Here is a 56,176-nt window from a genome sequence, read left to right as displayed (position 1 = left end):
CAGGCCGTAGGCCGCTGCCCACGCTTCGCGCACCTGAGGCGTAAAAGCCTCGCCGAGGCCCGCCTCGAGCGTTTCGATCAGCGCCTGGCCGACAGTTGCGTAGTGATGTTCCTCGACGCCATAGCCGACATGGCGCCTAGCGAGGTCCTGGACGGTGGGCAGGATGGTTTCGGCGCGCGACAGCCCATGCACGACAAAGCCCAGCGCCGCCATCAGCTTGGCGCCCTGCTTTTTCATGTTGGTTTCGCGAAACAGCGCCTTGAGGCTGCCATCGATGGCAAACAGCTTCTCGTAGAACAAGGCGGCGGCCGCTTCCCGGATCGGGACGATCTCGCGAAAACTCTCCTGCACAAGCTTGATCTGGTCGGGTGTCATCGGCGCTCGCTCCTGGGTTCTGGGATGCGCGACCATCAGGCTCGACCGTTTCGCGGGCATGCCGGTTGTAGAGATGGTGTGTTTCAGCTTGGTCTCCGGCGGGTATCGGGTTGGCGGCGGCTGGACGGCGACAACCGCATACGCATGGCGCGAGGCATGCCTCGCGCCAGCCTTCAGCGCGGCGCTGGCCCTACTCGCACTGGCGGCGCGGGCCGCCGTCGAAGGGCTGGTAGGTATTGTCCTGCGGATCGTAGGAGCGGTAGCGGTTGAAGCAATAGTCGACATGGTGGCCCGATACCTGCCGGGCCGGCGCCTGTTCCCCGGCCTGCGCTTCGGGCGAAATCTCTTCCGGCGGGGCACCATAGGTGGTGGCGTAACCGTCGCCTGACGGAGCGTAGCCTTCCATCTCGGCCTGGTCGTCGCTCATCTGGTCGTCGGTAGCGCTTTGCCGGCCGTTCGCCTGATCGTTTGGGCCAGTCGAGGCGGTGCGGTCGTCCATTGGGTCGTAATAGGGCGAGATGCAGGGGCGCAGCTCGCCGCTGTAGGAGCGGTAGCTGTTTTCTGCCGGACGGTAGCTGCGATAGCGGGTGGCGCACCATTGCAGATGGGCGACGGGCAGCTGCTGATCGGCCGTGGCCGGCTGCTGGTTCGCGTTGGCGTCGGGCGCGGGCTGGCCGGACTCAGAGACGCCCGGCAATGGCTGCAGTCGCGGCGCGGCGAGCGGCGCCGGCGCGGCGAGGGCCGCCGTCTGCGTTCCGCTGTCCATCTTGGCCGGTTCGGCCGGTTTGCCGGGCGCGGCCGCGGCCTGCCGGGCGGGAATGCGTTCAAGATTCTGCTTTTGCGGATCGACCGGCTGGGCATCCTTCGTCCAGAGTTCGGAAACGCCGATCGCGGGCGTTGCCTGACGCACCGGCTTGGCGGCCAGCAGCCAGGTGGCGAAGGCGAGGCCGCTGGCGAACACCGCCAGGGTCAGCACGAAGCCGCCGACAATTCCCAACAAAGCCTTCACGCTGCGCTCCTTTAGGCCCCGCTCATAGAATGCGGGGGCGCGGGCTCCAGTTCCCACGAGAAGAGGGCAATGTTTAGACCCGGCGGTAACAAGCGGAGAGCCCCGCGTGCTCCGGGAGAGCAGGCGGGGCTCGAGGATCGCTAGGTGAACCCAGCTGGGGACTAGGCAGCTAAGGACTTTACGATGATCCAAAGAGGATCGATGACAGTGTCGCGCCTTTTGGCAGGACGCCGCATCGTGCGAACAGAGGAGCAAACGAAGGCAATCCTTCGTTCACATGGTGCAGTCACGGCGGCTCGGGCCGATGCTTGTCGCAGCCGGCGGCCACCAACTTCCGCCGGTTAGGCCCGGCAGCCGGCAGATTGCCCCCAACGAGGCGGCCGGGCCGCCCTCGAGCGGCATGCGGGCGCTTCAGCAGTCCGCCACCACCTCGCTGTATTCCCGCACCTTGCCGTCCTGGCCGCGGATCAGCCAGGCATCGCCGTTGCGGCCTTCGATATGGCTCGCCGCCAGCGGCACCTTGCCGCCGCCGTCGGGCAGATCGATGACATAGGTCGGGTTGCAGACGCCGGAGAGGCGCCGGCGCAGCTCCGCGACCAGCGCCTGGCCCTCGGCGATCGTGGTGCGGCGGTGCGCCATGCCGCGCGCGAGATCGCCGTGGTGCAGGTAATAGGGTTTTGCGCCGAGGCGATAGATCAGCTCGCGGCAGAGCTCTTCCAGCACATCGACGTTGTCGTTGACGCCTTTCAGCAGGACGCTCTGGTTGAGCAGCACGAAGCCCGCCTGCCGCAGCGTGCGGCAGGCTTCCTCGGCGTCCGGCGTGATTTCCCGCGCGTGGTTGAAGTGGGTCACCGCGCTCACCATCAGCCGGCCCCGCAGCGCCGCGACCAGACCGGCAGTGATGCGCGACGGCAGCGCCACCGGCACACGGGTGTGAATACGCAACAGCCGCAGATGCGGGATCGCCTCCAGGCGGGCGCGGATTTCGGCGAGCGCTGCGTCGGGCAGCGACAGCGGATCGCCGCCGGTCAGGATCACCTCGCGGATTTCCGGGTGTCCGGCGATATAGGCCAGCGCCGGCTCCAGCGCTTCGCGCGTATAGCCGCGGCCGATCGAAGTCAGCGACTCCTTGCGGAAACAGAAGCGGCAATAGACCGCGCATCGATAGGTGGGGAACAAAAGCACACGGTCGGCATGGCGATGCGTGAGACGCGGCACCGGGCTGAAGGCATGGTCGCCGATCGGGTCGTCGAGCTCGCCCTCGGCGGCGACCAATTCGTCCGGCGACGGGATCACCTGGGCGCGGATCGGGTCGTTGGGGTCGTTCCAGTCGATCAGGTCGAGATAGGGCTTTGGCACGCGCACCTTGTGGGCGGCGGCGGCTTCCTGCGCGGCGGCGCGTTCGGCGGGCGAGAGCGGCAGGGAAGCAAGGTCGCGGACATGGCGCACGCCGGCGCGGATGTCAGCTTGCCAGGCAGCATCGGGGGTGGCCGGTTGTTTGAGGTCGGTGGTCATGCGCGAGGGATATCGGCTGGATGGCCGGCGGGGTCAACCGTTCGGTTGCCGCAGACCCTGAAGCGCTGAGTTCCCGCCCCCCTCTGTCCGGTAGGACAGAGGGGGCTGTGAAGGAACGCCAGCATAGCTTGCCTGTCCGGTTCTCGACTTTCGCCGCAATCGACCCGCGCCATCTTTTCGGGCAATCTCTCGTCCAGCCCGCGCCATGGGGAGATGGCGTTGGGTCCGAGGGAGGATGCCATGACCAAGACGCCGGCGCTGCCGCGCTACGAAGTTGCCATCGAGCGCTTTCGCATCGAGGACGAGATCGCAAGGCTCGACGGCGACCCCGCAACAGGCATCAACGCCTATGTCGAATGCTGCGGCCGCTATACCGGCGAGAACCGGCTGGCGCTGCGCGCGATCTCGGTCGCCGGGGAGCTGCGCGAATACTCCTTCGACGACCTCGCCGACCTGTCGGGTCGCGTCGGCACCATGCTCAAGGCGCTTGGCGTTCGCCCCGGCGATGTCGTGGCCGGCATGCTGCCGCGCATTCCCGAGCTGGTGGCACTGATCCTTGGCGCGTGGCGCGTCGGCGCGGTCTACCAGCCGCTTTTCACCGCTTTCGGCCCGAAGGCGATCGAGCATCGCCTGAGCTACAGCAAGGCCAGGCTGATGGTGACCAACCCCGCCAATCGCGGCAAGCTCGACGAGGTCGAAAACCACCCGCGCATCGCCACCCTGCTTGGCAGCGGCGACACGCTGCCCGCAGGCGACATCGATTTCCGCGCCGCCCTTGCCGCCGCCTCGCCCGATTGCGAGCCGGTCATGCGCAAGGGCTCCGACCTGTTCATGATGATGTCGACTTCCGGCACGACCGGGCACCCGAAAGGCGTACCGGTGCCGCTCAGTGCGCTGCTCGCCTTCGGCGCCTATATGCGCGACGCCATCGGGCTTCGTCCCGACGACATTTTCTGGAACATCGCCGATCCCGGCTGGGCCTATGGGCTCTATTACGCCATCACCGGGCCGCTGCAGCTCGGCATTGCCACGACCTTCTACGAAGGCGCCTTCAACGCCAAATCGACCTACGACATCATCGAGCGTCTGGGCGTCACCAGCCTTGCCGGCTCGCCCACCGCCTATCGCCTGCTGATGGCGGAAGGGCCGGAGGCCGCCGCCCGCGTCAAAGGCAGCCTGCGCGTGGTGAGCAGCGCCGGCGAGCCGCTCAACCCGGAAGTGATCCGCTGGTTCGAAGCGCACCTGGCCGCCCCGATCCACGACCACTACGGCCAGACCGAGAACGGCATGATGGTCAACAACCATCACGGGCTGGCGCATCTGGTGCGCGCGGGCTCGGCAGGTTTTCCCATGCCCGGCTACCGCATGGTGGTGCTGGACGAAGCGGGCAACGAGCTCGGCCCCAACCAGCCGGGCGTGCTCGCGGTCGATATCGCCAACTCGCCGCTGCGCTGGTTCGACGGCTACCATCAGGCGGAGACACCGGCGATGGCCGGCGGCTATTACCGCACCGGCGACACGGTGGAATATGAGCCCGACGGCTCGGTCTCCTTCATCGGCCGGGCCGACGACGTCATCACCTCGGCCGGCTACCGCATCGGGCCGTTCGACGTCGAAAGCGCGCTGATCGAGCATCCGGCGGTCAACGAGGCGGCGGTGGTCGGCGTGCCCGATCCGCAGCGCACCGAGATCGTCAAGGCCTTCGTGGTGCTGTCACCCGCCTTCCAGGGTGGCGAAACGCTGGCCGAGGAGCTCGCCCAGCATGTGAAGAAGCGGCTCTCGGCGCATTCCTATCCGCGCGAGGTCGAGTTCGTCGCCGAGCTGCCGAAGACGCCGAGCGGCAAGATCCAGCGGTTCTTGCTGCGGAAGGCCGAGATGGAGAAGCGGAAGGGGTGATATGAAGCTATCACGTCGGTGATCGGCGAAATCGACGGCGACATCCGATCTCCCCCGCGAGGGCGGAGATCGCTGCTTCAACGTGGGCGCCTCAGTCTTTTTTTAGCCCAATCTTGCCCGCAAGACTTGCGTATGGCTTTGGGCGAAAACGGGGGCACATCATGCGGTTGGTTTTGACACTTCTCCTCACGCTGGCGGGCAGCACGGCATATGCGGCCTCGCCGGAGGACGACTACATCGCGGCGCGCGACAAGGCGATTGCCGACATCACAGCGCAGGAAAGCGCCAACACGGCGATCGAAACCATCGATGCCCAGAACGAGAAGGCGCTGGCCGACCTGCAGCAGCGGCTCACCAGCATTCTCGGCCCGCTTTCGGTCAAGGGTTTTCCGGCCACCGGCACCATCAACATCGAAAGCCTCAACGCCTCCGATATCGGCTACGGCATGCTTGACGGGTTGCGGTATGCCCAGAGCGACCAAGGCCCGAGCATCGTGGCCTCGACGCGCGGGCTGACCGAGCGCTGGCTCAAATCAAAGTCGGCGGAGACGGAAGCGGATTTCAAACTGCCCACCGACATCGGCGAGGCGCTGAAGCTCGATAATTTCTACACCCAGGCCATCGGCAGCGACGCCGCATTCTCGGGCACGCTCGACTTTTCGCTGAAGAAGCCCGACGGCGCCGATGCGGTGGTCGCCCGGCTCGGCGGCTGGACGCAGGATGTCGGACCGATCTACGACCAGCATGTCGTCGTGGCGGTCGTCAAAGGCGACCGCGTCCTGATTGCCGAGGCGCCCGCCTCGCCCGCCGTGCCGAGAATCGCGACGTGCGATACGCTCTGGGCAGCCGCGGACGCCGCCGCGCAGAAAGCCCAGCAGACGCAGACCGACCAGGGCATGGACCAAGACGACCCGCAGGCTTCCGACCCCGCCAATGCCGCCTGGGAAAAGGGCGACGCCGACTACCGCGCCTGCATGGCCCAGCGCCTGCCCGGCGATCCGTCCTTCCCGGCGCTGCTCAAGCAGGCGCAGGACCTCGCCGACAGCATGGCGGGGAAATAGCCGCCAGGCAACTCCAGGAAAGTACGCGGCAGTTTTTCTTAAAGCGCGTCGCGATGAAACGGATTCAGGCGACGTGCTTTAAATCTTTGTTTTGATGCATGTCGTTATCCCAAAACCGCTGCGCACTTTTGGGCGACGTGCATTAGCCTGCGTTGGCGCGCATGTTTCGCCGCGGAACACGCCGCGCGGCGGGGCGGCCCGTTTCCGCGATGATCCCATTGGCCGCAGGCGCGGCATCCTTGCGCGATCTGGCGTCCGTCACCCGATGCAGCCGCTCGTAAGGCAACAATTCCCTGATGCGGGCATTGAGCGTTTCGATCTCGGCGTGCAAATCCTCGCATTCCTGCTTCTGGATATCGAGCTGGATCTGCTCGGACGCCTGCTGCAGCGAAAGCTGCGAGAGATTGGTGCTGACCGCCGACAGGTTCTTCTTGTCGATTTCGCTCTCGTCCGTGAGAACGGCGAGCCTTTGCTGCGCAATCTGGCGTTCGGTCACGGCATCGTTCAACTGCGCTTTGAGCCCGACGATCTCGGCCATGGCTTCGTCATTGTGGGTCGAGACGTGATCCAGGCGCGACTGCAATTCCTGGATTTCGGAACGCAAGCCGCGCATCTCCGCATGGCTGCGCGCCAATTCGGCCGCGGCGTCGCCTTCGGCGATGCGCGCCGCCTCGGTTGTTTCGGCAAGCCTGGCCTGCGTTGCCTCCAGTGCTTTCTGCAGCCGGGTTTCTTCCTTTTCGCGGTTGCCGAGCTGGGCCATCAGCTCGGCAATGTGGGCGGTTTCGCTGGCGTGGGTTGCCGCGAACTCGTCGAATTTGTGCCGGGCCTCCGCCTCGCGCTTTTGCGCCTGCTCCAGGTCGACCGAAAGGCCGACCTGCTTTTCGCGCAGCAGCTTGTTTTCGGCGCCGCGCCTGTCGACTTCAACGGTTTTGGCGGTCAGAGCCTTGACGATCTCACCGAACTCCGTCTCGCGCCGGGCGCTCTCATTGCCCATCTCCACCAGCTCCAGACGCACGGCGGCAAGCGCCGAGCGCAGTTGCTCCCGGTCCTGTACAAGGCTCGCTTCCCGCTGTTGCCACGCTTCGGCCGCGCCTTCGCGTTCGCGCTGCCTGCGGGCAGCGTCGAGCAATTGCTCGGAGAGCGTCTTGTGTTCGTTGGTGAGAGCGAGGTTTGCCAGCTCCAGTTCGTTGGAGCGCAGCACATCGCGATGGAAGACGTTGAGGACTTCGCGCGTCATATGATGCGCGGTGGCGATCTCCGCCAACTTCGCCTCGATCTCCTGCATATGGCCCTGCCCGTCCCGGAAAAGCCCGGCGACCGCCTCCAGCGCGGCCAGCCGCGTCTGGGTATGCGGCGTCAACCGCGATGCCACCGCATCGGGTCGGTCTTCGGCCGGATGTTCGTCATCTGCCGACAGTTCATCGGGGACGATGGCGTCCCCTGGCGGCGCCTGTTCATCATCCGCAAGAACGTCCTCGAATGCTTCGGCCAGATCCGATTGGAGTTCCTGAAATTCCTTATCGACGTCCTCGGCCCGCTTGATCAGAGACTTAAAATTCATCACGGCACATCCCTTAAGCTAGCCCCCAAGGCGTACTTAACAAATTACTAATTTATCCCTTTACCTTCCACTCGGGAAGCCTCCGCAAAAGAAACCGAAATTAAGGTTATCGCGAGTTTCAATCTTATGCGAATCCGGCGGTAGGTGATCCCTCTTCCGCTCCTAACATATGTTAATTTTCTCGCTGGATGCATGCTGAAAGCCCGCGCCACAAAAGGGAAAGACAGCGAGCTGCTTGTCATCATTCACATGACCGATGCGAAGACTTCAGGATGGAAAAGAGAAGCTCCTGTCGCATAAAAATTTTCTTTACCCTGGCCGCTCCTGGTCGATCGGATGGCGCTGCCTGCGCGAGCATCCGATTGCCGTGGCTCGCTTCCGTTCGACGACTTCGGGCGAAGGCTGGCGCGGCCTTGCCGACTACGCTGCGGCGATGAAGGAAGGCCAGAAGGCGATCTTCTTCATGGCCGGCGACGACCGCGCCCGGCTCGAAGCCTCGCCGCAGCTCGAGGGTTTTCGCGCCCGCGGCATCGAGGGTGCTGCTCCTCACCGACCCGGTCGAAAGTTTCTGGGTGACGATGGCCCCGGAATTCGACGGCAAGCCGTTCAAGTCGGTGACGCAGGGCGCGGCCGAGCTTGCCGATGTCGCGCTGCCCGCGGATGCGGCGAAGCCCGACAGCGAGACGTCGTCGGATATCGACGCTCTCTACGACGCGCTTTGACTTTACTATATTTGCAGCCGCTGATTGACGGATGACTTCAATTTAAGTCCTCTGCGGAAACACCGAAGAGGGATATTTAAGGGATGAAACGTTTCGACTTTCGCAATATCACCGTGATTGTTGGTGCAGCTTTGTTTTTCGCCCTTATGATGGGCAAGCCGTTCCTCCCTGCTTGGTTCAGACCGTATGCCCATCTGTCAGGCTTTCTCGTTGCGGCAGGAATGTTTGGAGTGGTAGCTCTTCAAAACAAGATCTCCACTGGCCTGGCGCTTCCTGGGCGGAAGAATGGAAAAATCGTTATATCTCGTACAAAGATTGTTGCTTTAATAATTATACTTATTTTAGCCGTACTTCTTCCTATTTTTCATTTATTCAAAACCTATTAGCCTCGGCAGCAGAATAATCGCGGCCCTCGTCCTGAAAGTTTGTGCGGAATTCGGCAACGTTCCCCACACGAGCGCCAAAACCGCACTTCCCTACCCCCTCAGCCCCGGCGCTTCCTGGCCTGTCCTCGCGACATATTCGGTGTAGCCGCCGCCATAGGTGTGGACGCCGTCGGGCGTCAGCTCCAGCACGCGGTTCGACAGCGCCGCCAGGAAATGGCGGTCGTGCGAGACGAAGAGCATCGTGCCTTCATATTGCGACAGCGCCTCGATCAGCATCTGCTTGGTCGTTATGTCGAGGTGGTTGGTCGGCTCGTCGAGCACCAGAAGGTTGGGCGGATCGAACAGCATCAGCGCCATCACCAGGCGCGCCTTCTCGCCGCCTGACAGCACGCGGCACTTCTTCTCGATCTCGTCGCCGGAAAAACCGAAGCAGCCGGCAAGAGCGCGCAGCGGTGCCTGGCCTGCCTGCGGAAAATTGTCCTCCAGGGTCTGGAAGACGGTGCGCTCGCCGTCGAGCAGCTCCATGGCGTGCTGCGCGAAATAACCCAATTTGACGCTCGGGCCGCGCGCGACTGTGCCCACGTCCGGCTCGGAGGCGCCGGCCACCAGCTTCAAAAGCGTCGACTTGCCGGCGCCGTTGACGCCCATCACGCACCAGCGCTCGCGGCGGCGGATCTGGAAGTCGAGGCCGGAATAGATATTGCGGCTGCCATAGGCCTTGTGGATACCCTTCAGCGTCGCCACGTCCTCGCCGCAGCGCGGCGCCGGCTGGAACTCGAAGGCCACCGTCTGGCGGCGCTTCGGCGGCTCGACGCGATCGATCTTGTCGAGCTTCTTCACCCGGCTCTGCACCTGCGCCGCGTGGGAAGCGCGCGCCTTGAAGCGCTCGATGAAGGCGATCTCCTTGGCGAGCATCGCCTGCTGGCGCTCGAACTGCGCCTGCATCTGCTTGTCGGCCAGCGCGCGCTGCTCCTGGTAGAATTCGTAGTTGCCGGAATAGGAGGTGAGCGCGCCGGCATCGATCTCGATGATCTTGTTGACGATGCGGTTCATGAACTCGCGGTCGTGCGAGGTCATCAGCAGCGCGCCGTCATAGTCCTTGAGGAATTTCTCCAGCCAGATCAGGCTTTCGAGGTCGAGATGGTTGCTCGGCTCGTCAAGCAGCATGACGTCGGGCCGCATCAGAAGAATGCGGGCGAGCGCGACGCGCATCTTCCAGCCGCCAGAGAGTTTTGAAACGTCGCCGTCCATCATCTCCTGGGAGAAGCCAAGGCCATCGAGCACCTCACGGGCGCGGCCGTCCAGCGCATAACCGTCGAGCTCCTCGAAGCGATGCTGCAATTCGCCGTAGCGCTCGATGATCTGATCCATCTCGTCGGCGCGCTCGGGATCGCCCATGGCGTGCTCGAGATCGCGCATCTCGGCGGCTACCGCGCTCACAGGCCCGGCGCCTTCCATGACTTCGGCCACGGCGCTCATGCCGCCCATGTCGCCGACATCCTGGCTGAAATAGCCGATGGTGACACCGCGATCGACCGAGACCTGGCCCTCGTCAGGCTGCTCCTGGCCGATGATCATTCGAAACAGCGTCGTCTTGCCGGCGCCGTTCGGACCGACGAGCCCGACCTTCTCGCCCTTCTGCAAGGCGGCGGAGGCTTCGATGAAGACGATCTGTCGGCCGTTCTGCTTGCCGATATTTTCAAGACGGATCATGGGGCTTAGGGGAGTAGGGGAGTAGGGGAGTAGGGGAGTAGGGGAGTAGGGGAGTAGGGCCAATAAGGGAATGCGCGGGATAAGGGAACCCCTTATCTATTGCCCCTCGCCCAAACCTGTCCTGCCAAGTCCACCCTGCCCAGATCAGAGAGTGGCGCGGATTGTATATTAGTACACCTTATATTAGTAACTCTTAATTAACCATGCGCAGGCATATCATTGCCGAACGAACAGCCCGCCCCATCCTATCCCCTCAACCCTCGGTCAAGGAGCCTCGCCTGTGCGGAGGACAACATCAGCGTGCCTGGCTCTGCTGGCACTCTTCAGCGGCGAGGCGAATGCCACGACAACGACGAATTCGATGTCCGTGCAGATGACCATCACGGCCTCCTGCACCATCAACAGCGCGGCGACGCTCAACTTCGGATCGTCGGGCGTCATCGCAGCCAATGTCGACCAGACATCGACGCTGCAGGTCCAGTGCACCAACACCACGCCTTACAATATCGGCCTGAATGCGGGCACCGGCTCGGGAGCGACCGTTGCCACGCGCAAGATGACCAACGGCGCCTCCACCATCAATTACACGCTCTACAGCGACAGTGGCAGGACGACCGTCTGGGGCAACACCGTCGGCACCGATACGGTCTCGGCGACCGGCAATGGCTCCGCTCAAAGCTTCACCGTCTATGGACGCGTGCCGACGCAGTCGACACCCGCTCCAGCGGTCTATACCGATACCGTGACGGTGACGGTCACCTACTAGGCGTAAGCCGTGCAGTCAGGCCTGCAAGAAGCTAGCGCCTTCGCGTTCGGGTCGTGCGTAACCAACATTTCGGACGGATCAGCAATTCGATCGATGGCTGGACCGCTTCGGCAGCAGATGGCCGCCTTGCGGTCGGCTTGGGGGAAAATTGACTGTGTCGAGGTTGGCTTCGGCTTTGGCGGCAACGCTGCTTTTCGGCTCATTGCCGGCGCGCGCGGATTCCCTTCAGGTGCAACCTGCCCTGGTCGACGTCGTTGCCCCCCAATCCGCCTCGACGATCACGCTGCGCAACGCGGGGTCAACCCCCAGCACGGTTCAGATCCGCGTCTTCCGCTGGTCGCAGTCGAATGGCGAGGAATCCCTCACTCCCACCGAGGATGTCGTCGCATCGCCACCCGCGATCACGCTCGCTCCGGGCGTCGACTACGTGGCGCGGATCGTGCGCGTGACGAAACGGCCCGTGCCGGCCGAAGAGGCCTATCGTCTGCTCGTCGACGAATTGCCGGACGCGAGCCGCGCGCGCAGCGGCACGGTGCAGCTCTTGGTGCGCCACTCCATACCGGTCTTCTTCGGCTCGCCGCAACGAACGCAGCCGGCCGTGGACTGGACGGTGTCGAAGCGGGACGGACGACTGATCGTTTCCGCCCACAATCGCGGCAGCAAGCGCCTGCGCATCTCGGCTCTCTCGTTGCGCGATGCCGGCGGGCACAACATATCCTTCGGGAATGGCCTGGTCGGATATGCGCTCGGTCAATCCACCATGCGGTGGATAGCGCCGGTCAAGGGGCGCAAATTCGCCGCGAAGGGATCGGTCTCGGTTTCTGCAGAGGGCACCGAAGGCGCAATCAACGCGGTTGCCGCGGTTGACGCCGGGCCGTGAAGGCAGCGCGCCTACTGGGATTTTCGATACTGCTCTTAACGCTGAAACAGTTCGATCCCGCAGCCGCGGCAACCCAGCAATTTCAGCTCGAAGTCTTCGTCAATGGCGTCTCGACCAACCAGATCGCGGCGTTCACATCCCCCGACGGACAGCATTTCGGGACCGGCCCCGACGAGCTGCGCGCCCTGGGATTGGCTGTCGGCAAGGACCGGCTGGATGACGCCACTGTCATGCTCGACACCATCCAGGGCCTCGATTATCGCTACGAAGAGCGGCAGCAGCGTCTCTTCCTGAGCATCAATGAGGGGCTGCGCGGGACGATGGCCTATGACGCGATGCCCGGCGGCGAAGCTCCGCCGCAAGCGGAGGCAGGCACCGGCGGCGTCCTCAACTACAATCTCTTCGCCACCTCGCGACGGGACGCCGACAAAACCGACTTCGCTTTCAGCGGCGTTTCCGCAACGCTCGACGCGCGAGCCTTCTCGCCGATCGGCTCGCTCGGCCAGTCCGCGATCCTGCGGCTGGATCAGGACGGCCGCGCTGATGCCCTCAGGCTCGACACAACCTTCAGCTATTCGGACCCGGAAAGGCTGGTCACCTATCAGGCCGGCGATGCCATCTCCGGCGGCTTCGCCTGGACGCGGCCGATCCGCATCGGCGGGCTTCAGCTGCGTCGCAATTTCGGGCTCCGCGCCGATCTGATCACCCAGCCGCTTGCCTCCGTGCGCGGCAGCGCGGCGGTTCCATCCACGGTGGACGTCTACGTCAATGATGCGAAGGCTTATTCGCACGACATCGGCGCCGGCCCCTTCCGGATCACCGACATCCCCGTCACAACCGGCGGCGGGGAAGCGCGCGTCGTGCTGCGCGACGCGGCGGGTCACGAAACGCGCACGACCGTGCCGTTCTATGCGTCGCCCAACCTGCTGAGACCGGGATTATCGGACTTTTCGCTGGAGGCTGGTCTCCCGCGGCTCGGCTACGGAACGAGTTCGGACGCATATGCCCTCAATCAGCCGGTCGTGTCAGCGAGCCTGCGCAAAGGCGTTTTCGACTGGCTGACGCTGGAAGGCCACGCGGAGGCCTCCGGCCGGATGGTCAATGGCGGCGCCGGCCTGGTGACCCGCACCGGCTCGCTTGGCGTCGCCTCGTTCGCCCTGTCCGCCAGCCATGGCGACACCGGCAACGGGGCGCAGGCCTATGCTTCCTACGAAATGAGGCTCGGCAGTCTCAGCATCAATGCAAGCTCGCAGATGACGTTCGGACACTATGACGATCTTGCGTCGGCGACTGACCGATTTCGCGAAAGGACGGGGGCCGACCACGCGTTCTTCAACCTTCTGGACTTCGATACCAAGACCGATGGATCCGCTCAAAGCGGCCGACCGCAGAAGATGGTCAACAGCGTTTCGTTCGGCATGCCTCTGTCGTCCGGCAACGACAGCATCGGCGCAAGCTATATCGACCTCACATCCGCGACCGGCGAAAGCTCGAGGATCATCACCGCATCCTATTCGCGGACGCTGTCTTTCGGCTATTTCAACGCCACCGCGTTCGCCGAGCTTTGCGGCGACCGGCATGTCGGGCTGTTCGGCGCCCTGTCCATCCCGATTGGCGGCGACACGATGGCATCATCGGCAGTTTCCGCCGGTCGGGACGGCGTAGAAGCGCTCGCCGAAGTGAGCAAGCCGCTGGGCCAGGAACCCGGCAGCATCGGCTGGCGGGCCAGCTTCAGCCAGAAATCCACCGAAGGCGCGGCGGCGGCGTCCTATCGCTCTTCCTACGGGCAGGCGGATGCCGCCGTCATTCATTCCAGTTCCGGCACCACGGCGACCGCGCAGGTCGATGGCGCGATCGCGAGCATGGGTTCCGGGGTGTTCCTGACCGACCGGATCGACGACAGCTTCGCCGTTGTCGAAACAGGCGTGCCCAATGTCGGCGTCTTCTATGAAAATCGCCCCGCCGGGACGACGGATGCGCATGGCCGGCTGCTGCTGCCGGGCCTGCGCTCCTATCAGAGGAACAAGATCGCCATCGGCGCCGCCGACCTGCCCGTCGACGCTGAGGTCGCCACGACGCAGGACGTCGTGGCGCCGGCCGACCGCGCGGGCGTGCGCGTGGACTTCCGGGTCCGCACCAATATCAACGCCGCGGTGCTGGTCGTGTCGACACCGGACGGACAGCCGCTCGCGGTAGGATCGCAGGTCGAGGTCAACGGCAATCCGGATGTCCTCGTCGGCTATGACGGACGCGCCTACGTGACAGGACTTGCAGGCAGAAATACCCTGACGGCGACGACTGCCCAAGGCTCCTGCCAGGCGTCCTTTTCCTACCGATCGAGAGCCAACGAGCAGGTGGTCATTCCGGTCGTCTGCCGCTGAAACCCGGCGCCCTCAGTAAGTGACCGTCACGACGACGGTGTCGCTGTAGGCGCCCGGCGCGGGCGTAATCTGCGCAGGCGCGCGCGCATAGACGCTGTATATCTGGTCCAGACCGATACCGGTGCCGGCACTGGTATCGGTTCCGATCGTATTGCCCCAAACGGTGGTCCGAGCACTGTCGCTGTACAACGAATAGGTCACGGCCTTGGCGCCGCTGGTCATCTTCCGGTTGGCCACCGTGGCCCCGGAACCGGCGCCGGCGCCCAAGCCGACGGTGTAGGGCGTCGAGTTGGTACAGCGCACCGTGATCGAACCTGTCGCGTCGGTATTCGAGGCCAGGACACCGACCGAACCAAAGTTGACGCTGGAAGCCGAAACGGTGCAGTTGGCGTTGACGGTCGCTGTCCAGGCCGAGCCGCTGGACGTGGCCTGGCGCGTGCCGGTCGGGCAGGCGGAGGTGGATCCGGTCTTGTAGTCATAGCTAGCAGCCGGCGCGGTGGTCATGGTCCAGATATACGATCCGGGTCCCGCGGTGGTCTGGTTGGCGAACACCCTGCCATATACCGTCACCGTGGCGCTGGCACTTCCCGAGGAACCCAAGCTGAGATCGTAGGTGGTGCCAACGGGATAGAGACCGTAGGCCGTGGTTGCCAGGCCCCACGACCCCCAAATCGTCGTTCGCGAGGCGTCGCTATAGAGTTCGTGGACAAGTCGCTCCGTGCCCGCCGCAAGCCGGCGGTTGCCTGCCGAATTCGTTTGGCCAGGAGAGAGCTCGACGCAAAGGCGCACCGTCTGGTTGGCCGTCCCAGTGCAGTTGACCGAGAACGTCGAGGTCGTATCGACCGCGCCGCCGCTCAGGATATCTATCGCGCCATATGATCCGCTGGAGGCTGAAACGGAACAGCTCTGGGAATGGGCATCCTGCATGCCGAAGGCGAGCAGCAGCACAAGCATGACCGCCGCCCGCACGACTCCGCGTGCAAGCGCGACCGCCGACCTCCCCGTCTCGAACCTCGGCTCGTCCCTGTCCATCTACCCTGCCTATCACAGGAGGCCGCGGAGCAGAAAGCGTGTCGGCAATTCAGGACGAAGGTCGAAAGGGCAACTCACCTCACTTGGCGTCGTGGAAGATGATCCCGACCGTGTGCCGCCGTCCGGAGCGCAGGCGGCTGACGCCGTGGCGGAGATTCACGCGGCAATAGCCCTTGGTGCCCTGCACCGGCCGATTATGCACGGCGAAGATCACCGCGTCGCCGCGCTTGAGCGGCACCACCTCGGCGCGGCTCTGCATACGCGGGCGCTGCTCGGTCAGCACAAATTCGCCGCCTTCGAAATCCTCGCCGGGCTCCGACAGCAGGATCGCCACCTGCAGCGGGAAGGCGAGCGCGCCGTAAAGATCCTGATGCAGGCAGTTGAAGTCGCCGGGGCCGTATTGCAGCAGAAGCGGCGTCGGCTTCGTCTGGCCTTCGTCGTGGCAGCGCTTCAGGAAGGCAGCGTGGTCGGCCGGGTAGCGGAGTGCCGTGCCCATCTTCTCGTTCCAGTCATTGGCGACGGTGGCGAGACGCGGATATAGCGTGGTGCGCAGGCCCTCGATCAGGTCCGGCAATGGGTATTTGAAGTAGCGATATTCGCCTTTGCCAAAACCATGGCGCGCCATGATCACATGGCTGCGGAAATGCTCCTCCTGCGGATAGAGCGCGGCGATACCGGCGCATTCTTCCGCCGAGAGCAGGCCGAGCATGACGGCGCAGCCATGGGTGTTGAGATCGGAGACCAGCGCGCGCCAGTCTTGCGCCGCGACGCGGGATTCGGCGGAGCGGCTGGCGCGCCTGGTGTTCTGAGAATGGATGGTCATGAGCGCCTCCTTTGATTGGTATCAAAGTGGGGCGAGCGGGATATGGCGGCCACCCGATACATGACAAAACCGGCGAGGCGCCGGAGCTGCCAATCTCCCCCCTTGCGGGGGAGATGCCCGGCAGGGCAGAGGGGGGTGCTGCCCGCCGACGTCTCAATTTTTCTTATGTCGAAGCTTGCGGAAGCTTTCGCTGCTACAAGGCACGCAAGCCGGCGATCCTTCACACCCCCCCTCTGGCCTGCCGGCCATCTCCCCCGCAAGGGGGAAGATTGGCAGCTTCACCGCCTGCGATAACCCTCCAGCTCCGGATCGAGCTCCACCTTCACCGCATTGGTGAACACGCAGGTCGCTACCATGATGCCGGCGAAGGCGGTGAGATTGACGAGCAGCGTCTCGTCATAGCGTGCCTTGAGCGCTGCCCAGGTTTCGTCCGGGACGGCATTGGCATCGGCCGCAGTCGCGTTGGCGAATTCTATAAGAAGGGTTTCTTCTGCCGTCGGCTCGATCGCCTCGGGATCGAGCCCGCTATCGATCAACGCCCGGCGGAAGAAGGTCACCGGGATCTCGGCGCGCATCGTCTCGGCGATCGCCTTCGAGATCAGCCAGATGGCGCGGTCGTCGAGCGTGGGCCTGAGCAGGTCGCGCAGGGTGAACCATTCGGCGTAGATGCGGTGGGCGGCCGGCGAATGGAGCAGGATGCGCTTCATGTTGGTCATGCGGCCGCGCAGCGCGAGCTCGCGGTCGTGCTCGGCGCGGATGTCGTCCGAGGCGGTCGCGTAGTCGATCGGGGAAAGATGCGCCATCGCCCTCACCTCAGCGTCGCGTGAAGTGCCGGCGCGCTGCGCAGCGTGTTGGAAACGGTGCAGATATTTTCGGCATCCTCGACGATGCGCCGCTTGGTGGCGGCGTCGAGGTCTCCGGCGATCTCCAACCGGATGTTGAATTTTTCGACCCGCGACGGCTCGTCCTTAGCCTTCTCGCCGCGGACATCCGCCCTCACCTCGCTAAGCCTGTCGGCGACGCCGAGACGGGTGGCGGCGATGCGGGCGCTGAGCACCATGCAGGCCGCGAGCGAGGCGTAGAGCAGGTCGAGCGGGTTGAAGCCCGGCGCGCTTACGGCGGTGACGACGTCGACCATGCCGCCGGTCGGGGTGGTGACGACCGGCAGGCCGCCCGGCTGCAGGACGGCCAGCGCGCCGGTGGTTCTTGTCCGGACCTTCAGTTCAGCCATCGCGTTTCCTTTATCTTGCTCAGCTGGTCGGTTGATGTACCACGGCTCGGCTGGCTTAGAGATGTTGCCAAATCAGCTTGAGCGGTGAGCCAATCGCCTGCTCAATCCTTCGCAATTGGTCAGCACCGAGGGACGTCGCTCCAGGATTGACGACCAAAAGCGCGCACGTGCCGAACGCAGCGGGCCATACATAGCGAAGGTCGTTGAGCGACGTGGACTTGCCGCAACAAGGCGTCACGACCGTCAGGTTGCTAAAATCCGAAGCGGCTGCCTGATCCATGGAATCGCCCCACCAATCCTCTAGATCGCTCCCGCAGAAGGCGCAGTGGATGCTTTCCGTATTCGCGCCTGCGTCGAAGAAAGTCACCGCTTCCTTGTATTCGATTCCGACATGGTCAGCTTGGGGGAACAATCCGCGCACGATGTTGGCAGCCTCCTCAGCCGCCGTCCTATCGGGCCGCCAGTAGGGATCGTCTGGAACCATGTGCAGGTAATTGTCGGACATGGCACCGTTTGTGGCAGGAAGACTGATCCTGGCAAGTACCCTTGCGGTTGCGCCAACGAAAAAAGGCCCGCCGGAGCAGGCCTTTCGCAAGAATAGCTTCGACGACTACTTCGTCAAATCGAGCGCCGCCGTCAGGTCGCCCATCGGCGGCTGGTCGTTGTTGCGCAGCGCCTTGTCGCGGGCGACGATGCCTTGCAGCACCGGCAGGTCGTAGCGGTTGGTGATGAAGCGCAGGATCGAGGTGGTGTCGTACTGCGTGTGGTCGACCATGCCCATCCTGGCATAGGGCGAGATGATGAAGGCCGGGATGCGGTTGCCCGGGCCCCAGCGGTCGGCCTTGGGCGGCGCGACGTGGTCCCAGAAGCCGCCATTCTCGTCGTAGGTGACGACGACCAGCATATGAGCCCATTGCGGGCTCTTCTCCAGATGCGCGACGAGGTCGGCCAGATGCTGGTCGCCCGAGGTCACATCGGCATAGCCGGCGTGTTCGTTGAGGTTGCCCTGCGGCTTATAGAAGGAAACCGCCGGCAGCTTGCCGTCGTCGATCGCCTTGATGAACTCGGTGCCGCCGAGGCCGCCATCCTTGATGTGTTCGGCACGCGCGGCTGTGCCCGGCGCATAGGCGGCGAAATAGTTGAAGGGCTGGTGGTGGAACTGGAAGTTCGGCACCGGCGTCGCGTTCTTGCCGTCGAGCGCGGCCTGCCAGGCGCCTGAATACCAGGCCCAGCTGACGCCCTTCAGCGACAGGAGATCGCCGATGGTGATCTCATGCTGGGGCGGCAGCGTGGTCGGCTGCGTCGGATCGGCAAGCGCCTTGTCACCGCCCTCGGCCGGCTTGTTGGCGCTCGGCTGGTAAGGCGGCTGCATGGTGTTGACGGCATGGAAGTCCGGGGTGATTGCACCGTCATTGGCGAATTTCGGCACGCCGCCCAGCGCCGAGGGCGGCGAATTGTCGGCTACCTTCAGCGTCACGCCGTCCGGTTCGACGACGGCGATCTGGCCCTTGACCGGGCTGGTGTCGGCATTGGGGTAGACCGGCACGCAGGCACAGGCGAGCATGAAGTGGTTGAGGAAGGAGCCGCCGAAGGCGCCCTGGAAGAAATTGTCGGCGAGCACGTATTTCCTGGCGATCGGCCACATCGGCAGGATCGAGCCGTCATAATGGCCCATCACCAGCGCGCCGGAATCGGCCCAGGCGACGAACTTGTCATTCTTGCCGCCGTCGATCTGCATCTGCTCCTGGTAGAAGCGGTGCCAGAGGTCGTGCGTGACGACGCCGGTGCTTTCGTTGAAACCCTTGGGATCATCGATGGCGAAGACGGCGTTGGCGAGATGCGCGCTCTGCGCTTCCGTCACCGCCGGCGTCACGCCCTTGCCGGTCAGTCCGCCCCAGGCCGGCGGCAGTTCGGAAAGCGGCTTGCCGTCGCGGTCGAGTTGGCGCGCCTGGTCGGGCGACACGTTGGCCAGGCCATTGGCGCCGGGGAAGCCGCCATAGAGATTATCGAAGCTGCGGTTCTCGGCGTAGATGACGACGACGGTGTCGATCTTATCATAGCCGGGGGGAGCCGCCTGGGCAGCAGCGGTGAGCGATGCCAGCGCCGTGGAGGCGAGGCAAAGGGAGAGAAAGGACCGGATCATCGGGAAATGCCTCGTGGCTAGGGAATGGCTGGAGGACGGCAATGCAGGCATGCGGCTACATCAATGCCCAGCTACTTCGATGCCTTGTCACCTTTGTGACAGTTGCGCCCCGGCCGAACACGGTTTCGTGAGCGGGAACGCCGGTCATCAATCCGTTGCACTCGATCCTTAGGTCGCGAAGGAAATCGGGCGAGAGAAATCAGGGATGTCGCCGAGGACGATGGGACGTCGGAGAAATCATGCGATCGCCATTGCAGTGGCCTCGATAGTCGGCTTCACCGCGCCTGCCAATACCGCTGAGCCGGCTGGTGTCCATCCCGGCCCGATGACGCGCGCGGAGGCCTATGAGCGGGCCGACGCGCTGACGGCGCTCGGGCGGCAGATGTTCTTCGACCCTTCGCTCTCGGCCTCGGGCAAGCAGGCCTGCTCGTCCTGCCATGATCCCAACCATGCGTTCGGACCGGCCTCGGCGATGCCGGTCGAGATGGGCGGACCGAAGCTCGACCAGCCTGGCGTTCGCGCCGTGCCATCGCTGCGCTACCTCCAGGCGGCGCCCGCCTTCACCGAGCATTTTTATGACTCCGAGGACGAAGGCGACGAGAGCGTCGACAACGGCCCGACCGGCGGCCTGACCTGGGATGGCCGCGCCGACCACGGCAAGGACCAGGCGAGGATCCCGCTGCTGTCGTCCTTCGAGATGGGCAACAAGGATGCAGCCCAGGTGGTCGCCAGCCTGCGCAAGGCGCCCTATGCCGATGCCTTCAAGGCGGCGTTCGGCGCCGATGTCCTCGACCATCCGCAAGACGCCTTCGACGCCGCGGTGGAAGCGCTCGGCACGTTCGAGCAGAGCAGCACCGATTTCTACCCCTATTCCAGCCGCTACGACGCCTTCCTTGCCGGCAAGGCGCGGCTCTCTGGACAGGAGCTGCACGGCCGCATGCTGTTCGAGGACGAGGGCAAGGGCAATTGCGCCAGTTGCCATCCCAGCGAGCCCGCCAATGACGGCGAGCCGCCGCAGTTCACCGACTACGGCCTGATCGCGATTGCCGTGCCGCGCAACGCGGCGATCCCGGCCAACGCCGATCCCGATTATGTCGACCTTGGCCTCTGCGGCCCGCTGCGCACCGACTTCAAGGGCCGCAACGAATATTGCGGGCTGTTCAAGACGCCGACGCTGCGCAATGTGGCCTTGCGAAAAAGCTTCTTCCACAATGGCTACTTCCACACGCTGCGCGAGGCGGTGGCCTTCTACGCAAGCCGCGACACGGATCCCGGCCGCTGGTATCCGAAGAACGCCGACGGCACGGTCAACAAATTCGACGACCTGCCCAAGGCCTATTGGCCGAACCTCAACACCGACCCGCCCTTCAACGGCAGGAAACCCGGCGGCAAGCCGGCGCTGACCGACGCCGAGATCGACGACATCGTCGTCTTCCTCGGCACGCTGACCGACGCCGACCAGGCGGGGCAGTGAAGCGGCTGCGCCAGCGCCGCCAGATAATCGATCCACGGACGCAACCAGTGATTGCCCGCTGAAACGGCTCGGCTAGAATGCGGCACGCCGTTAGCAGTGGCGCTGCGGGTTTCGGCCGAAGGGGTGGGTGGAATTGGTCCGGATTTGGCTCAAGCCTTCATGGCGGGCACTGGCTTGCTTCTTGCTGGCGAACGCCGTTGCCGCGCCTGCAGCCTCGGCCATTCTGCTGACCTCGCTGCTCCCTGCCCTCGCAGCCAGCAGCGACTGCGTCAGCGACGACGAGGTCGATCCGGCGGTGCGCATCCAGGCCTGCACGCGCATGATCGACGACGCCACGGAGCCACGGCGCAACAGGCTCATCGCCTATTTCAAGCGCGGCACGGTGTGGTCGGAGCGCCATGACTACGACCGCGCCATCGCCGATTTCAGCGCCATAGTCGACCTCGATCCGACCGAGGCCAGCGGCTATTTCGGCCGGGGCGTCACCTGGTTGTTCAAGGGCGACAACGACCAAGCTATCGCCGATCTCGGCAAGGCGATCAGCCTCGATCCACGGGTTGCCGACTACTACTACAATCGCGGTGTCGCCCACACGTACAAGGGCGAGGACGACAACGCGATATCCGATTACGGCAAAACGATCGACCTCAATCCGGACGACGCAAGGCCCTTTTACAATCGTGGCCTGACCTGGTTCAGGCGGGGCGACAACGACCGCGCCATCGCCGATTACGACCAGGCGATCAAGCTGGAACCAAACGACGTCGAATTCCTGAACAGCAGGGCCGATGCATGGGCCAGCAAGGGCGACGAAGCGCGTGCGCTCGCCGATTACGAGGCAGTGATCCGTCTCGACCCCAAGAACGCACATGCTCACTACCGGCGTGGCAATGCCCGAATTAACAAGCGCGATTATGACGGCGCCATCGCCGACTATGACTCGGTGATCGCGGCCGATCCGAAAGATGCCAGTGTGTACTACAACAGGGGTCTCGCCCTGTGGAACAAAGGTGATCCGGACCGGGCGCAGAGCGATCTCGACACGTCGATCGGACTCGACCCGAAAGACGCCGCGGCCTATCGGACTCGGGGGTCGGTTCGGATCGACAAGGGCGATTACGACCGCGCCATAGCCGACTATGACCAGGCGATCACCCTCGACCCGAAGCAGGCAGGCAGCTATTTCGCTCGAGGCTCAGCCTGGTCTCTGAAACGCGACTATGACCGCGCTATTGCCGATTTCGACCAGGCGATCGCTCTCGATCCAAAGCTGGAGGGTGCTTATGCCGGCCGAGCCATGGCCTGGCTGCGGAAGGGCGACAATGATCGCGCCATCGCCAACTATGAGCAGGTCATCATGCTAGACCCGACAGATGCCAGCGCTTTCAACTGGCGGGGCTTCGCGTCGGCCAGGAAAGGCGACGACGACCGCGCCATCGCCGATTTCGACCGAGCCATTGATATCTACGGCAAGAATGCGGGATTTTTCTACAATCGTGCCAGAAGCTGGACAGCAAAAGCCAATTACGACAAGGCCACTGCCGACTACGATCAGGCCATCAATCTCGATCCCAACTTCGCCAATGCGTATAGGGGCCGCGGCCTCTTGCATTTCTATTCCGGCGCATTCGCCGAAGCGCAGGGCGATTTTCGCCAGTTGGCGGTCCTCAAGTCCAACGACGCCTATGCCGCCATCTGGCTCGACCTGGCCGAGCGCGGCTCCGGTGCGCCGAGCCATCTGCGGGAGGCGGCCGCCAAGCTCGATATGACGAAATGGCCGGCGCCGGTGGTGAGCATGCTGCTCGGCGACAAGACGCCAGCCGAGACGCTTGCGACGGCTGAGGACCCGAACCCGGAAACCAAACAGGGGCAGGTTTGCGAAGCCAATTTCTACACGGCGGAAGTCGACCGGCTGCAGGGGTATAATGACGAAGCCTTGCGGCTCTACCGGCTGGCGGCGAGCGATTGCCCAAAGACTTTCCTGGAATACCGCGCCGCCAAGATGGCTTTGCACGCACTCGGCACTTCGCCGTGACGAATGGAACCGAACTGCCGGACGCCGATGGTTATCGGCATATGTGAGCTAGGTTATAGGAACGCCGAACAGCGTCTGCTATATTAGCGGCTCTTCACGGGACGGGGGTCTCGCATGAGGTTCATCGCGGTGCAGGAGCCGCCCGGCAGCAGCTGGGCAGTATTCGATGCGGGCAATGGCGCGCCGGCCGAATATGCCGGTCGCGTACTTATCGGTTTGACATGGCGCGAAGCCCGCTGGTTCGTCGCCATGGGCAACGACTACTCCGGCTGGCCACAATATAGCCGGCTGGCTCCGCGCCTGCGGCTGGTTGAAGTTGGCGGGCCATTTCCGATCCGGGAAAAGCACGGCCAATCAGGCGGTTAAGAAACCGCGCTGCCGGATTGATTCAGGCTGCGCGGGTCCGGCCTCGTCATCCCGCCGGCGCGTAGCGGCTGACCACCATGCCGCTGGCATAGGCCTTCGAGCCGATCAACTTCAGCAGCGAAAATCCGCCCTGGTCGAAGATGCGGCGGCCCGCGCCCAGCACCGCCGGATTGATGAAGAGCTGGAACTCGTCGACAAGGCCGGCGGCGATCAGCGCCGAGGCGAAGCCGGCGCCGCCGAACACGGCGATGTTGCCGCCCTCGCCTTGCTTCAGCGCATTGGCCTCCCGCTGCAGGTCGCCGCTGACGGCTCGCGTGCGTTCCCAGCGCGAGGTTTTCAGCTTGTCGCTCGCCACCACCTTCTGCGCCTCGACGATGCGTTGCGCGAAGGCATAGAAGCGATCCTTCGGATATTTCTTCGCCGCATTGCCGCAATGGGTCAGATATCCCTCCTCCGCCATCTTGCGGCTCAAGAGGATGGTGTCGATGCTCGCAAAGACGGCATTGAAGTCCTGTTTCAGTTCCTCGTCCCAGGCACTGTCGTCGCCCCATTCCCAGAGCTGCCAGCGGTGGTCGTGATCGTCGCCGACGAAGCCATCGACCGACATCTGCATCTGGAGGATGAGCTTTTTCATGTCCGGTTTCCTGCCGCACAATTGATTTACTTTTGGAATCAATTGACGCAAAAGCAGGAATGATGTCAATAGTAAAGTGATTTAAAAATGGAACCATACTGATGTCGACCAAGGAACGGTCCGGCTGCCCGATCAGCCTATCTCTGGAACTGCTCGGCGACCGCTGGACGCTGCTCATCATCCGCGATCTGGTTTTCGCCGGGAAAAGGCACTTTCGCGAATTCCTGCAATCCGACGAGGGCATTTCCTCGCGCACGCTGGCCGAGCGGCTGCAGACGCTGGTAGACGAAGGCATCCTCACCCGCAGCGACGACCCCACCCATGGGCTGAAGGCGATCTACCGGCTGACCGATGCCGGCATCGACCTCTTGCCGGTGCTGGCGACGCTGGGCGCCTGGGGCAGCAAGCACCGCAAGGCCGACGACAAGCTCGCCCGGGTCGCCGACGATCTCGCCGCCGGCGGCGAACCGGCGCTCAAACGGATGCAAGAGAAGCTCAGGGCCGAGCATTTGTGGTAGCGGAAATCTCGGATAGGCCGCTCTAAATTGCCCCTCGCCCGTCAGCGCCGCAGCGGCCCGGCCGGTTCTTCGGCGGGCGGCTCTCCGGGCAGTCCCAATCGCAGCCTTTCCTCCTCGGCGAAGGTCTCGGCTTGCGCGTGAATGTCGAAAACCTGTTGCGTCAGCCTGCCGCCGTCGACGATGCGCACGATCCATTGGCCATTGATGGCTTTTACTCGGACACTGTCTGGCTCTCCCGTTACCATATACAGCTCCTGCTTCTTAGCCGAAGAACTGCTGTTTTCGATCCGCCATGATCTAGCGCGCCCGGAGCCGCCGAAAGAGCGGGCTGATTGGCCTTTAGTGCAAAGTTGCTCGCCGACATTCAATATATTTGCGAGACCTGATGAGTAAAAGCGATTTATGGGAGAGCAGGCCCGTTATCGCGCCTCGGCTCAGAAGAATTCGACCTCGATGTGCAGTTCGGTCTTCGAGACGATGCGGCCTCGACGCAACCCGCTCGATCGGCGTGCCGGAGACATTCAATCTGACAATCTGAATTCCGCTCGGACGCCTTCGAAAGCCGGCGGCACCACAGCCATACGAGAGCTCGCATGAATTCGACGGCCCGGCAGCCTTGGGGGGTGATACTGGGTTCGGCGGCCGGGCCTGACCGGAGTTTGCGAGGCCGCCGGCTGTCGCGAGCATGCGCTTGCGCCCAGGCGAGGACAAGAACGACCTAGGCCCTAGGACCAAAGCAGCAACGGACACGGTCGAGAGGGACCAATTGTTATTGGCCAATTGCAATCGCGCTGACTGAAAATAACGCGCGCCGAAGGCTTTCCGCGCGTCAAAAGCCGAAGAAATGCCGGCCGACGAGATAGCCGAGCGCCGCAACCACCAGCGGAAACATCACCGGCGCCGCCTTGTTGAACACCGACGGGTTTATCTCCTTGGCGGGAGCGCTGGGCTTGGCATTGCCGAGGTTTTTCGTCATGGGCTCATTACCGGTTGGGGGCTAGCTGCCGGTCGAGCCACTACATTAGAAACTGCTCATTAAGTTTCCGGCAAAGCCAACGCTACAATTCGCGGCAATTTATTCCGATCGCTGGGTGCGCTCGGCAAGCGCGAAAGCCTGGAGGTTGCGCGACTTGCCGGGGTCCTGGTCGGCGTTGGCGATGATGGCGTGGAAGGCGGCGCGGGCGATGTCCTTTTTCCTGGCATCAGGGTGTTCCTTACGTACCGCCTTGACCAGTTCCTTCGGTGTCATGTCGGGAGTGACGAGGCGCATCAGCGTATCGCCTATGGCCCGCAATTCGCTGGCATCCATAACGATGAACCCTGTTTAGCGGCATCAACCTAGCATATAGCGGAGCAAGCGCGTCACTTTTGTGATGCGTGATGATGGATTTGGCTCCGGCCTCTCTGACCCTTTGTTCTCACGCAATTCCGGACGGAAGGCTACGGCGAAGTCGCTGAGCTACGCACTTTTCCTGGAATTGCTCTAAAGAATTTTCGTGGCGAACGCGTCCAGCCGCGAATTCTCGCGATAGCAAAGCCGTACGGCCAGGGCGGCAGCGATCCCGGTAGCGGCGCCGCCGGCGACGTCACCGGCATAGTGGATGCCGATATGCAGCCGCGACCAACAGATCAGCACGGCCATGACAAGCAAGGCGAGCGTGCGGCGCGGCAGCGCTTGCATGGCGAAGACAGCGACAATGGCCATGCTGGCGGTCGCGTGATCGGACGGGAATGACCAGTCGGCGCTGGGCGCGATCAAAAGATGCGTGACGCCAACGTCGTAAGGCCTGATCCGGTGGATGAAGAGCAGGATCGCCTGGTTGATCGCCAGCCCGAGCAGGAAGGAAAGGCCGGCGGACAGGCAGGCATGGCGCACGTGGGAGCGGTCGTTCCTCGACCACCACTGCAGGGCGACCGCCAGCACCATCAGCGGCACGCCGATTTGCGAGACGGCAACCATTGTCCTATCAAGAAACGGACTGACGCCGGCAGCGCCATTGATCCAGTGGGTTAAGGCTGCATCCATGCGATCTGATTTCCTTGGGTTGTTGTGAGGGCTGGGTCTTGAAGCCTGTCGATGAGCACCGCATCCATCAGCTTTTCGAAATCGGCGTCTGGCTGAAGGGTGCGCATGCGCTGATCGAATGCATCGGCGGCATCCTGCTCTACGTCATCAGCACCGACACCATCGCTTCCTGGGTCAATGCCCTCACCCAGGAAGAGTTGATCGAAGATCCGAACGATTTCATAGCCGGCTATCTGTCGCAGATGGCGAGCCACTTCTCCGTCGCGAGCAAGGAGTTCTACGCCTTCTACCTGCTCAGCCACGGGCTGATTAAGCTTCTGCTGATCATCGGCCTGTTGCGGGGCAAGCTGTGGTCCTACCCTGCCTCGCTTGTGGCGCTCGGCGCCTTCATGGCCTATCAGTTGTATCGCTACTCCTACACGCATTCGCCCGGTCTGCTGGTGCTGACCGTCTTCGATGCGGTCGTCATGTGGCTGATCTGGCAGGAGTGGCGCATCGTTCGAGAGCACAAGCCCGCCTGACCGGCATGGTGCATTTGCCGAGACAGTGGGGAACCTTCTGACGCTGGCGGGACGGCGCCCCCTCCCGGTAGGTAGAGGGGGCACGAAGGCCGCTACGGAAATATCCCAAGCGGCCGGAGCCGCGCCCAGCAATCGGCCGGCCGTTGCTTCTCAATCAGGCAGGAACCAGCACGGCGATGCGATGCACGCCGACCTCTTTGCTCGTATTCGTCGCCTCGTCGGTCTTGCCCTTGGAGCAGGTGTACATGTCACCCTCCTTGAGCTTGAACTCCTTGTCTGCCTTCTTGATAGTGAAAGCACCCGACGTAATCGTGCATACCATGTCGGTGTCCATCACGCTTTGAGGTGCGTGTGCTCCGGGTTGAAACACGACGTCGACAATTGAGATGCTCTTGTAGGCGGGAATGTCGGAATTGCCGGTGCCGACTTCCACCACCCTGACGCCGGGCGCGATCTCCTTGCCTTCATTCGGGCCGTATTTCTTGGTTTTCGCAAATGTCGCCGTTGCGAACAGGGGCGCAACCGTTGCGGCCGTCACGCCGAAAGCAATTGCAGACCTGCGATTCATCGTTTTCATCGCATCCTCCCTAAACCTGTCATGCATGGATTAGCATGACCTCGATATATAAGCATATCCTGATTTGATTGTGCAGAGTGGTGATTGCAACGATTGGGCATTCCGGGGCGCGGGCGACTTCACGGTGCCTTTTGCCGGAACTTCGAATGGCAGCTCGTGCAGTCCTGCAGGATGAGGTGCAGGAGATGTTCCGCAGGCATCCCGGCCGGATCGGTTTCAGCGGCGCCCGAACCCGCCTGGAACTCGGAACCCTTGCCCTCTCGCAGGGTTTATATGCGAGGCGAACCGCCATGGAAGACAAACCGCCTGCCGAGAACCCGGGAAGGATCCTCGCCACCGTACTGGCGATTTGCCTCATCATCATCGCCTTGTTCTTTATCGGCTTCAGATATTCGCAGCCCGATCAGGGAGCATTGATCGTGCCCGGAGCGGTGCAGGGCAGCAAGTGATCGGCCCGAAATCTTTGCCTGCCAGGCTAAAGATTCGCGCCGGCGCCATGCTCATGCGCCACGCGTCTTTTCGGGCGCGGCCTGTCATCCCTTGCAAATCTTTTAGGCTCGAGATCACACGCCAGGGAAGAAGCAGGTTTTCCGAAACGTTTATCGAACAGGCAACGCTCAGCGCCTGGCGCCCGACCAGGGCGCTCATGAGCAAGAAACCCCTCCGGCAACAGCGCGCACCGCGCCCGAGGCCCAGGGAGACGGTACATGTCCGCCAACGCTTATATCAACCGGATCGCGACGGCGGTTCCGGAGCATGAAGTCCATCAGTTCTACCTGCGCTACGCGGCCTCCATGCTGGCCGCCGATCGCAGGAGGATATTCCAACGCATGGCCGGCCTCGCCGGGATCGAGCACCGCTTTTCCTGCTTTGCGCCCGCTCTCGATCCCGAAGGGCCGTCGGCCGACCTTGCCGGGACCTTCAAGCGCGGCGCGTTTCCCGGAACGGCCGCCAGGATGGCGATGTTCAGCCAAGCAGCACCCGTCCTGGCGCAAAAGGCCGTCGACGGACTGCGGCTTGGCGATGAGGCATCGCGCGTCACCCATCTCATCGTCACCACCTGCACCGGTTTGTCCGCGCCGGGCATCGACCTCGACCTTGCCGCGCGCTGCGGCCTGCCGGACGGTATTGAACGCACGGTGATCGGGTTCATGGGCTGCTATGCCGCGGTCAATGCCCTCAAGCTTGCCCGCCACATCGTCCGCTCCGACCCGCGGGCGAGGATTCTTCTAGTCAATATCGAAGTCTGCACCCTGCATCTGAGAGAAACCACCGAGCTGGAAAAGCTGCTGTCCTTCTGCCTTTGGGGCGACGGCTGCGCGGCAACGCTCGTCACCGGCGAGCCGCCCGGCATCGAGCTCGACAGCTTCCGCTGCACCGTCGCGGACGAGCGGCGGGAACTGATGACCTGGGATATTGGCGACCATGGCTTCGACATGTTTCTCTCCGGTCAAGTGCCGGCGGCGATCCAGGAGGCTATGCGCGTCAACCGGGATGTCATCCTCGGTGGCCGGCCACCGGACGCGATCGACCTGTGGGCCGTGCATCCCGGCGGACGCACTATTCTCGACGCCGTCGAGAGGGCGCTAAGCCTCGCGCCCGCCGCGCTCCAGCCGTCGCGCGAGGTGCTGCGCCGATACGGCAACATGTCGTCGGCCACGGTCATGTTCGTGATGGAGGAGATGCTGAAGGCGCCGAGAGAACTGCTCGGCTGCGGCATGTCGTTCGGACCCGGACTGACGGCCGAGACCATGTTGTTCCGAACCGTCTCATGAACGCGCTCGACCAACGGACACTCGTCCCGGAAATCCTCGATCGCCTTGCCGCGGACGATCCGCGGGCGCTCCGCTCGCGGCGCGATCTGCGCCGCATCAACGCGCTGATGTTCCAGGCGCCGATCATGGCGTCGCTCATGAGGAAATTCGTGGCCAAGGCGCCCGGCCGCATCCTCGAGATCGGCGCCGGCGACGGCACCTTCATGCTGAAAGTGGCCCGGCGCATGGCAAGGGACTGGCCGGAGGTGGAGCTGACGATGCTCGATCGCGTCGGCCTCGTCACTCCTGAGCTCGCGGCGGATTTCGCTGGTCTGGGATGGAAGCTCGAAACCTTCACCGCCGATGTTTTCGACTGGGCGCGGAAGGGAGATGGCAGAGCCTTCGACGTGATCACGGTCAACCTGTTTCTGCATCATTTCGACGACGCCGGACTGCTGCGTCTGTTTTCGCTGCTGGTTCGCAGGGCGCCATTGCTCCTGGCGACGGAACCGCTGAGGTCGGGCTTGGCGCTCGCGGCGGCCCGCCTTCTGCCGGCGATCGGCGTCAATGACGTCACCAGGCATGACGCCGCTCAGAGCGTGCGCGCCGGCTTCCGCGGCAGCGAGCTTTCCGATTTCTGGAACGCTGTCGGCGGCCGGCCTCTCGAGGAGCGGCGCGCCGGTCCTTTCTCCCATGTCTTTGTCGGCGCCGCGTCGATGCCCGCCGGAAATGTGCCATGAGGCCGGCATCGACCCACGATGCGGTCGTCATCGGCGCCGGCCCGGCAGGCACGTCGGCGGCTCTGGCGCTGGCCCGGCGCGGCTGGTCCGTAGCGATTGTGGAAAAGAACGTCTTTCCGCGCCGCAAGGTGTGCGGCGAATATATCTCGGCAAGCAATCTCGCGCTCCTCGAGCGGCTGGAGGTCGGCGATGCGTGGCGAGCCGAGGCCGGCCCCGAAATCCGCCGGGTTGGCCTCTTTTCCGGCGACACCTGCGTCGAGGCGCCGATGCCGGGCGCGAAGTCCGGGTCCGCGGCAAGAGACGGTTTTGGCCGGGCGCTCGGCCGCGACGTGCTGGACTCGCTGCTGTTGGATGCGGCCCGATCGGCCGGCGCGGAAGTTTTCCAGCCCCGCCGCGCGGTCGCCATCGAACGCGATGGCGCCTGCCAAGCGGTGCGGGTCCAGCCAGGAGCCGGGAATTCCCGCGACGAGGCGACGATCCTGCGGGCGCCGGTGATCGTCGCCGCGCATGGCTCGTGGGAGCCGGGGCCGCTGCCGAGCCAGCTCGAGAAGAAAAGCCGTTCCTCGGACCTGCTCGGCTTCAAGGCGCATTTCACCGGATCGACGCTGCCGCCCGACCTGATGCCGCTGCTGACGTTTCCGGGCGGTTATGGCGGCATGGTGCTCGCAGACCGTGGCCGCATGTCCATCTCCTGCTGCATAAGGCGCGATGTGCTCGCCCGGTTGCGCGGCACCCATGCCCGCGAGCACGGTGGCCAGGTCTCGGCGGCCGAAACCGTCGAGCATCATCTTAGGGCGACGTGCCGCGGCGCGCGAGACGCACTGGAGGAAGCCCGCCTCGACGGTCCGTGGCTTGCCGCCGGCCCCATCCGGCCAGGCATCCGCGCCGGTTACGAAAGGGACATCTTTCGCGTTGGCAACGTCGCCGGCGAGTCGCATCCGATCATCGCCGAGGGCATATCGATGGCGCTTCAATCCGGCTGGATTCTGGCCCTGGAACTCGCCGCGGCGGCAACCGGTCAAGCGGAGCGCGAAGCGGTCGGCAGACGCTACGAGACGGCCTGGAGAGGATTGTTCTCGACCCGGGTCCTCGCCGCTGAAGCCATTGCGCGCATCGCCCTTGGCCATGGCGGCGCCGCCATGATGGGAGCGGTTGTCCGCAATTTTCCGCAGGCGCTGACCTTGGGAGCACGGCTCAGCGGCAAGACGAGAGCGGTGCCGGGTTTTGGCTGACGGGCGCGACGCGATGGACACGCCGGGGTTATGGAACATTCCGAGGCGACCGGAGTTCGGTATGTATCCGGCTTTCCGTCGCCAAGGCCGTGATGTGGCCTGAGGGCGGCGCCCGCCCCGGGAGGCATTTCGATGACCCACGACACGATCACCCACAACCCGCACAGCACTGCAAGCATTGCCGGCCATCCTATTCATGCAATGCTGATACCGTTCCCGATCGCCTTCTTCGTCGGGACCTTCGTTTGCGACCTTGTCTTCTGGCGAACCGGCAATCCGGTTTGGGTCTCCGCTTCGCTCTGGCTTCTCGGGGCAGGTCTGATAATGGCCGCGCTGGCCGCTCTTGCCGGACTGACCGATGTCTTGGGCGATGCGCAAATCCGCAATCTTGGCGACGTGTGGCTTCACGCCGGCGGCAATGTGATTGTCGTCCTGATCGAACTTTACAACTGGTATTTGCGATATGCCCATGCCGAGGCGGCCGTGGTGCCAGTCGGCCTGGTCCTGTCGCTGATCGTCGTCCTCATTCTTCTGTTCACCGGCTGGAAGGGCTGGGGAATGGTCTATCGGCATCATGTCGGCGTCGCCGACACAACGGACGAAACGCGCTGAAAACCGCCGGCGTGGTTGCGGCTGGCCTGGGCCAGGAGCATCTGAAATTCCGCCACCCGTGACCTCCGCAACGCGTGGCTTCCACTCTTCATGTCGCCTCCGCCCTTCCGGCGGAGGCGACTTTTTTTGGGGTGGTCCCGGACCGCAATGTCTTCCGTCGGCTTTGCCAGCTGGTCCACTGCATCTTGGCCGGCTTGTTCCAGTGCCCGGCATGTGGGCCGCATTTTGACCCTAATCGCTCTATAGGCGGCCAGGGTTGCTGCGGTTCCAGTCCTGACGTTTTCTTGACAGAGGCTGGAAAAACGGGCAGCAAAGCGGGTGAGGAAGAGCATTTTTACCGTGGCGCAGACCATGGAGGGCTCTTTTTTCGTATGGACCGTCGCCAAATCGGCGATTGGTGGAGGGATTGGTTAACCAACTTTGTCCATCTTTTGAATCAATCGGCAACAGACGCGTGAAGGTGCAGGGGGCACCAGCGAACTGTGATCGTGACGGGTGCCCGGTCCGCAAACCGGCATGCCGATTGAGAGTGGTCGTATGGCGTTTTTGCGTTTGAAAGACCGGGGTGACGCTCCTCATGGGGGGGTAACTTCGAAAAAGTCTGGTCATCGATGGGTCGTGGTGCCTGCTGTCGGCGCCGCCCTCGCCCTATGGTCCGTCGCCACTTTGGCGGGGCTCCATTCGGTGAGCACCTCGCTGATCGCAGCTTCCAACGGACTACCGCAAGGCCTGCTTTCGCCGCGCAACATCGCGCTTGGCGACCAGCGCCGGCAGATCGCCAATGCCTGGGCGCCGCGCCTTGCCGCCAATGGCGGCTACAAGGCAGGCTCGCTCGTCGGCGGGTGCGACGCCGGCTGCTTCAACCTCGCGACTAGCTTCAGACATGACCGTCAAGCTTCTGAAAAGCTGAAGAATAAAGGCCTCGACGGCAAGATGGCGCGCCTCAAGCCGCCGGCGCCCGACAACGTCGCGCATGAGAAGGTCGTGGTGGTGGCCTCAGCCGCCGGAGCCGCCGACCGTTTCGACGGCGTGGTGCAGCGCGCGGCACTTTCGCCGCAAAAGCTTGCCGATGCCTTTGCCCGTGCTGAGAACGCGCCCTTCCTGCTTGCCAGCCTGCCTTCGGCGAGCCGCTTCGGCGGCACGCAGCCGGATGCCCCGGCGCAAGCCCGCTTCGGTTCGCAGCCGGCCGAAATCGCCGGCGCTTCCGAGCTGGCGCTGGCGCTCGCCAACATAACGCCGGAGGACACGGGCGACGTTCCGACCTCCGTCGCGCTTGAAAACAGCGACGCGCCCGATGTCGCCGACAACTCGGAAAATGGGCACGACGGCGGGTACCAGGTCGCCTCGCTGCCGCCGCAGGACGGTCTGCCCGACACCATTGCCGTGCCTGGCCTTCGCCCGCGCACCACGCTCGAGCGCGCCACCGAGGCGCCCGAACAAACCGCGGCCAAGCCGCAGAAGCCCGAGGCCGCGAAGCCGCAGACCGCCAAGGCCAAGCCGCAGCCGGACGCTGTCGACACCGCGCAAAGCGCGCCGACGGCGGTTTCGCCGAGAAGCGGCGACCAGGGCCTGCCGGGCGTGCCGGGCTCGAAGCCGGCCGTGGCGGACGCCAAGCCGAGCAAGCGCAAGGCGCAGGCGTCCGAGATGCTCGCCTATGCCAAGCCGGACACGCCGGAGCGCGGTGGGCTCGGCAGCGCCTTCCGCAACCTTTTCAACGGGCCCTCGACGGGCAATGGCGTCGCCGTCTACGATATTTCGGCGAGAACCGTTTACCTGCCGGACGGCTCGAAACTGGAGGCGCATTCGGGACTGGGCTCGATGGTTGACCAGCCGCGCTTCGTCAACCGCAAGAATACCGGTCCGACTCCACCGGACACCTACAATCTGTCGCTGCGTGAATCGCGTTTTCACGGCGTCGAGGCAATCAGGCTGACGCCCGCCAGCGGCAGCAACAAATATGGCCGCAACGGCTTGCTTGCCCACACCTACATGCTGCGCGGCGGGCGTGCGGAATCCAATGGCTGCGTCGTCTTCAAGGACTATCACCGCTTCCTTGCCGCCTACAAGAACGGCAAGATCAAGCGCCTTGTCGTCGTCCCGCGCCTCACAAGATCCCCCACCCAGGTCGCCCAGGAAGGCCGCCAGGGTTAAGCCGAACCACGCCGGCGAACTGGTCGCCGGCACTTGTCGATCCCCACTTGCTGATCCGAAGGGCTGGCGCCAAAAATGCGCCGGAGTGCTTGGGCGTGCCGTCGCGGCTTCGAGCCATGGCGGCGAACACAACCTCAACCGAGGAAGCGATAACGACCCTTCCCAGAACTTAGATATGGCGCAGCCTGGGCTTGCGGCAAGCCCCCGGCCATGGCGTATCAACGCTGCTCCGAAAACGACAACGGAGCGTGGAATGCGGATTTTGTTATCGACTTACGGCTCGCGCGGCGACGTCGAGCCGTTGGCGGCGCTGGGTGTCGCGCTGCAGGCGCATGGCGTCGCGGTCAGAGTAAGCGCACCGGGCGACGCGGAGTTTGCCGCTCTTCTCGCCCGTGCCGGCGTGCCGCTGGCGCCGGCCTTCGCGCCGGTGCGCGAATGGGCGAAGAAAATGATGCGTCGATCGCGATCGGCGTCGCCCGAGAGCCGGGCCAGGCTCATTTCCGGCCAAGCGGCCGAGATCGTCGCCAGGCAATACGAGGCGCTGGCGGCGGCTGCCGAAGGCTGCGATGCCGTGGTGGCGTTCGGCCTCTTCCCTTCCTGTGCCGCCGCGCGGCTTGTCGCGGAGCAGCGCGGCATGCGCTACATGCTTGGCACGTTCTGCCCTGTCTGGCTGCCGTCGCCTCACAACCGGCCGCATGAATATCCAAGCCATCCGCTGCCGTCCGGCGTCACAGACAACCGGCTGCTGTGGGAGATGGATATCCGCACCAAGAATGCGCTCTTCGGCGAGGCGATCAACGGTCACCGCGCATCGCTCGGGCTGCCCCCGGTACAAAACGTCCGGGACTATGTCTATGGCAATACCGTGCTGCTTGCCTGCGACCCGATGCTGGGGCCGTGGCTGCCTTCGGACCTGATCGATGTCGTGCAGACCGGCGCCTTCATCCTGCCGGACGAACGGCCCCTCCCCGACGGGCTGAAAGCCTTCCTCGATGCCGGGCCGCCGCCAGTCTATGCCGGCTTCGGTTCGATAGCGGTCGCCAGGCAAGCGGGCCGCGCGGCCATCGAGGCGATCCGCGCCAAGGGCCTTCGCGCGGTGATCGCGCATGGCTGGGCCGAGCTCGGCCTCATCGACGATGTCGACGACTGCTTCGCCATCGGCGAGGTCAACCAGCAGACGCTGTTCGGCCGCGTCGCCGCAGTCATCCATCACGGCGGCGCCGGCACCACGGTCGCCGCCGCGCGAGCGGGTGCGCCGCAGGTGATCGTGCCGCAGATCGGCGACCAGCCCTATTGGGCGAAGCGTGCCGCCGAACTCGGGATCGGCGCCGCGCATGACGGCCCGGTGCCGACGACGGGCTCGCTGTCGGCGGCGTTAGACGTGGCTCTGGCGCCAAAGGTCCGGGTTCGCGCCAGCGAGGTAGCGGCCGAGGTTCACGCCGATGGCGCCGACGCGGCGGCGAAGTGGCTGGCGGATGCTTTGAGCCGGCCGTGAGCTCACTGCCGCAGTTCCGCCAGCGCCCGTTGCAGCGGCGCTGGCGAAACCTGGATCGGTCCGGAGAACGGCGTGTCCATGTCTATGATCAGATAAAGCGCCGCGGCCGCCAGGGCGCCTGAGACGATGAAGGTGCCGACAATGGTCGCGTTGCGGGGCGCGCGGAAGCCGAAGCTGGCGAAGATCAGCGTCAGCCAAGCCACCAGAAGCGCGATCAGCGGCACGGGGATGGTGCCTTCGGACTGGCCGACCAACACCCAGCGCTGTTCGATGACCCTCTGCAATTGCTGCGTTGCGCTCTGCAGCGTCGCGGCGCGCTTGGCTTCCGGCGGCGTCAGCTCCGCCAGCTCGTCGCCGACCTTGTTGAGCAGCAGTTCCGACAGCCGGTTGGCGACCGCGGGCGTCCTCTGCGTCAGCGACGTGGCGTCGACCAGCCGCTGCAGATAGGCGGTGAGCGTCGCGCGCGCGCCTTCCGTCTCCGGTCCATACTGGCGGAGCGAGCGGTCGAGAAGGATCAACTGCGTCGCGAAATTATGGACGTTGTGGTCGATGGTCTCGAAAGTGTTCTTGGCCGAATTGATCATCAAGCCGAGGACGAGCGAGGACATCACAACGAACAGGTTTGCGGCAAGCCGGACCACCGCTCCGGTGTCGTCCTGGCGGTGGTGCTCGGGCAAGCGCGGGCAGATCACCATGCTGACCAGCGCTGCCCCGGCCAGACACGCAAAGATCGCCGTCCCTATAAGTATTTCGCCCATCGCTAATATTGCACACGGGAACGGACGCTTGCCAATCGGGTACGAAGGCCTGGGGCGCAGCGCTCGAAAACCGCTTTCAATACCGGGCGAAGGCGCTATCTATGGCGCCGGGGCGGATCCCAATCACTCACGAGGCTATCCATGACAATTCGCGCTGTCGTCTGGGGCGAGAACATCCACGAGCGGACCAATGAGGTAGTCGCCGGCATCTATCCGGAAGGAATGCACGCGACCATCGCCAAAGCGCTGAACACGGATGAGGCAATCTCCGCCTCGACCGCCACGCTGGAGCAGCCGGAGCACGGCCTGCCGGAAGCCCGCCTCGCCGAGACCGACGTGCTGGTCTGGTGGGGCCACAAGAACCATGGCGCTGTCGCCGACGAGGTGGTCGAGCGTGTTGCAAGACGCGTCTGGGAAGGCATGGGGCTGATCGTGCTCCATTCCGGCCATTTCTCGAAGATCTTCAAGCGGCTGATGGGCACGCCCTGCACGCTGAAATGGCGCGAGGCCGGCGAGCGCGAGCGGCTCTGGGCGACGAGCCCGAACCATCCGATCGCCGAAGGCGTCGGCGAGTTCTTCGAGCTCGAGAACGAGGAGATGTATGGCGAGCAGTTCGCCGTGCCGGAACCGCTGGAAACCGTTTTCATCTCCTGGTTCCAGGGCGGCGAGGTCTTCCGGTCCGGCCTGACCTACCGGCGCGGCGCCGGCAATGTCTTTTACTTCCGCCCCGGGCACGAGACCTATCCGACCTATCACGACGCCACCGTGCAGAAAGTGCTGCGCAATGCGGTGAAGTGGGCGCACAACCCGCAGGGGTCGAAGCCCGCCATCCTCAATGCGCCGAACGTGCCGGTCGAGCAGGCGCTGGAGCCGATCGAGGAACGCGGCGGCAAACTGCACGCGCATGGCGAGGCCGGCTTCCGCTAAAAAGCCGCTTCTTTTCTTTGCTTGGGATTGCGCAGAAATAGCGCTTCGATCACATTGCCTCACATTATTGAATCGAACCAAATGGCTCGGAGGAGCAAGAAATGCGGCTTTTGATACTGGGTACCGGCTGGATGGCGCAGGAGCATGCCCGCCGCTTCGGCGCCATCGAGGGTGTCGATATCGTCGGCGCGGTCGATGTCGATCCGGCCCGCGTCGGCGAGTACGCTGACGCCTACAAGATCCCGAAGCGCTTCACCTCGCTGGAAGCTGCGCTCGACTGGGGCGATTTCGACGCGGTCGCCAATGTCACGCCGGACCGCATCCACCACCCCACCACCATGGCGCTGGTCGCCGCCGGCAAGCCGGTGCTTTGCGAGAAGCCGCTGGCGGAAAATTTCGGCAAGGCCAACGAGATGGCCGATGCCGCGGAAGCCGCGGGCATTGTCAACATGGTCAACCTCACCTACCGCAACGTGGCCGCGCTGCAGAAGGCACGCCAGATGGTGCAGGCGGGCGAGATCGGCACCGTGCGCCATGTCGAAGCATCCTATCTGCAGAGCTGGCTTGTGTCGAAATTCTGGGGCGACTGGCGCACCGATCCGAAATGGCTGTGGCGGCTGTCGCGCGGCCATGGTTCCAACGGCGTCCTCGGCGATGTCGGCATCCACATCCTCGATTTCGCCAGCTATGGCGCCGCGCTCGACATCGACCATGTCTTCTGCCGGCTGCGCGCCTTCGACAAGGCGCCGGACAACCGCATCGGCGAGTACCAGCTCGACGCCAATGACAGTTTCGCCATGACGCTCGACTTCGCCAACGGCGCCTTCGGCGTGGTGCATGCCAGCCGCTGGGCCACCGGCCACATCAACGAACTGCGGCTGCGCATCCATGGCGACAAGGGCGCCATCGAGGTGGTGCACAATCTCGACGGCTCGATGCTGAAGGCCTGCGTGGGCGGCAATGTCGAGAACGCCAAATGGCAAGAGCTCGATGCTGGCACGGTGCCGACCAACTACCAGCGCTTCGTCGAGGCGGTGAAGAGCGGCGTGCAGACCGAGCCGACCTTCCGCCACGCCGCGGGCCTGCAGAAGGTGCTGGATCTGGCGGTGGTGTCGGATGAAAAGCGCGCGGAGCTGAGGGCCAACGCGGATACGCAATAGCCCTTTTCCTCGCTCTCGAGCGGCGCCGCAAAACTCTTTCAATCATTTCTTGAACCCTGGCCCTGGCGCTTCGTGATTTGATGCGGCCACGAACGCGGGAGGTTTCATTGACCGACTACATCGGGTTGCCGAAGGCCGAAGTGCACATCCATGTCGAGGGCTGTTTCGATGCCGATGACGTCATCCGGAACTGCGAGCAGGCCGGCATTCCGCTGCGTGCCCCGCGCGAAAAACTCTTCGAGGCCCACGATCTGAAGAGCTTCCTCGAAATGCTCGATTGGCTGTGCGGCACGTTTCGCACGCGTGAGCAACTGGCCGTCACCGCCTATAAGTTTGCGCGGCGAATGGCCAAAAGCGGCGTGCGCTACGCCGACGTCATCGTCAACCCAACCCACTGGCCGCACTGGCACAGGAACATCCCGGGAATGATCGACGCATTCGATGCGGGTTTTGCGGCCGCCGAGCAGGATGGATACTCGCCGGTCGGGCTTTGTGTCAGCCTGCTGCGCACCCAGTCGTCCAAGGACGCCATCGAACTGGTGGAGTTGCTGAGCAGGACAAGGCACCCGCGCGTCGTTGCCCTTTCGATCGACGGAAACGAAGCGGCCGCCGGCCGCACCGGCCCGCGCTTCGCCGAGGCATTCCGCCGCGCCGCGTCGGCCGGATTGCGGCGGACCGTTCATGCCGGCGAGTCGAGCGGCCCCGAGGGTGTCCGCGACGCAATCGAATTGCTTGGCGCCGACCGCATCGACCATGGCGTGCGGGCGATCGAGGAGCCGGCTCTGGTCGACCTGCTTGCGCAGAGGCGGATTCCCCTTGGCATCTGCCCGGTCTCCAACATCGCGCTCGGCGTCTATCCGTCGCTTGCCGAACATCCGATCGACGCGCTACGCAAGGCCGGTGTTCCCGTCTCGATCAACACCGACGATCCGGCGTTGCTCGATACGACGCTTGAAGCTTCTTATGCCGCCTGCGCCGAGACCTTCGCCTGGGACAGTGAAACCATCCGCCAACTCGCGGCGACGTCGGTGCATGCGAGCTACGCCGACACGGCCGTGAAGGCGAGAATCCTGGCGGATTTGGCGACTTGGCAAGCCTGATGGATTGAGTGCCGAACGTCTTTCCGTCCTTCGGGGGATTGGCTGTCTTCACGCCCCGCGATAAATCCCGACCGCCGCAGCAACAAGCGCGGCATTGCCCGCGGCCATGGTTCCGTCCGGCAGTTCCTTCCCGTCCTCCAATCCCACGCGTGTCGAAAGCTTCCGCGCCGCCGCGCGCTCCACGAAGGGCCACACGGTGGCGTTCTCGCCATGCAGCAGAATCGAGCGGCGGATGCCGGCGTGTTCCAGCACCTTCTCGATCCCGTCGGCGACGGCAAAGGCCTCGTCCAGCGTCTGCTCTGAAATCTCGATCAGCACGCGCAGCACCCGGCCGCCATGGTCGAGGCCGACCAGCCGCTCGGCGTCGGCGATGGAGGCCAGGCCGGCCTCGATGCCGATGCCGCGCTGGCGCAGGCTCTCCATGACGACCGGCGCCGCCGTCTCACTGAGATTGACCGAGGCATAGTCGGGCAGTTCGCGCCACCCGGAGATGGCAACCAGCGTGCGAAGATCGTCCTTCTCGATCCAGGCGCCGGTGGAGACGCCGATCAGTGTGCCTGGGCAGGCGCGGCGGAGTGCTGCGACCGTCCTGTCCATCGCATCCGGCGCCAGGCTCTCTCGGCCGTCGGCCCCGCGCGCATGCACATGCAGTTCGGCCGCGCCCGCCGCGATCGACGCCGCGGCGTCGCGCGCCATGGCCTCAGGGTCGAGCGGGAGAGCGGGGTGGAAATCGGCGGGGCGTGCGCCGTTTATGCAGGCCTGGACGATCATCTTTGCGGCAATCCTGTTTCGAGCGGCGAGAGCCTAGCGCAGGATCAGATTGGTCGGAACCGGGGCGATGAAATCTCCTGACAGGCCGAGGCGATATGCACCCATATCCCCCTGGCCTGTCGGCCAGAGGGATAGGCGTTCATCGCAGACAATTGCCGGATTTCAAAACCCGTTACACCGGTACGCGCTTCAGCGCCTGCGCCATGCAATGGATGCCGCCGCCGGTCTTGGAGATCTCGCTCATGTCAACGGCCGCGACCTCGAAGCCCTGCGCCTTCAGCTTTTCGATCAGCGTCTTGCTGGAGGTCGGCGCGATCACCCTGTCCTTGCCGAGCGACATGAAGTTGCAGCCGAGCGCCATCGTGTCCTGGAACGGCACGTCGATGATCTCGTGGCCCTTGCCCTTCAGCCAGTCGACGATGCCGGGCTCGGTGCAGGCGAGGCAGACGGCGGTGAGCTTTTCGGCGATCGGCACCACCATCAGGTCGATATGGACGTAATATTCGTCGATGAAGGCGATGCGCGTCTCCCAGCCCTCCCTGTCGAACCAGGCCTGCACCTGGCGCGCGCCCTCTTCCTGGGTGCGGGCGCCGCCGCAGCCGATCAGCACCACGCCGTCCTCGATGACGTTGAAGTCGCCGCCTTCGAAGGTGCCGGCGGTCACCATGTCGTAGATCGGGATGCCGAGCTTTTCATAGGTGCGGATGGCGGCATAATTCTCGCCGCGCCGCCACCAGTTTGCCATGGCGGTGATGAAGGCGCCGTAGGGCGTCATGACGCTGGAATCGCGCGAATAGACCTGCATCGGCAGTTCCGGCGTCGGCTCGTGCCAGTGGATGTTGACGCCGAAATGCTCGTAGGCCGCGACAAGGTCCTTATGCTGCGCCTGCGCGATCTGGACGTTGCAGGGCGCCTCGCGCAGATGTTTCCTCGACAGCGAGCTGGTCGACAGATGCCTGAGGAAATTCGGCGAGCCGAGCAGCACGTCGGTCAGGACGTCGGTCTCGTTGGCGAAGCCCCAGGCGGTCAGCGGCTTGGTGCCGCCGGCGGGGTTGCGGCGCTGCAGCGAGAACGGCTCGGCGACGATACGGTCATGGACGGTCATGGGATTCTCCTCGAGCTGATGTTGCGTGTTCAAGCGGTGGAAGCGGCCGGTATCCACCAATCGCGCCCGCGCGGCGTGGTGACATACTCCGGCCAGCGGAAGTTGATCGGCGGTTCGTAATCGCAGAGCGGCGCGATCCAGTTCGAGCCGCCAATGCCGCCGCCGGTGCGGGCGACGAACTCGTCCATGGCGGCATCGCGCGCTGCGTTGTCTTCCAGCAGGCGCAGCGCCGTCAGCGCGATTGTCTTCGAGGCGCAGGTGACCATCGGATCGATAGTGGCCGAAATGCCGCCCAGCGCGTTCATCACCCAGGCCGGATAGGCTTGGCCATTGGCTGAGCGCAGCGCCGGGCGAGCGACATAAAAGCGCGAGGTCGGCGCATGCCAGCTCATGTCGGTGTAGTCGTCCGAGGTGGAGTTGACCTGCGACGGCGGCAGGTCGCGGCGCAGGATCGCCTCGGCTTCTTGCGGCGCGATCAGCCGCTCCAGTTCGTCGATGAACGGGTTCCCGGTCGCCTGGCCGCCGGCATTGACCTGGACCTCGCGGCCGATCGCCCTCGCCGCCTCGTCCCAGCGCGGCGCGCCGACGGTCGACAGCGACTGATAGGTGATGTCGGCCATGGCGTGGTTGGCGAGCCCCGGCCGCGACTTCGACACCCAGTGGCGTTCGTGGCGGCAGCCGCTCATCTTGGCCGCCGCTTCCGCGTTGCGGTCAAGCACAGCGGTCACCTGCTCGGCCATGGCAATCGTTGGCACGCGGATCATGTACTGGATTTCGGCAAGGCCCGCCGGCAAATTGTCGGCGGTCGCCTGCCCGGCGGTCAGGATCGCCTCGCTGATCGACCAGCCGCCCTGATGCGTCAGCATGGAATCGCGCAGCGCCTTGGAGGCCATGTACATCATCATCAGCGCGTCGTTGGCGCCGGGCGCCCTGACCGCCGAATGCGCCTGCGGGATGGGTGCTGCATCGGTTGCGCGAACCCAATTTCCGGGTTCGTCGCACACGAAGCGGTAGATCATCGCGTAAGCCGCGCCGCAATGCGTGTCCCAGCGCGCGGTGTTGCAGAGCGGCAGCATGTAGAAAGGGTGGAAGGAGATCATGCCGGCAAGGCCGTCGTAATAGCCCTTGGCGGCATGGATCGGCTTCGAGCCCCTCACCTTCTCGGCCGGCTCGCCGGTGAAGCGCAGCGTGCCCTTGATGCCGTGCTCCAGCATCGCCGCCTTGGTGGCTAAAAGGCCGCCAAGGCTGCCGATGCCGAGACCCGAATGCGGATCGGTATGGCCGCCCGCCTCGACGCCGAGGCCCGGCCGCGGTCGCTTCACGGTCGCGGCATCCTGGCAGTTGCCGGGCACGGCGTCGTACTCGCCATACATGCCGATCACCGGGCCGGGGCCATTCGTCCAATGGGCGCAGAAGGCGGTCGGCATGCCGCCCGAGCCTTCCTCGACCGAAAAGCCCTCGCGCCTCAGCCGATCGACATACCAGGCCGCCGATTGATACTCGCGCCAGGCGGTTTCGCCGAAATCGAAGATGGTGCGCGTCCAGGCCGACAGCAGCGGCTGGATGCTGTCGATGCAGGCAAGCGCGGTTTCCTGCGCGGAACTCGTCACCGGTTTGTCCATGCCGCAAAGAAAGCAGTGAAGCGGCTCATCAAAAAGTGATATGTTTTCCCGGTTCGTGCAAATTCGGTTCACCTGAGGCCTCTTGCGAATACCTTCCACGCAGGCGCTGCGCGCCCTCGACAGTTTTGCTCGTCATGGCAGCGTATGGCGCGCCGCCGACGAGCTCCACCTCACCCGCAGCGCGGTCTCGCATCAGTTGCGCCTGCTCGAGCGCGACCTCGGCTTCGATCTCCTGCAGCGCATCGGCAAGGGCGTAGCGCTGACGCCGCGCGGCCAGCGCTACGCGGCCGATGTCAGGAAGGCGCTGACCGTGCTCGGCGACGCGGGAGCGCAGAACAGCGGCGCCGGCGTCGGCGGCTCCTTCGGCATCTCCTGTCCGCCGGGCTTCGCCTCGATGTTCCTGTGCACCCATATCGGCGAATTCCAGCAGATGTATCCGGATGTGGCGCTTTCGGTGCTGACGCCGCGGCGGCTCGACGACGTCAGCAATCCGGAGGCCGACGCCTTCATCGCCTTCGGTGTCGGCAACTGGCCGAACCGGGCGGTGGAGCTGCTCTGCGAAGTCTCCTTCACGCCGCTCTGCAGCCCGACGCTGCTCAACAAGATCGGCGGATTTTCCAAACCCGCCGACGTGCTGCGCGCCAATCTGCTGCATCTCAGCGACACCGAGGACTGGGCGCGCTGGCTGGCGCTGTCCAAAGTGGAAAATCCCGACACCGAGGGCGGTATCTTCTTTTCCGACATGAACCTCGTGTTCTCTGCTGCGATCGCCGGCCAGGGGATTGCACTGGGCGACGAACTGACCGGCCGCCGGGCGCTGAGCGAGGGCCGGCTGGTCAAGCCCTTCGAAGCGTCGGTCCCCTCGCCGCGCGCCTATTTCCTGGTCTTCGAGCATGCCAAGGCGGGGCACCCGGTGCTCAACGCTTTCAGCGACTGGCTGCGGGCGAAGCTGTCGGAGAACAGCCTGGCGAAGTATTGAGGGCGGGGCGGAGGCTGACACTCCGGAGGATGTGATACGGAGCGCCAACCTTCCAGTCATCATCCTCGGGCTTGACCCGAGGATCCTGCCGTGGCGATCGCGAAGGCAGGCCTATCAGAATTCTGCACCGTTGCAGATCTCAGAGGTCACGGCATGGATTCCAGGGTCTGCGCGCGTCGCTTCGATCCTTGCTCCGCCCTAGAATGACGACGGCATGGGTGGCTTCCGCCAAATCGCGAACGCTTGTGAGCGCACTGACGCCAGCGCTTCCCCGCTTCACAACCCCCACCACCCGTGAATCAAATTTGCCGATCAGGCGAAAACTATTCGGTTGCGGTGAGCCCCGGCCCTGCCTACGATTTGGATGACGGTGAGGAAAGAGGCAGGATGCAGCAACCCGGCCGGGCGGCGGAGATCAAGGCGAACGGGATCGGCAAGAGCTTCGGCTCGTTCCGGGCGCTGGATAATCTCACGCTCGATATCGGCCGTGGCGAGTTCCTGACGCTGCTTGGACCCTCCGGCTCCGGCAAGACCACTTTCCTGATGATCCTCGCCGGCTTCGTGCAGCCGAGCGAAGGCAAGCTTTTCAGCGACGGCGTCGACATCACCAACCGCCCGGCCGAGCAGCGCGCCGCCGGCATGGTGTTCCAGGGCTACGCTTTATTCCCGCATATGAGCGTGGAACAGAACATCGCCTTCCCGCTCAAGGTGCGCAAGAAATCGGCTTCCGAGATCAAGCAGCGCGTCGGCGAGATGATCGAGCGCGTCGGGCTCCGGGGCCATGAGAAGAAGCTGCCGACGCAGCTTTCCGGCGGCCAGCAGCAGCGCGTGGCGCTGGCCCGCGCGCTGGTGTTCGAGCCGGGCGTGCTGCTCCTCGATGAGCCGTTTTCAGCGTTGGACAAGAGCCTGCGCGGCCAAATGCAGGCCGAGATGAAGCGCCTGCACCACGAGACCGGAACCACTTTCGTCTTCGTCACCCACGACCAGAGCGAGGCGCTGGCACTGTCGTCGCGCGTCGCCATCTTCAATCACGGCAAGCTGTTGCAGGTGGGCGCGCCGGACGAGGTCTATGACCGGCCGGACAACCGCTTCGTCGCCGAGTTCCTGGGCGAGATCAACATGCTGCCGCTGAAGGGCGTCATGCCCGCCGACAATGGCGCGACAGGCTTGTGCGAAGACCGCGCGGTGAACATGCGCTGCAAGGCGGAGAAAGTCCGTGGCGATGCTATCCTTGCCATCCGTCCCGAGCACATGTCGATCGCGCCGGAAGCTTCGGCCAACGAGAACGGCATTGCGGCGACCGCGGTTGCCTCGACCTATCTGGGCGCGGCAACCAAGCTCGACCTCACCACGCGCCAGGGCGCCAAGGTCACCGTCTCGGTGCCGAATGAGGTCGCGGCCGCGGCTTTGAGCAAAGGCAATTCCGTCTGGCTGACCTGGCCGGCGGAAAAGGGTTTCCTCCTTCCGGACGGAGGACAATAAGCATCGCTCGTGCGGCCTGAAATCGCCGCCCGGCTTCCGGTTCAAATCAACGACAACAAGGGGAACTGACATGAACGATACCAAGAAACAGACCATCGAATCCCTCGCCGAGCGGACCAGGCGCGGCGAGATTTCGCGCCGCCAGTTCGCGCAGCTAGCGGGCCTGGTGCTCGCCGGCACGCCGCTGCTGTTACGCTCGACCGGCGCTTTCGCGGAGACCAAAGGGCTGGTGCTGGTGAACTGGGGCGGCGACGCCATCACCGCTTACGACGCCGCCTACGGCCAGGCCTTCACCAAGGACACCGGCATCCCGGTCAAGATGGATGGCTCGGGCCCGACCGAGGGCGCGATCGCCGCGCAGTACAAGAGCGGCGCGCCGACCTGGGACCTGGTCGACGTCGATCCGTTCTCGGCCATCACGCTGGGCGGCCAGGGCATGCTCGAGCCGATCGACTACAAGATCGTCGACAAGAGCAAGATGCGGCCGGGCTTCGGCTGGGAATATGCGGCGTCCACCTATTTCTTCTCCTATGTGATCGCCTACGACTCGCAGAAGTTCGGCTCTAATGCGCCGACCGGCATGGCCGACTTCTTCGACATCAAGAAGTTCCCCGGCAAGCGCTCGCTCTACAAATGGGGCGTGTCGAGCTGGGAGGCCGCCCTCCTCGCCGACGGGGTGGCACCCGCCTCGCTCTATCCGCTCGACCTGAAGCGCGCGCATGACAAGATCGCAGCCTTCAAGGAAAACGTCGTCTCCTACTGGGGCGGCGGCGCCGAGAGCCAGAGCGTGCTACTCAACGGTGAAGCCTCGATGGCGATCGTGTGGTCGACCCGCGCCTCGCTGATCGAGAAGGATTCGGGCGGCCAGATCAAGTTCATCTGGGACCAGGGCCTGATCTCGCCCGGCGCGCTGGCGGTGCTGAAGAACAATCCCGGCGGCAAGGACGCGGCGATGAAGTTCATCGCCAGCACCCAGGATCCGCAGAAGGAACTGGTGATGTTCGACAAGCTCGGCCAGGGCCCGGCGAACCCGGCCGCCGACGCGCTGATCCCGGCGGACAAGAAGCGCATCAACCCGGTCGACCCGGAAAACATGAAGAAGCAGATCGCCCTTGACATGGACTGGTACGCCAAGAATTACGGCGCGGCGCTCGACGAATACACCAAGATCATCTCGGCCTGACCGGCCAAGACGTTGATCTGACATGAGAGGCATCCTCTCCGACAGGATGGGCGCGGCGCTGTTGATGGCGCCGCTGCTCCTGTTCCTGGTGCTTGTCTACGCCTGGCCGTTCCTCGGCGTGGTGAAGTGGAGTTTCACCTTGCCGACGCCCGGCCTCGGCCAGTACCACGCCCTGCTCACCGACGAGTTGGTGCAGTCGGTGTTCATCCGCACGCTGCGCATCGCGGCGATCGTCACCGTCGTTTCGGTCACCGCCGCCTATGCCATCACGGTGGTGTGGGTGCGCGGCAGCCCGGTGCAGCGCGTGCTGGCCGAATTCTGCATCCTGGTGCCGTTCTGGATCTCGGTGCTGACGCGCGCCTTCGGCTGGGTGGCGCTGTTATCCAACCGCGGCCTGATCAACACCTGGCTGCAATCGATCGGCTTCATCTCCGAGCCGCTGACCTTGGTGCGCAACGAGTTCGGCGTCATCGTCGGCATGTCGCATTTCCTCATCCCCTTCGCGGTGTTTCCGCTGGCGTCGGCCATGCGCAGCCTTGACGAGCGCGTGCTGCTCGCGGCGCGCGGGCTGGGCTCCAGCCGCTTGCGGACCTTCTGGATGGTGTTCGTGCCGATGACGCGTTCCGGCATCATCGGTTCGGCGCTGATCACCTTCGTGTTCTCGCTCGGCTTCTTCGTCACGCCGGCGATCCTCGGCGGCGGCCGCAGCGTGATGATCGCGGAGCTGATTTATCTGCGCATCTTCCAAAGCCCCGACTGGGGGCTGGGTGCTGCGATCAGCGTCGTGCTGGTGGTGTTCGTCGCTGCGCTGATGGCGCTTCTGTTCCGCTACGTCAAACCAAAGCAATTGGTGTAGCGCGATGCCGACCTACCGCCCCGGTCCCGTCTCGCTGATCCTCGCCGTGCTGGTGGCGCTGTTCCTGCTGATGCCGCTGCTTGCCGTCATTCCGGTGTCGCTGACGCCAAGCCGAATGCTGACCATGCCGACGGGAGAATTGTCGCTGCGCCACTACCGCTCGCTGATCGAGGATCCGCGCTGGCTGGAGTCCATCCTGCTCTCGCTGCGGATCGGCATCGTCAGCAGCATCCTCTCCACGGTGCTTGCCCTCACATTCAGCCTCGGCGTCTGGATGTTCCAGCCGCGTTTCACGGCAGCCCTTGTCGGCTTCGTGCTGTTGCCGATGGTGGTGCCGCCGGTGGTCTCCGCGGTGACGCTCTATTTCCTGCTCACCTCGGTCTCCGGCGTCACCTCATTCTTCGGCTACGACACCTGGCTCGGCGTCGCCATGGCGCATTCGGTGATGACGGTGCCTTTTGCCACGGTGCTCATCCTGGTGTCGCTCAGCCAGCTCGACCGGCGCATCGACCTTGCCGCGCGCGGGCTGGGCGCCAGCGTGTGGGAGCGCGCGACGCGTATCATCATGCCCAACATCAAGTTCGGCATCGTCACCGCGGCGCTGCTGTCCTTCGTGCTCTCCTGGGAAGAGATCGGCGTGACGCTGTTCATCACCTCGGTCAACGCAATCACCCTGCCCCGGCTGATGTGGATGGGCCTGCGCGACAACATCGATCCCGCGATCGCGGCACTTTCGGTAATCTTGATCATCATCACCGTGCTGGTGCTCGTCGCGCGCAGCTTGATCACAAGGCAGCGCAACGCACACTGAAGCGGTCCGCTGCGCATCGCGCTGAAACGGACTCAGGCGAGGCGCTTTTAAGTCTTGTTTTGATGCAGTTTGTTCTCCCAAAACCGCTGCGCGCTTTTGGGAGACATGCGTTAAATCGAAAGAGGCCCGCCGGGAGCGGCGAGCCTCTTACGGAGCCTAAGTGGAAGCTCGGCTCCGTCATGATCCGGGGGTGTGGATCGCCTCGAAGGTTAGCCAACAGAACTCGGCCGGGCGACTTACAAATCCGTAACCTTCGGACCGGCAAGATCGGGCGGCGCCGGCAAAAAGTAGCGTGTTATCATCGCCTTGCGAGTATCCGCGAGGCCGCCGCTGAGCGTCCTTCAATCAAAAGTGATGGAGCACAGGCACGAAGCGCGGCCGGCGCAGCCCACCGCAACGTGATGAGCGGAACCGCTGGCTAGCGATTTCCCGGCATCATCCTGGTCAGGATCGCGTCCCGGCGAATGAAGTGATGATAGAGCGCGGCCAAGGCGTGCAGGCCGGCCACGATCAGTATGCCGTTGGCGCATAGCGAATGCAGCTCGCGAATGGTCCGCGCGGTCGCTCGGTCCGGAGCAAACGGGGCCGGCACCGTGAACAGGCCGAAGAAGCTCAATGCGTCGCCCCTGAACCAGGTCAACAGGATGCCGAGGACGGGAATCGCGACGAGCAGCGCGTAAAGGGCAAAATGTCCGACCTTCGCAGCGGTCCGCTCAAGCGGAGACATTTCGGCCGGAAGCCCAGGCGTCCCCCTCACGCCGCGCAGGACCACCCGCCAAAAGACAAGTGCGGTGAGCAGCAGGCCGAGGGAAATGTGCAATCGCCAGATGGCGTCGACCGCCGGGTCGCCACGCGGATAGAACTCTTCGCCAAAAGTTAGACCGTAGAGCAGAACGACGAGGGCAAAGAGAGCCCAATGCAGGAACTTCTGACTGGACGTGTAGGTGGTGATGACGGTCATCGCTCGGCTCCATTGGACACTTACCCGTGTTTCGGGCGTGTTCCTGGCAGACTTGTGACCGCTAAATTAAGAATCGGTAAGGCTTCGACCAATTGACAAGTTGGTGCAGACAGACGCCCCCGCGCCGAATGCGCGGCAGTTTCACCTATCTGCATTCCGAGCCGGTAAAGCGGCGCCGCGCGGACGAAGGCCCCCCGGCCTCGTCCGTGCGTGGCAGGCAGTTCACGCCGCTTGCGGCCGCCGCATCCTCTCGACAAAAGCCTGCCTTGCCGGTCCGGCAAGCGGCTTGTCCATGGCCAGCAGGCCATCGAGCAGCGCCAGAAGTTCGCGCGCTGCCGAAGACTTGCAGGAATAATAGACCATCTGACGATCGCGGCGGGTTTCGACCAGGCCAAACCTGCGCAGCTTGGCCAGGTGTTGCGACAGCGCCGACTGGCTGAGTTCGACCTTGTCGGCGAGCACGCCGACGGAGAGTTCGCCCTCGGCAAGGTAGTTCATGATGAGCAGACGCTTCTCGTTGCCCATTACCGCAAGAAAGGCTGCCGCGCTTTCTGCGTTGGCGGTAAGTTTCTTAGTGACCATCGATTTCCCCATGGTTCATGCTCTTCCGAAGGCCATGGGGGCAATGGCTTCAGAGTTCCAGAGCGTTGGTGAGCCTGCCCCGATTTGGACACGGGACCTGCCCTGCTTCTTTTCGACCAGAACCCCTTCGTAACCCGGTTGCCACCACGTCGGGGTTGTTGGTCTCGGATAAAACGCACGGCGCTTTTCCCAGCCAAGTCAATGCAGACTCGGAAAAATTCCGCGCTGCTAATGCGTATCAGCGCAGCGCTCTTTCAGCAAGAATATAACGAGGCCCGCAAAAACGGCGGCCAGCCGCAGGGTAAGGAAGCACGCCGGCCGCCATGCCCGGCGAAAGCGACCTCGCCGCAATGTTGGCGCGACTCACTCCCGATCTTGAAGCATGCTAATATTGGCCGGGCAAAAAAGAGGGGCCGGGCTAGAGGAGGAAGCCATGTCCGTTGCACGCAACACATTCACCCCCGACCAGACGGCCATGCTTGGCCGTGTCTACGCGAACGGCAGTGTCGAGGGCGAGACCACAGAGCAGAAGGAAGCGCGCGCTTCGCGCATCATAGCCAACTACATGGCGGGCATCACCGACGAGAGAGAACTGATCGAGCTTTCGCGGCGGCCGCTCGGAAGATGAGCAGCGCGCGCCGCCTTCGCCGGACGGTTTCACGTTAAGTTGACGTTGCGGAGTGGAACCCACTGAAAAGCATCGCGTTTCGATGCTTTCGGCGGGCAAGGATTTTAGCAATGACCCAGGGATGGTTTTCCAAGCCGGTGGAGGTGGCCGTCGGCATAGCGGGCTCAATCCGGCATATCTCAAATGCGCAGCAAGCCGTCGAATTGCTGACCGGCCAATGGCGCGATGCCGGCAGCACGCTCCATGCCTCGGCGCTGCGGGCCTGCCGCCGGGCAATCAGCGGCGATGTCGCGGCGGACAACGCCAGGGAGGCCTTCATCAGCGCCGCGCGCGAGGCGCATGTGCTGGTGGAATAGAGTGTGGCGGGGCCGGCGTGCCACAGGCCGCCTGTCGATAGAAAAGCCATAAAGGCACCAGCACCGCGAACGCTGCCGGAGAGAGCGGATTCCGGCTCGAAAGATGCACATGGCCAGGTAAAGCAGGGTGAACATGCCTGGCGGTGTCGGTCCTACCGATTGCGCGAATTGACGGAAAACCGACGCGCCCTTCGAAACGCGTGCACCCGATCCGCTTCATCATGCACACGGTTTCGCCGGGTCTCCTCGTAAAGCCCGAAAGCGGTCGCCATCAACGTCGCGACGGTCATGGCGAGTGCAAGCACGGCGATAAGCATGAGGTCTTCCCGCGGTTCATCAGCCTGCCGGATCTATTAGCGCCGCCCGCGAGGGTATGTCAGTGACTTTGGTCACATGATTTTTGAGCGGCTCGGATCGCGTATCCGCAGGGCGCGTGAGCCGGTCCGAACGCGGCCCGTCGCCGCCTCAAAATTCTTCGGAACCTAATGCGCGATGGTTGGTTAACGCGTGGGTCCGCAGCCACTCCCACGGACCCTGCATCGGGCGCCATTCGGCGCCGCTTGCTTGCTCTAAAGACAATCATAAGCACGGAGGAAGTGATGAACGATGTCTGGTTTTCCGAACCAGTCGTGATCGATTTCCAGCCAAACGGCCAGCGCAAGGTATCGAGCTGCTTCGAGGCGATGGAATGCCTCGACCAGCGTTGGCCGGGACAGGCGCGCGACGGCGCCTGGCGCTCGGCAAGCCGCGTCTGCCGCGACGCTCTCGACGGCCTGCGCAGCCCGGCGGAAGCCCGCAAGACGCTGCGCAAGGCGGCCAAGGTCGCCGGCCTGCTGGCTTAATCCTGAAATTACCGCATGGTGTCCCGCCAGGGGCGCCAGCCAGCCCGTCGCGGTTTCCCATTGCCGCGGCGGGCTTTGTGCTTTGAAGGCGAGGCGACGGCCGGCGCATACTCTGGATGCGTTCAAGCACGCATCCCGTGGGGTACATGAAAACGCCGGCCGCTGGGCTTCGGGGTGCCTGACGGGTTCAGGCCTGTCCATTTCGGCGAGTCGGGCGCCAGCCCGCAACGCGAGCGCCGGAGCGTGGTAAACGAGCGGTTACTATCCACAGGGTCAATCAGGCAAACGTGCCGGCATTCGGGCCGGATCAGGCGAAACCGCCAAGCACTTCCGGGAACTGGACCGCCATTGCGCCTTCATCCGCCTGCCGGGCGTAGATCCGGTGCATCGTCCTGCCGTCATATCTGGCCCGGCGGCGCTGCACGTCCTTGCCGAAAAGGCCGGCAAAAGCGTCAAACCGCCGCAAGAAGCGCTTCGTCACGCCGCGTTCGAAGGGTATGCGCTGCTCGAAGGGCCTGCCCCAGGGCGTGTCCCTGGCCAGCTCGCGCCAGATTCTCAACGCTTCGAGCTCGACCCCGACCTGGTTGCCCCACGGCTTGCCGCCCGCGAAATGCCGGGCATAGGCCTGGGAGAAGCGAAACTCTCTCGTTCCAAGCGATTGCAAATTCCAGTTCGGATGCATTGTCTGCCACTTGCCCTCGAAGGCGACGTTGAGGGCATTTTGGTCGTTCATTTGTCCGTCGACCGCGAGCTTGCGGGCCTGCTTTAGAAGATCCTGTTCGCGCACCGGCGGCATGTTGAAGACGACGATGCCGGCGTTGAAATAAGGCGCGCCCGGCTGCATCGAGAGCTTGTTCCGATACCCTGGCCGGAAATACATGTAGTCGTCATGCGCCGCGAGCAGCGGCGCATGAATCGGCTGCCCCACCAAGTCCGCGACGTCCCGGTTGAAAAGAACATCGCAATCGATATGCGCAATGTGATCGTACGGCGCAAACTCCGGGAACTGGTCGGCGAAGAGCCGGATGAAGGTCGCCACGCCTCCCGGCCGGAAGCGGTAGCCGGATCCGGCCATGAAGGCGGCGACATCGATGATTTCAACGCGGTCCCTCAGCAGGCGATCGGCAGTTTGTCTATCGGCCTCACTCGCCCCGATATGCAAGATGAAGCCGGGCGTAGTTTTCTGTGAAACATCCAGAATTCGGCGCGTCGCCAGGCAGGCGTACGGGAAGTAGCTGGCGTCAGCCGCCACGAAGAAACATGACTTCCTCATTCGCCACAGTCCACGCCAAATCTATTTCGCAACGGCGCTTGCCACAAAATGCTTGTCAATGAAAGTCTCGATGGGGCCGATAAGCACGTCGGCTTCGCGCTTTATCTTCTCGTCGTCCCACTGCCACCACTGAATGGCGATCAACTTCGAGATGATGTCCTCGGAAAAGCGATATTTTATCACCTTGGCGGGAGACCCGCCGACAATCGCGTAGGGCGGCACTTTTTTAGTAACCACCGCGCCTGCCCCGACGATCGCGCCGTCGCCGATCTCGACTCCTGGCAGGACTATGGCGCCATGGCCGATCCAGACATCGTTGCCGAGGGTCACACCACCCGGCCTGCCGCCATTCTCAATTGGTTCGGGCCGCTTCAGCATTCGGCTATAGATCGGAAACGAGGTCGCGCTGCGGGTCAGATGCTGGCCGGAGCACATGAACAGCGCCTGGCCGGCCACTGAGCAGAAGGCGCCCACTCTCAACGGCGCAGTCTCTGTCGGGAACAAAATCTTTCGCCATGTAACCCCGTAGGTGTGGCGGCCAACGGTCACATGCTCCGGCAATTTGGAGCGCGCGTCCTTGTACCATTTGGAAAACATCGACATCTAGAAACCTCCCCCTAAAATCTCCGGTGGCATAGCAGCATCTCAGCCGCGCCAGCAACCCAGGCGATCCGAATGGATGGCCGCATCTGCAGCCCAGCAACGCGATCGAGCCGTCGAAAGCAACAGGAGCTTTCACCGAGGCGGTCACACAAGTGCGGTTGATACTCGATCAAGCCAAGACTATACGCACACAGATCAAACGGCGGACGGACTGTGTTACAGGAAAGTTATCTCGAGTTCATTTTGCGCTGGCATCTGTACCGCAGATGGCATCGTCCGCCGCGTCCGAAGCGGCAGGCCGAATTCAATTTCCATCAGCTGATGAAAGCCATCCCCGCAAACGGCCTGTTCATCGATCTTGGCGCCAATGTCGGGGATGTCACGCGGCACGCGCTGAGCTACGGCATGAAGGTGATTGCCTTCGAGCCTGACCCCACCGCGCTCGAAATGCTGACGCGCCGCTTCGGCAACGACCAACGAGTGACTATCATTCCGAAAGCGGTCGGTGGGTCGGCGCGAAAGGCCACCCTCCATCAGCGACCCGACGCTCGCAACATCCGCATGACAGAGTGGTCATCCCTGTTCGAGGTACCAGCGCATGCGAAGGGGAGCGCCTTTGAAGTCGAAGTGATCGACCTGGTGCAATTCCTAAAAGGAATTTGCGACCCCATTGCAATCGTCAAAATGGACATCGAGGGCGCCGAGGCGGAATGCATCGAAGCTATGCTGGACGACGGTATCTATCGTTCCATAGGCCGAATCCTGGTCGAGACCCACGAAAGGCTATCGCCCGACCTAGCCGCGAGGATAGGAGCGCTCCGCGACCGCATTTCCCGCGAAAATATCACCAACATCGACCTGGATTGGGGCTGAAGCGAAGCCGCCAAACCATCTCCCGCCCTTTGCGCTGGCCGGAGAAATTCCAGCCGGTTGATTTTTTGGCGACGTCGGGCAAAGAGAACTTCAGGCGGTAGCTTTGCGAGGCAACCTTGGCATTCAAACCAATCGTAGACAGACTAAGCCAAAGCCGGACGGTGATCCGGGTAAAGGAGCTCAGAAACCAGCTCGTCTATAAGATCTTCGAATACCGAGGTGGTGCGTCCGGGCGCCTGCTTGCAAAACAATTGCAGGACGCCGCGGTGTCGCGTGTGTGCATCACGATCGCATTCAACGTACCGTGGGTGATCGACGCTTTGACGAAAGCGTGGGAAATGCGGCCGCCGGGGATGACGCTGGTCGTCGTCGACAATTCAACCAAGGTCGAGGCGAGAGAAGCCATTGCGCGCATCTGCAAAACGCGCGGTGTGCCCTATCTTGCTCTGCCTATGCGGGTCGAAAAGCACCTGTCGAGATCGCACGGAACGGCGATCACCTGGGCGTTCCACAACATCGTGCGTCACCTGAAACCGGAGCTCTTCGGCTTCATCGATCACGACTGCTTCCCGGTCGCGCCGTTCGACATCCCGTCCAAGCTGGCCGGCAGAACCGTATATGGCCGCAGGGCATACGGCACCGAAAATCACGTATACAAGGCCAGGCCGGGCGATCGGCACTGGAATCTATGGGCAGGCTATTGCTTCTACCGGTTCTCCGCCGTGGCCGGCTGCAAATTGGATTTCGATCCCCGCTTGAGCCTCGGCCTCGACACCGGCGGAGCGAACTGGGCGATTCTTTATTCGAAGCTCGCCGAGACGGATGTCGCCGCCGCAACCGTAGAACAGCGGCCAATGACGATGGCGGGCGCGGTGGGCCACCACGAATTCATCGACGGCGCCTTCTTTCACCTCGCCGGCGTGTCCTACCCCGAAAGGCCTGGCTATCACCATCGAACGGCGGAGCATCGGGAAATGCTTCGAGATTATGTTTGGAGCACGTATCTGGGCGGCCCGGCCGGACAGGCCGTAAGTGACTTCTAAGCGGCGGCCGCCACGCGATCTGCTCCACGGCAATACCGCACCCGAAGGGGCGCGCCTTTCTCGTGGCCGACCTCCTGGCCTAGGGTTAGATCCAGAGTCAGCCGGATCTCGCAAATCCTTGAATAAACTGGCGAACCCGGCAGGAAGACAATTTACTTTATCTATCAATGGTTTAGCTGAAGGTGGGACGCCAAATTTTCTCAATGCTTTCAATTGTGAAGGATTGGATTTTGTCTCACTTTTGTGCAGGATTCAATCGGCAAGCTCAGCCTTGGCTGGCATGGATTCCGGCCCGACGCACCGAAGCCCACCCCCCCACCCCGCGACTAATTCTTGAGGAATTTCTTCTTCGCCCAGCCCTTCCCCCTCGACACCCGGAAAAGCAATCAACCGGAGCGCCTGCCGACGGATGGGATTCGGCCAGGTGCGGAAACCGGAGGCGAGATAAGTTCTCAGTCGATGACGGCGCCAACCATCGCGGCTTACTCCGGAGCCATCGCCGGCAGACTAGTACCTGTGCACAGAGATTATGACTCTTTGGCGGTGGGCTTTGGATAGGCTTTGGCCAATTTGAGGCGCGCCTGTTCGGTCGAGAACATCCAATTGATGCGCGCGCCGCTGGCGTTTCGCTG

57 protein-coding genes and 1 pseudogene (1 of these 58 cut by a window edge) are annotated in these 56,176 nt (G+C 63.7%); 32 read left to right on the top strand and 26 right to left on the bottom strand.

Annotation, left to right across the window (positions count from 1 at the left end; genetic code table 11):
* The 3 genes from RFM68_RS29020 to RFM68_RS29010 form a co-directional block, all read right to left on the bottom strand.
* Positions 1-375, bottom strand: partial view of a globin family protein gene (locus tag RFM68_RS29020; protein WP_320236436.1) — the 5' portion only. Its footprint begins 51 nt before the window's first position; the window shows 375 of its 426 coding nt (coding positions 1-375); its start codon is at positions 373-375; its stop codon lies off the left edge, out of view.
* Positions 376-565: 190 nt separating this feature from the next.
* Positions 566-1,384 (bottom strand): BA14K family protein, encoded by an 819-nt coding sequence (locus tag RFM68_RS29015; RefSeq protein ID WP_320236435.1) that lies wholly within the window; start codon positions 1,382-1,384, stop codon positions 566-568.
* 411 nt (positions 1,385-1,795) lie between these two features.
* Positions 1,796-2,899, bottom strand: a complete 1,104-nt coding sequence (locus RFM68_RS29010) for a KamA family radical SAM protein (protein WP_320236434.1) — start codon at positions 2,897-2,899, stop codon at positions 1,796-1,798.
* Between the two features lie 240 nt (positions 2,900-3,139).
* Between RFM68_RS29010 and RFM68_RS29005 the strand changes: the two genes are divergently transcribed.
* Positions 3,140-4,795 carry an acyl-CoA synthetase gene (locus tag RFM68_RS29005; RefSeq protein WP_320236433.1) on the top strand — a complete coding sequence of 552 codons (1,656 nt, stop codon included), beginning with the start codon at positions 3,140-3,142 and terminating at the stop codon, positions 4,793-4,795.
* Positions 4,796-4,956: 161 nt separating this feature from the next.
* Positions 4,957-5,856: a hypothetical protein gene (locus RFM68_RS29000; RefSeq protein WP_320236432.1), complete on the top strand. Its 900-nt coding sequence runs from the start codon at positions 4,957-4,959 to the stop codon at positions 5,854-5,856.
* A gap of 142 nt (positions 5,857-5,998) precedes the next feature.
* Here the strand turns inward: RFM68_RS29000 and RFM68_RS28995 are convergent, their stop codons facing one another.
* The gene (locus RFM68_RS28995) at positions 5,999-7,417 is read right to left on the bottom strand and encodes a coiled-coil domain-containing protein (RefSeq protein ID WP_320236431.1); all 1,419 of its coding nucleotides are present in this window, start codon (positions 7,415-7,417) and stop codon (positions 5,999-6,001) included.
* Positions 7,418-7,778: 361 nt separating this feature from the next.
* On the opposite strand from RFM68_RS28995, the pseudogene RFM68_RS28990 reads away from it, so the two are divergent.
* Positions 7,779-8,115, top strand: a pseudogene (locus RFM68_RS28990) (molecular chaperone HtpG); the annotation flags it as partial.
* Between the two features lie 107 nt (positions 8,116-8,222).
* Complete coding sequence (locus RFM68_RS28985) at positions 8,223-8,525, top strand: hypothetical protein (protein ID WP_320236430.1); 303 nt, start codon at positions 8,223-8,225, stop codon at positions 8,523-8,525.
* A 90-nt stretch (positions 8,526-8,615) separates the two neighbouring features.
* Here RFM68_RS28985 and RFM68_RS28980 read toward each other — a convergent pair whose 3' ends face one another.
* A complete protein-coding gene (locus tag RFM68_RS28980; RefSeq protein WP_320236429.1) occupies positions 8,616-10,238 on the bottom strand; it encodes an ABC-F family ATP-binding cassette domain-containing protein in 1,623 nt (540 codons plus the stop codon).
* Positions 10,239-10,518: 280 nt separating this feature from the next.
* Between RFM68_RS28980 and RFM68_RS28975 the strand changes: the two genes are divergently transcribed.
* The 3 genes from RFM68_RS28975 (at position 10,519) to RFM68_RS28965 (ending at position 14,265) form a co-directional block, all read left to right on the top strand.
* The gene (locus tag RFM68_RS28975) at positions 10,519-11,004 is read left to right on the top strand and encodes a Csu type fimbrial protein (RefSeq protein WP_430694967.1); all 486 of its coding nucleotides are present in this window, start codon (positions 10,519-10,521) and stop codon (positions 11,002-11,004) included.
* A gap of 175 nt (positions 11,005-11,179) precedes the next feature.
* Positions 11,180-11,884, top strand: a complete 705-nt coding sequence (locus tag RFM68_RS28970) for a fimbrial biogenesis chaperone (RefSeq protein ID WP_320236428.1) — start codon at positions 11,180-11,182, stop codon at positions 11,882-11,884.
* On the top strand, positions 11,881-14,265 hold the full coding sequence (locus RFM68_RS28965; protein ID WP_320236427.1) for a fimbria/pilus outer membrane usher protein: 2,385 nt from the start codon (positions 11,881-11,883) through the stop codon (positions 14,263-14,265). The genes RFM68_RS28970 and RFM68_RS28965 overlap by 4 nt, the downstream gene beginning before the upstream one ends.
* A 12-nt stretch (positions 14,266-14,277) precedes the next feature.
* Here RFM68_RS28965 and RFM68_RS28960 read toward each other — a convergent pair whose 3' ends face one another.
* The 6 genes from RFM68_RS28960 to RFM68_RS28935 all read right to left on the bottom strand — a co-directional run bounded on the left by RFM68_RS28960 (position 14,278) and on the right by RFM68_RS28935 (position 19,494).
* Positions 14,278-15,297, bottom strand: coding sequence for a Csu type fimbrial protein (locus RFM68_RS28960; RefSeq protein ID WP_320236426.1), 1,020 nt, complete (start codon positions 15,295-15,297; stop codon positions 14,278-14,280).
* A 79-nt stretch (positions 15,298-15,376) separates the two neighbouring features.
* Positions 15,377-16,120, bottom strand: a complete 744-nt coding sequence (locus RFM68_RS28955) for a 2OG-Fe(II) oxygenase (protein ID WP_320236425.1) — start codon at positions 16,118-16,120, stop codon at positions 15,377-15,379.
* A 278-nt stretch (positions 16,121-16,398) separates the two neighbouring features.
* Complete coding sequence (locus tag RFM68_RS28950; protein WP_320236424.1) at positions 16,399-16,923, bottom strand: carboxymuconolactone decarboxylase family protein; 525 nt, start codon at positions 16,921-16,923, stop codon at positions 16,399-16,401.
* Positions 16,924-16,928: 5 nt separating this feature from the next.
* Complete coding sequence (locus tag RFM68_RS28945) at positions 16,929-17,351, bottom strand: OsmC family protein (protein WP_320236423.1); 423 nt, start codon at positions 17,349-17,351, stop codon at positions 16,929-16,931.
* A 55-nt stretch (positions 17,352-17,406) separates the two neighbouring features.
* Complete coding sequence (locus RFM68_RS28940) at positions 17,407-17,856, bottom strand: hypothetical protein (protein WP_320236422.1); 450 nt, start codon at positions 17,854-17,856, stop codon at positions 17,407-17,409.
* A 105-nt stretch (positions 17,857-17,961) separates the two neighbouring features.
* The gene (locus tag RFM68_RS28935) at positions 17,962-19,494 is read right to left on the bottom strand and encodes an acid phosphatase (protein ID WP_320236421.1); all 1,533 of its coding nucleotides are present in this window, start codon (positions 19,492-19,494) and stop codon (positions 17,962-17,964) included.
* A 220-nt stretch (positions 19,495-19,714) separates the two neighbouring features.
* Between RFM68_RS28935 and RFM68_RS28930 the strand changes: the two genes are divergently transcribed.
* The 3 genes from RFM68_RS28930 to RFM68_RS28920 all read left to right on the top strand — a co-directional run bounded on the left by RFM68_RS28930 (position 19,715) and on the right by RFM68_RS28920 (position 23,369).
* Positions 19,715-20,968 carry a cytochrome-c peroxidase gene (locus tag RFM68_RS28930; RefSeq protein WP_320236420.1) on the top strand — a complete coding sequence of 418 codons (1,254 nt, stop codon included), beginning with the start codon at positions 19,715-19,717 and terminating at the stop codon, positions 20,966-20,968.
* 181 nt (positions 20,969-21,149) lie between these two features.
* Positions 21,150-23,003 (top strand): tetratricopeptide repeat protein, encoded by a 1,854-nt coding sequence (locus RFM68_RS28925; RefSeq protein WP_320236419.1) that lies wholly within the window; start codon positions 21,150-21,152, stop codon positions 23,001-23,003.
* Positions 23,004-23,117: 114 nt separating this feature from the next.
* The gene (locus RFM68_RS28920) at positions 23,118-23,369 is read left to right on the top strand and encodes a hypothetical protein (protein ID WP_320236418.1); all 252 of its coding nucleotides are present in this window, start codon (positions 23,118-23,120) and stop codon (positions 23,367-23,369) included.
* A gap of 46 nt (positions 23,370-23,415) precedes the next feature.
* Here the strand turns inward: RFM68_RS28920 and RFM68_RS28915 are convergent, their stop codons facing one another.
* Entirely contained in the window at positions 23,416-24,003 is a 588-nt protein-coding gene (locus RFM68_RS28915; protein WP_320236417.1) for a dihydrofolate reductase family protein, read from the bottom strand.
* A 101-nt stretch (positions 24,004-24,104) separates the two neighbouring features.
* On the opposite strand from RFM68_RS28915, the gene RFM68_RS28910 reads away from it, so the two are divergent.
* Positions 24,105-24,521 carry a winged helix-turn-helix transcriptional regulator gene (locus RFM68_RS28910; RefSeq protein WP_320236416.1) on the top strand — a complete coding sequence of 139 codons (417 nt, stop codon included), beginning with the start codon at positions 24,105-24,107 and terminating at the stop codon, positions 24,519-24,521.
* 41 nt (positions 24,522-24,562) lie between these two features.
* Here the strand turns inward: RFM68_RS28910 and RFM68_RS28905 are convergent, their stop codons facing one another.
* The 4 genes from RFM68_RS28905 to RFM68_RS28890 all read right to left on the bottom strand — a co-directional run bounded on the left by RFM68_RS28905 (position 24,563) and on the right by RFM68_RS28890 (position 26,547).
* Positions 24,563-24,709: a hypothetical protein gene (locus RFM68_RS28905; protein ID WP_320236415.1), complete on the bottom strand. Its 147-nt coding sequence runs from the start codon at positions 24,707-24,709 to the stop codon at positions 24,563-24,565.
* Positions 24,710-25,350: 641 nt separating this feature from the next.
* The gene (locus RFM68_RS28900) at positions 25,351-25,497 is read right to left on the bottom strand and encodes a hypothetical protein (protein ID WP_320236414.1); all 147 of its coding nucleotides are present in this window, start codon (positions 25,495-25,497) and stop codon (positions 25,351-25,353) included.
* 99 nt (positions 25,498-25,596) lie between these two features.
* Positions 25,597-25,830, bottom strand: a complete 234-nt coding sequence (locus tag RFM68_RS28895) for a hypothetical protein (RefSeq protein ID WP_320236413.1) — start codon at positions 25,828-25,830, stop codon at positions 25,597-25,599.
* A 174-nt stretch (positions 25,831-26,004) separates the two neighbouring features.
* The gene (locus tag RFM68_RS28890) at positions 26,005-26,547 is read right to left on the bottom strand and encodes a phosphatase PAP2 family protein (protein ID WP_320236412.1); all 543 of its coding nucleotides are present in this window, start codon (positions 26,545-26,547) and stop codon (positions 26,005-26,007) included.
* Positions 26,548-26,585: 38 nt separating this feature from the next.
* Here RFM68_RS28890 and RFM68_RS28885 point away from each other — a divergent pair, with 38 nt between their 5' ends.
* Positions 26,586-27,068 (top strand): DUF2127 domain-containing protein, encoded by a 483-nt coding sequence (locus RFM68_RS28885; RefSeq protein WP_320236411.1) that lies wholly within the window; start codon positions 26,586-26,588, stop codon positions 27,066-27,068.
* Between the two features lie 154 nt (positions 27,069-27,222).
* On the opposite strand, the gene RFM68_RS28880 is transcribed toward RFM68_RS28885, so the two are convergent.
* The gene (locus tag RFM68_RS28880) at positions 27,223-27,645 is read right to left on the bottom strand and encodes a cupin domain-containing protein (RefSeq protein ID WP_320236410.1); all 423 of its coding nucleotides are present in this window, start codon (positions 27,643-27,645) and stop codon (positions 27,223-27,225) included.
* A gap of 146 nt (positions 27,646-27,791) precedes the next feature.
* On the opposite strand from RFM68_RS28880, the gene RFM68_RS28875 reads away from it, so the two are divergent.
* From RFM68_RS28875 to RFM68_RS28845, 7 genes are all read left to right on the top strand, one after another.
* A complete protein-coding gene (locus RFM68_RS28875) occupies positions 27,792-28,094 on the top strand; it encodes a hypothetical protein (protein WP_320236409.1) in 303 nt (100 codons plus the stop codon).
* Positions 28,095-28,352: 258 nt separating this feature from the next.
* Positions 28,353-29,420 (top strand): type III polyketide synthase, encoded by a 1,068-nt coding sequence (locus RFM68_RS28870; protein WP_320236408.1) that lies wholly within the window; start codon positions 28,353-28,355, stop codon positions 29,418-29,420.
* Complete coding sequence (locus RFM68_RS28865) at positions 29,417-30,139, top strand: methyltransferase domain-containing protein (RefSeq protein WP_320236407.1); 723 nt, start codon at positions 29,417-29,419, stop codon at positions 30,137-30,139. Before RFM68_RS28870 ends, RFM68_RS28865 begins: the two co-directional genes overlap by 4 nt.
* Positions 30,136-31,371, top strand: a complete 1,236-nt coding sequence (locus tag RFM68_RS28860; protein ID WP_320236406.1) for an NAD(P)/FAD-dependent oxidoreductase — start codon at positions 30,136-30,138, stop codon at positions 31,369-31,371. The genes RFM68_RS28865 and RFM68_RS28860 overlap by 4 nt, the downstream gene beginning before the upstream one ends.
* A 132-nt stretch (positions 31,372-31,503) precedes the next feature.
* Positions 31,504-31,983 carry a DUF2231 domain-containing protein gene (locus RFM68_RS28855; protein WP_320236405.1) on the top strand — a complete coding sequence of 160 codons (480 nt, stop codon included), beginning with the start codon at positions 31,504-31,506 and terminating at the stop codon, positions 31,981-31,983.
* Positions 31,984-32,604: 621 nt separating this feature from the next.
* The gene (locus tag RFM68_RS28850; RefSeq protein ID WP_320236404.1) at positions 32,605-34,134 is read left to right on the top strand and encodes a tlde1 domain-containing protein; all 1,530 of its coding nucleotides are present in this window, start codon (positions 32,605-32,607) and stop codon (positions 34,132-34,134) included.
* Between the two features lie 253 nt (positions 34,135-34,387).
* Positions 34,388-35,629 (top strand): glycosyltransferase, encoded by a 1,242-nt coding sequence (locus RFM68_RS28845; protein WP_320236403.1) that lies wholly within the window; start codon positions 34,388-34,390, stop codon positions 35,627-35,629.
* Between the two features lie 2 nt (positions 35,630-35,631).
* Here RFM68_RS28845 and RFM68_RS28840 read toward each other — a convergent pair whose 3' ends face one another.
* Positions 35,632-36,387: a bestrophin-like domain gene (locus RFM68_RS28840; RefSeq protein ID WP_320236402.1), complete on the bottom strand. Its 756-nt coding sequence runs from the start codon at positions 36,385-36,387 to the stop codon at positions 35,632-35,634.
* 141 nt (positions 36,388-36,528) lie between these two features.
* Here RFM68_RS28840 and RFM68_RS28835 point away from each other — a divergent pair, with 141 nt between their 5' ends.
* The 3 genes from RFM68_RS28835 to add all read left to right on the top strand — a co-directional run bounded on the left by RFM68_RS28835 (position 36,529) and on the right by add (position 39,574).
* Complete coding sequence (locus tag RFM68_RS28835; protein ID WP_320236401.1) at positions 36,529-37,314, top strand: ThuA domain-containing protein; 786 nt, start codon at positions 36,529-36,531, stop codon at positions 37,312-37,314.
* A gap of 101 nt (positions 37,315-37,415) precedes the next feature.
* Positions 37,416-38,474, top strand: a complete 1,059-nt coding sequence (locus RFM68_RS28830) for a Gfo/Idh/MocA family protein (protein WP_320236400.1) — start codon at positions 37,416-37,418, stop codon at positions 38,472-38,474.
* Positions 38,475-38,581: 107 nt separating this feature from the next.
* Positions 38,582-39,574, top strand: coding sequence for an adenosine deaminase (gene add / locus RFM68_RS28825; RefSeq protein ID WP_320236399.1), 993 nt, complete (start codon positions 38,582-38,584; stop codon positions 39,572-39,574).
* 48 nt (positions 39,575-39,622) lie between these two features.
* Here add and RFM68_RS28820 read toward each other — a convergent pair whose 3' ends face one another.
* The 3 genes from RFM68_RS28820 to RFM68_RS28810 form a co-directional block, all read right to left on the bottom strand.
* Positions 39,623-40,345, bottom strand: a complete 723-nt coding sequence (locus RFM68_RS28820) for a 3-keto-5-aminohexanoate cleavage protein (protein ID WP_320236398.1) — start codon at positions 40,343-40,345, stop codon at positions 39,623-39,625.
* Between the two features lie 172 nt (positions 40,346-40,517).
* A complete protein-coding gene (locus RFM68_RS28815) occupies positions 40,518-41,450 on the bottom strand; it encodes a dimethylarginine dimethylaminohydrolase family protein (RefSeq protein ID WP_320236397.1) in 933 nt (310 codons plus the stop codon).
* A 29-nt stretch (positions 41,451-41,479) separates the two neighbouring features.
* The gene (locus RFM68_RS28810) at positions 41,480-43,072 is read right to left on the bottom strand and encodes a zinc-binding metallopeptidase family protein (RefSeq protein WP_320236396.1); all 1,593 of its coding nucleotides are present in this window, start codon (positions 43,070-43,072) and stop codon (positions 41,480-41,482) included.
* Positions 43,073-43,154: 82 nt separating this feature from the next.
* On the opposite strand from RFM68_RS28810, the gene RFM68_RS28805 reads away from it, so the two are divergent.
* From RFM68_RS28805 to RFM68_RS28785, 5 genes are all read left to right on the top strand, one after another.
* A complete protein-coding gene (locus RFM68_RS28805; protein ID WP_320236395.1) occupies positions 43,155-44,051 on the top strand; it encodes a LysR substrate-binding domain-containing protein in 897 nt (298 codons plus the stop codon).
* A 387-nt stretch (positions 44,052-44,438) separates the two neighbouring features.
* Positions 44,439-45,533: an ABC transporter ATP-binding protein gene (locus tag RFM68_RS28800; protein WP_320236394.1), complete on the top strand. Its 1,095-nt coding sequence runs from the start codon at positions 44,439-44,441 to the stop codon at positions 45,531-45,533.
* Positions 45,534-45,603: 70 nt separating this feature from the next.
* A complete protein-coding gene (locus RFM68_RS28795) occupies positions 45,604-46,716 on the top strand; it encodes an ABC transporter substrate-binding protein (RefSeq protein ID WP_320236393.1) in 1,113 nt (370 codons plus the stop codon).
* Positions 46,717-46,738: 22 nt separating this feature from the next.
* Complete coding sequence (locus RFM68_RS28790; protein ID WP_320236392.1) at positions 46,739-47,572, top strand: ABC transporter permease; 834 nt, start codon at positions 46,739-46,741, stop codon at positions 47,570-47,572.
* Positions 47,573-47,576: 4 nt separating this feature from the next.
* On the top strand, positions 47,577-48,383 hold the full coding sequence (locus tag RFM68_RS28785) for an ABC transporter permease (protein WP_320236391.1): 807 nt from the start codon (positions 47,577-47,579) through the stop codon (positions 48,381-48,383).
* Between the two features lie 418 nt (positions 48,384-48,801).
* Here RFM68_RS28785 and RFM68_RS28780 read toward each other — a convergent pair whose 3' ends face one another.
* Both RFM68_RS28780 and RFM68_RS28775 read right to left on the bottom strand, forming a co-directional pair.
* A complete protein-coding gene (locus RFM68_RS28780; RefSeq protein WP_320236390.1) occupies positions 48,802-49,344 on the bottom strand; it encodes a cytochrome b in 543 nt (180 codons plus the stop codon).
* 222 nt (positions 49,345-49,566) lie between these two features.
* On the bottom strand, positions 49,567-49,926 hold the full coding sequence (locus RFM68_RS28775; protein WP_040988334.1) for an ArsR/SmtB family transcription factor: 360 nt from the start codon (positions 49,924-49,926) through the stop codon (positions 49,567-49,569).
* Between the two features lie 433 nt (positions 49,927-50,359).
* On the opposite strand from RFM68_RS28775, the gene RFM68_RS28770 reads away from it, so the two are divergent.
* Complete coding sequence (locus tag RFM68_RS28770) at positions 50,360-50,554, top strand: hypothetical protein (protein WP_320236389.1); 195 nt, start codon at positions 50,360-50,362, stop codon at positions 50,552-50,554.
* Between the two features lie 110 nt (positions 50,555-50,664).
* Positions 50,665-50,910, top strand: coding sequence for a DUF982 domain-containing protein (locus tag RFM68_RS28765; RefSeq protein ID WP_320236388.1), 246 nt, complete (start codon positions 50,665-50,667; stop codon positions 50,908-50,910).
* Positions 50,911-51,062: 152 nt separating this feature from the next.
* Here the strand turns inward: RFM68_RS28765 and RFM68_RS28760 are convergent, their stop codons facing one another.
* A complete protein-coding gene (locus RFM68_RS28760; RefSeq protein ID WP_320236387.1) occupies positions 51,063-51,227 on the bottom strand; it encodes a hypothetical protein in 165 nt (54 codons plus the stop codon).
* A gap of 282 nt (positions 51,228-51,509) precedes the next feature.
* On the opposite strand from RFM68_RS28760, the gene RFM68_RS28755 reads away from it, so the two are divergent.
* On the top strand, positions 51,510-51,752 hold the full coding sequence (locus RFM68_RS28755; protein ID WP_320236386.1) for a DUF982 domain-containing protein: 243 nt from the start codon (positions 51,510-51,512) through the stop codon (positions 51,750-51,752).
* Positions 51,753-52,059: 307 nt separating this feature from the next.
* On the opposite strand, the gene RFM68_RS28750 is transcribed toward RFM68_RS28755, so the two are convergent.
* Positions 52,060-53,004: a glycosyltransferase family 8 protein gene (locus RFM68_RS28750; RefSeq protein ID WP_320236385.1), complete on the bottom strand. Its 945-nt coding sequence runs from the start codon at positions 53,002-53,004 to the stop codon at positions 52,060-52,062.
* A gap of 42 nt (positions 53,005-53,046) precedes the next feature.
* Positions 53,047-53,586, bottom strand: a complete 540-nt coding sequence (locus RFM68_RS28745; protein ID WP_320236384.1) for a CatB-related O-acetyltransferase — start codon at positions 53,584-53,586, stop codon at positions 53,047-53,049.
* Between the two features lie 255 nt (positions 53,587-53,841).
* Between RFM68_RS28745 and RFM68_RS28740 the strand changes: the two genes are divergently transcribed.
* Both RFM68_RS28740 and RFM68_RS28735 read left to right on the top strand, forming a co-directional pair.
* Positions 53,842-54,501: an FkbM family methyltransferase gene (locus RFM68_RS28740; RefSeq protein WP_320236383.1), complete on the top strand. Its 660-nt coding sequence runs from the start codon at positions 53,842-53,844 to the stop codon at positions 54,499-54,501.
* A 116-nt stretch (positions 54,502-54,617) separates the two neighbouring features.
* Positions 54,618-55,544, top strand: coding sequence for a hypothetical protein (locus RFM68_RS28735; protein ID WP_320236382.1), 927 nt, complete (start codon positions 54,618-54,620; stop codon positions 55,542-55,544).
* The last annotated feature ends 632 nt before the right edge of the window (positions 55,545-56,176 follow it).

This window comes from Mesorhizobium montanum (assembly GCF_033977145.1).
GTDB classification, from domain to species: domain Bacteria; phylum Pseudomonadota; class Alphaproteobacteria; order Rhizobiales; family Rhizobiaceae; genus Mesorhizobium; species Mesorhizobium montanum.
This window is presented reverse-complemented; position numbering and strand designations above follow the sequence as displayed.

Coding starts and splice junctions, on each gene's coding strand:
- RFM68_RS29010 (WP_320236434.1), bottom strand. CDS start 2,899: ATGACCACCGACCTCAAACAACCGGCCACCCCCGATGCTGCCTGGCAA.
- RFM68_RS29005 (WP_320236433.1), top strand. CDS start 3,140: ATGACCAAGACGCCGGCGCTGCCGCGCTACGAAGTTGCCATCGAGCGC.
- RFM68_RS29000 (WP_320236432.1), top strand. CDS start 4,957: ATGCGGTTGGTTTTGACACTTCTCCTCACGCTGGCGGGCAGCACGGCA.
- RFM68_RS28995 (WP_320236431.1), bottom strand. CDS start 7,417: ATGAATTTTAAGTCTCTGATCAAGCGGGCCGAGGACGTCGATAAGGAA.
- RFM68_RS28985 (WP_320236430.1), top strand. CDS start 8,223: ATGAAACGTTTCGACTTTCGCAATATCACCGTGATTGTTGGTGCAGCT.
- RFM68_RS28980 (WP_320236429.1), bottom strand. CDS start 10,238: ATGATCCGTCTTGAAAATATCGGCAAGCAGAACGGCCGACAGATCGTC.
- RFM68_RS28960 (WP_320236426.1), bottom strand. CDS start 15,297: ATGGACAGGGACGAGCCGAGGTTCGAGACGGGGAGGTCGGCGGTCGCG.
- RFM68_RS28955 (WP_320236425.1), bottom strand. CDS start 16,120: ATGACCATCCATTCTCAGAACACCAGGCGCGCCAGCCGCTCCGCCGAA.
- RFM68_RS28950 (WP_320236424.1), bottom strand. CDS start 16,923: ATGGCGCATCTTTCCCCGATCGACTACGCGACCGCCTCGGACGACATC.
- RFM68_RS28945 (WP_320236423.1), bottom strand. CDS start 17,351: ATGGCTGAACTGAAGGTCCGGACAAGAACCACCGGCGCGCTGGCCGTC.
- RFM68_RS28940 (WP_320236422.1), bottom strand. CDS start 17,856: ATGTCCGACAATTACCTGCACATGGTTCCAGACGATCCCTACTGGCGG.
- RFM68_RS28935 (WP_320236421.1), bottom strand. CDS start 19,494: ATGATCCGGTCCTTTCTCTCCCTTTGCCTCGCCTCCACGGCGCTGGCA.
- RFM68_RS28930 (WP_320236420.1), top strand. CDS start 19,715: ATGGGACGTCGGAGAAATCATGCGATCGCCATTGCAGTGGCCTCGATA.
- RFM68_RS28920 (WP_320236418.1), top strand. CDS start 23,118: ATGAGGTTCATCGCGGTGCAGGAGCCGCCCGGCAGCAGCTGGGCAGTA.
- RFM68_RS28915 (WP_320236417.1), bottom strand. CDS start 24,003: ATGAAAAAGCTCATCCTCCAGATGCAGATGTCGGTCGATGGCTTCGTC.
- RFM68_RS28910 (WP_320236416.1), top strand. CDS start 24,105: ATGTCGACCAAGGAACGGTCCGGCTGCCCGATCAGCCTATCTCTGGAA.
- RFM68_RS28900 (WP_320236414.1), bottom strand. CDS start 25,497: ATGACGAAAAACCTCGGCAATGCCAAGCCCAGCGCTCCCGCCAAGGAG.
- RFM68_RS28895 (WP_320236413.1), bottom strand. CDS start 25,830: ATGGATGCCAGCGAATTGCGGGCCATAGGCGATACGCTGATGCGCCTC.
- RFM68_RS28890 (WP_320236412.1), bottom strand. CDS start 26,547: ATGGATGCAGCCTTAACCCACTGGATCAATGGCGCTGCCGGCGTCAGT.
- RFM68_RS28880 (WP_320236410.1), bottom strand. CDS start 27,645: ATGAAAACGATGAATCGCAGGTCTGCAATTGCTTTCGGCGTGACGGCC.
- RFM68_RS28875 (WP_320236409.1), top strand. CDS start 27,792: ATGGCAGCTCGTGCAGTCCTGCAGGATGAGGTGCAGGAGATGTTCCGC.
- RFM68_RS28870 (WP_320236408.1), top strand. CDS start 28,353: ATGTCCGCCAACGCTTATATCAACCGGATCGCGACGGCGGTTCCGGAG.
- RFM68_RS28865 (WP_320236407.1), top strand. CDS start 29,417: ATGAACGCGCTCGACCAACGGACACTCGTCCCGGAAATCCTCGATCGC.
- RFM68_RS28860 (WP_320236406.1), top strand. CDS start 30,136: ATGAGGCCGGCATCGACCCACGATGCGGTCGTCATCGGCGCCGGCCCG.
- RFM68_RS28855 (WP_320236405.1), top strand. CDS start 31,504: ATGACCCACGACACGATCACCCACAACCCGCACAGCACTGCAAGCATT.
- RFM68_RS28845 (WP_320236403.1), top strand. CDS start 34,388: ATGCGGATTTTGTTATCGACTTACGGCTCGCGCGGCGACGTCGAGCCG.
- RFM68_RS28840 (WP_320236402.1), bottom strand. CDS start 36,387: ATGGGCGAAATACTTATAGGGACGGCGATCTTTGCGTGTCTGGCCGGG.
- RFM68_RS28835 (WP_320236401.1), top strand. CDS start 36,529: ATGACAATTCGCGCTGTCGTCTGGGGCGAGAACATCCACGAGCGGACC.
- RFM68_RS28830 (WP_320236400.1), top strand. CDS start 37,416: ATGCGGCTTTTGATACTGGGTACCGGCTGGATGGCGCAGGAGCATGCC.
- RFM68_RS28820 (WP_320236398.1), bottom strand. CDS start 40,345: ATGATCGTCCAGGCCTGCATAAACGGCGCACGCCCCGCCGATTTCCAC.
- RFM68_RS28815 (WP_320236397.1), bottom strand. CDS start 41,450: ATGACCGTCCATGACCGTATCGTCGCCGAGCCGTTCTCGCTGCAGCGC.
- RFM68_RS28810 (WP_320236396.1), bottom strand. CDS start 43,072: ATGGACAAACCGGTGACGAGTTCCGCGCAGGAAACCGCGCTTGCCTGC.
- RFM68_RS28800 (WP_320236394.1), top strand. CDS start 44,439: ATGCAGCAACCCGGCCGGGCGGCGGAGATCAAGGCGAACGGGATCGGC.
- RFM68_RS28795 (WP_320236393.1), top strand. CDS start 45,604: ATGAACGATACCAAGAAACAGACCATCGAATCCCTCGCCGAGCGGACC.
- RFM68_RS28790 (WP_320236392.1), top strand. CDS start 46,739: ATGAGAGGCATCCTCTCCGACAGGATGGGCGCGGCGCTGTTGATGGCG.
- RFM68_RS28785 (WP_320236391.1), top strand. CDS start 47,577: ATGCCGACCTACCGCCCCGGTCCCGTCTCGCTGATCCTCGCCGTGCTG.
- RFM68_RS28780 (WP_320236390.1), bottom strand. CDS start 49,344: ATGACCGTCATCACCACCTACACGTCCAGTCAGAAGTTCCTGCATTGG.
- RFM68_RS28775 (WP_040988334.1), bottom strand. CDS start 49,926: ATGGTCACTAAGAAACTTACCGCCAACGCAGAAAGCGCGGCAGCCTTT.
- RFM68_RS28770 (WP_320236389.1), top strand. CDS start 50,360: ATGTCCGTTGCACGCAACACATTCACCCCCGACCAGACGGCCATGCTT.
- RFM68_RS28765 (WP_320236388.1), top strand. CDS start 50,665: ATGACCCAGGGATGGTTTTCCAAGCCGGTGGAGGTGGCCGTCGGCATA.
- RFM68_RS28760 (WP_320236387.1), bottom strand. CDS start 51,227: ATGCTTATCGCCGTGCTTGCACTCGCCATGACCGTCGCGACGTTGATG.
- RFM68_RS28755 (WP_320236386.1), top strand. CDS start 51,510: ATGAACGATGTCTGGTTTTCCGAACCAGTCGTGATCGATTTCCAGCCA.